The 57,671-nt window shown below is 37.1% G+C and carries 53 protein-coding genes and 1 pseudogene (2 of these 54 only partly in view); 16 read left to right on the top strand and 38 right to left on the bottom strand.

Annotated features, from left to right (window positions below):
* The 14 genes from QF004_RS03825 to QF004_RS03760 all read right to left on the bottom strand — a co-directional run.
* On the bottom strand, positions 1-447 hold the 5' portion of the coding sequence (locus tag QF004_RS03825; protein ID WP_307422878.1) for a DUF4252 domain-containing protein. Its footprint begins 78 nt before the window's first position; only the first 447 of its 525 coding nucleotides appear in the window; its start codon is at positions 445-447; the stop codon falls past the left edge of the window.
* A gap of 4 nt (positions 448-451) precedes the next feature.
* Positions 452-1,732: a DUF4252 domain-containing protein gene (locus QF004_RS03820; RefSeq protein ID WP_165983199.1), complete on the bottom strand. Its 1,281-nt coding sequence runs from the start codon at positions 1,730-1,732 to the stop codon at positions 452-454.
* Between the two features lie 12 nt (positions 1,733-1,744).
* Positions 1,745-2,401, bottom strand: a complete 657-nt coding sequence (locus QF004_RS03815; RefSeq protein ID WP_133439577.1) for a hypothetical protein — start codon at positions 2,399-2,401, stop codon at positions 1,745-1,747.
* Between the two features lie 11 nt (positions 2,402-2,412).
* Positions 2,413-2,925 carry an RNA polymerase sigma factor gene (locus QF004_RS03810; protein ID WP_133439576.1) on the bottom strand — a complete coding sequence of 171 codons (513 nt, stop codon included), beginning with the start codon at positions 2,923-2,925 and terminating at the stop codon, positions 2,413-2,415.
* Positions 2,926-3,032: 107 nt separating this feature from the next.
* Positions 3,033-3,446 (bottom strand): PaaI family thioesterase, encoded by a 414-nt coding sequence (locus QF004_RS03805; protein ID WP_307422872.1) that lies wholly within the window; start codon positions 3,444-3,446, stop codon positions 3,033-3,035.
* 67 nt (positions 3,447-3,513) lie between these two features.
* Entirely contained in the window at positions 3,514-4,653 is a 1,140-nt protein-coding gene (locus QF004_RS03800; protein WP_307422869.1) for a 3-hydroxyacyl-CoA dehydrogenase NAD-binding domain-containing protein, read from the bottom strand.
* A gap of 66 nt (positions 4,654-4,719) precedes the next feature.
* On the bottom strand, positions 4,720-5,517 hold the full coding sequence (locus tag QF004_RS03795) for an enoyl-CoA hydratase-related protein (protein WP_133439573.1): 798 nt from the start codon (positions 5,515-5,517) through the stop codon (positions 4,720-4,722).
* A 138-nt stretch (positions 5,518-5,655) separates the two neighbouring features.
* Complete coding sequence (gene paaD / locus QF004_RS03790) at positions 5,656-6,129, bottom strand: 1,2-phenylacetyl-CoA epoxidase subunit PaaD (protein ID WP_307422863.1); 474 nt, start codon at positions 6,127-6,129, stop codon at positions 5,656-5,658.
* A 127-nt stretch (positions 6,130-6,256) separates the two neighbouring features.
* Entirely contained in the window at positions 6,257-7,006 is a 750-nt protein-coding gene (paaC, locus tag QF004_RS03785) for a 1,2-phenylacetyl-CoA epoxidase subunit PaaC (RefSeq protein ID WP_133439571.1), read from the bottom strand.
* An 83-nt stretch (positions 7,007-7,089) separates the two neighbouring features.
* A complete protein-coding gene (gene paaB / locus QF004_RS03780) occupies positions 7,090-7,371 on the bottom strand; it encodes a 1,2-phenylacetyl-CoA epoxidase subunit PaaB (protein WP_125024240.1) in 282 nt (93 codons plus the stop codon).
* 34 nt (positions 7,372-7,405) lie between these two features.
* Positions 7,406-8,479 carry a DUF695 domain-containing protein gene (locus tag QF004_RS03775; RefSeq protein WP_133439570.1) on the bottom strand — a complete coding sequence of 358 codons (1,074 nt, stop codon included), beginning with the start codon at positions 8,477-8,479 and terminating at the stop codon, positions 7,406-7,408.
* Positions 8,480-8,491: 12 nt separating this feature from the next.
* Positions 8,492-9,154: a hypothetical protein gene (locus QF004_RS03770; protein WP_307422853.1), complete on the bottom strand. Its 663-nt coding sequence runs from the start codon at positions 9,152-9,154 to the stop codon at positions 8,492-8,494.
* A gap of 3 nt (positions 9,155-9,157) precedes the next feature.
* On the bottom strand, positions 9,158-10,381 hold the full coding sequence (gene hutI, locus QF004_RS03765) for an imidazolonepropionase (protein WP_307422852.1): 1,224 nt from the start codon (positions 10,379-10,381) through the stop codon (positions 9,158-9,160).
* A 276-nt stretch (positions 10,382-10,657) separates the two neighbouring features.
* The gene (locus QF004_RS03760; protein ID WP_307422849.1) at positions 10,658-11,803 is read right to left on the bottom strand and encodes an MFS transporter; all 1,146 of its coding nucleotides are present in this window, start codon (positions 11,801-11,803) and stop codon (positions 10,658-10,660) included.
* 160 nt (positions 11,804-11,963) lie between these two features.
* Between QF004_RS03760 and ruvB the strand changes: the two genes are divergently transcribed.
* The 7 genes and pseudogenes from ruvB (at position 11,964) to QF004_RS03725 (ending at position 17,804) form a co-directional block, all read left to right on the top strand.
* Positions 11,964-12,986, top strand: a complete 1,023-nt coding sequence (ruvB, locus tag QF004_RS03755) for a Holliday junction branch migration DNA helicase RuvB (protein ID WP_133439567.1) — start codon at positions 11,964-11,966, stop codon at positions 12,984-12,986.
* A 144-nt stretch (positions 12,987-13,130) separates the two neighbouring features.
* Entirely contained in the window at positions 13,131-13,481 is a 351-nt protein-coding gene (locus QF004_RS03750) for a GxxExxY protein (RefSeq protein WP_307422846.1), read from the top strand.
* Between the two features lie 116 nt (positions 13,482-13,597).
* Positions 13,598-14,464 (top strand): MBL fold metallo-hydrolase, encoded by an 867-nt coding sequence (locus tag QF004_RS03745; RefSeq protein ID WP_133439566.1) that lies wholly within the window; start codon positions 13,598-13,600, stop codon positions 14,462-14,464.
* Between the two features lie 26 nt (positions 14,465-14,490).
* Positions 14,491-15,111 carry a dephospho-CoA kinase gene (gene coaE, locus QF004_RS03740; protein ID WP_307422844.1) on the top strand — a complete coding sequence of 207 codons (621 nt, stop codon included), beginning with the start codon at positions 14,491-14,493 and terminating at the stop codon, positions 15,109-15,111.
* A 199-nt stretch (positions 15,112-15,310) separates the two neighbouring features.
* Positions 15,311-16,342: pseudogene (gene nirK, locus QF004_RS03735) on the top strand (copper-containing nitrite reductase); the annotation flags it as partial.
* A gap of 38 nt (positions 16,343-16,380) precedes the next feature.
* Positions 16,381-17,229, top strand: coding sequence for a formylglycine-generating enzyme family protein (locus QF004_RS03730; RefSeq protein ID WP_307422841.1), 849 nt, complete (start codon positions 16,381-16,383; stop codon positions 17,227-17,229).
* The gene (locus QF004_RS03725; RefSeq protein ID WP_307422839.1) at positions 17,229-17,804 is read left to right on the top strand and encodes an SCO family protein; all 576 of its coding nucleotides are present in this window, start codon (positions 17,229-17,231) and stop codon (positions 17,802-17,804) included. The genes QF004_RS03730 and QF004_RS03725 overlap by 1 nt, the downstream gene beginning before the upstream one ends.
* Positions 17,805-17,873: 69 nt before the next feature.
* On the opposite strand, the gene QF004_RS03720 is transcribed toward QF004_RS03725, so the two are convergent.
* Positions 17,874-18,494, bottom strand: coding sequence for a tetratricopeptide repeat protein (locus QF004_RS03720; RefSeq protein ID WP_307422836.1), 621 nt, complete (start codon positions 18,492-18,494; stop codon positions 17,874-17,876).
* Positions 18,495-18,517: 23 nt separating this feature from the next.
* Positions 18,518-19,591, bottom strand: a complete 1,074-nt coding sequence (locus tag QF004_RS03715; protein WP_133439560.1) for a DUF4407 domain-containing protein — start codon at positions 19,589-19,591, stop codon at positions 18,518-18,520.
* 201 nt (positions 19,592-19,792) lie between these two features.
* On the opposite strand from QF004_RS03715, the gene QF004_RS03710 reads away from it, so the two are divergent.
* Both QF004_RS03710 and QF004_RS03705 read left to right on the top strand, forming a co-directional pair.
* On the top strand, positions 19,793-21,616 hold the full coding sequence (locus QF004_RS03710; protein ID WP_307422831.1) for a GEVED domain-containing protein: 1,824 nt from the start codon (positions 19,793-19,795) through the stop codon (positions 21,614-21,616).
* Positions 21,617-21,672: 56 nt separating this feature from the next.
* Positions 21,673-22,143: a lipocalin family protein gene (locus tag QF004_RS03705; protein WP_307422828.1), complete on the top strand. Its 471-nt coding sequence runs from the start codon at positions 21,673-21,675 to the stop codon at positions 22,141-22,143.
* A 6-nt stretch (positions 22,144-22,149) separates the two neighbouring features.
* Here the strand turns inward: QF004_RS03705 and ruvC are convergent, their stop codons facing one another.
* From ruvC to QF004_RS03680, 5 genes are all read right to left on the bottom strand, one after another.
* Positions 22,150-22,704 carry a crossover junction endodeoxyribonuclease RuvC gene (gene ruvC, locus QF004_RS03700; RefSeq protein WP_307422826.1) on the bottom strand — a complete coding sequence of 185 codons (555 nt, stop codon included), beginning with the start codon at positions 22,702-22,704 and terminating at the stop codon, positions 22,150-22,152.
* Positions 22,705-22,737: 33 nt separating this feature from the next.
* Positions 22,738-23,799 (bottom strand): fatty acid desaturase, encoded by a 1,062-nt coding sequence (locus tag QF004_RS03695; RefSeq protein ID WP_307422823.1) that lies wholly within the window; start codon positions 23,797-23,799, stop codon positions 22,738-22,740.
* A gap of 277 nt (positions 23,800-24,076) precedes the next feature.
* Positions 24,077-24,808, bottom strand: a complete 732-nt coding sequence (locus QF004_RS03690; RefSeq protein WP_307422821.1) for a pirin family protein — start codon at positions 24,806-24,808, stop codon at positions 24,077-24,079.
* A 97-nt stretch (positions 24,809-24,905) separates the two neighbouring features.
* The gene (locus tag QF004_RS03685) at positions 24,906-26,051 is read right to left on the bottom strand and encodes a serine hydrolase (protein WP_307422818.1); all 1,146 of its coding nucleotides are present in this window, start codon (positions 26,049-26,051) and stop codon (positions 24,906-24,908) included.
* Positions 26,052-26,567: 516 nt separating this feature from the next.
* The gene (locus tag QF004_RS03680; RefSeq protein ID WP_307422907.1) at positions 26,568-29,948 is read right to left on the bottom strand and encodes a methylmalonyl-CoA mutase family protein; all 3,381 of its coding nucleotides are present in this window, start codon (positions 29,946-29,948) and stop codon (positions 26,568-26,570) included.
* A 269-nt stretch (positions 29,949-30,217) separates the two neighbouring features.
* On the opposite strand from QF004_RS03680, the gene QF004_RS03675 reads away from it, so the two are divergent.
* Positions 30,218-30,550 (top strand): hypothetical protein, encoded by a 333-nt coding sequence (locus tag QF004_RS03675; protein ID WP_133439553.1) that lies wholly within the window; start codon positions 30,218-30,220, stop codon positions 30,548-30,550.
* Between the two features lie 24 nt (positions 30,551-30,574).
* Here QF004_RS03675 and QF004_RS03670 read toward each other — a convergent pair whose 3' ends face one another.
* Positions 30,575-32,026 (bottom strand): fibronectin type III domain-containing protein, encoded by a 1,452-nt coding sequence (locus tag QF004_RS03670; RefSeq protein WP_307422814.1) that lies wholly within the window; start codon positions 32,024-32,026, stop codon positions 30,575-30,577.
* A 333-nt stretch (positions 32,027-32,359) separates the two neighbouring features.
* Between QF004_RS03670 and rplM the strand changes: the two genes are divergently transcribed.
* The 3 genes from rplM (at position 32,360) to rpsB (ending at position 34,154) form a co-directional block, all read left to right on the top strand.
* Positions 32,360-32,815, top strand: coding sequence for a 50S ribosomal protein L13 (gene rplM, locus QF004_RS03665; RefSeq protein ID WP_307422811.1), 456 nt, complete (start codon positions 32,360-32,362; stop codon positions 32,813-32,815).
* A 5-nt stretch (positions 32,816-32,820) separates the two neighbouring features.
* Positions 32,821-33,207, top strand: a complete 387-nt coding sequence (rpsI, locus tag QF004_RS03660; RefSeq protein WP_307422808.1) for a 30S ribosomal protein S9 — start codon at positions 32,821-32,823, stop codon at positions 33,205-33,207.
* 176 nt (positions 33,208-33,383) lie between these two features.
* A complete protein-coding gene (rpsB, locus tag QF004_RS03655) occupies positions 33,384-34,154 on the top strand; it encodes a 30S ribosomal protein S2 (RefSeq protein WP_133439550.1) in 771 nt (256 codons plus the stop codon).
* A 90-nt stretch (positions 34,155-34,244) separates the two neighbouring features.
* Here the strand turns inward: rpsB and QF004_RS03650 are convergent, their stop codons facing one another.
* The 15 genes from QF004_RS03650 to lpxB form a co-directional block, all read right to left on the bottom strand.
* Positions 34,245-34,937, bottom strand: coding sequence for a DUF6759 domain-containing protein (locus tag QF004_RS03650; RefSeq protein ID WP_307422804.1), 693 nt, complete (start codon positions 34,935-34,937; stop codon positions 34,245-34,247).
* A 15-nt stretch (positions 34,938-34,952) separates the two neighbouring features.
* Positions 34,953-35,630 carry a tRNA (guanosine(46)-N7)-methyltransferase TrmB gene (gene trmB, locus QF004_RS03645; RefSeq protein ID WP_307422801.1) on the bottom strand — a complete coding sequence of 226 codons (678 nt, stop codon included), beginning with the start codon at positions 35,628-35,630 and terminating at the stop codon, positions 34,953-34,955.
* A gap of 518 nt (positions 35,631-36,148) precedes the next feature.
* Positions 36,149-36,865, bottom strand: a complete 717-nt coding sequence (locus QF004_RS03640; protein WP_307422798.1) for a hypothetical protein — start codon at positions 36,863-36,865, stop codon at positions 36,149-36,151.
* 254 nt (positions 36,866-37,119) lie between these two features.
* A complete protein-coding gene (locus tag QF004_RS03635; RefSeq protein ID WP_307422796.1) occupies positions 37,120-40,035 on the bottom strand; it encodes a reprolysin-like metallopeptidase in 2,916 nt (971 codons plus the stop codon).
* 252 nt (positions 40,036-40,287) lie between these two features.
* Positions 40,288-40,947: a DUF6048 family protein gene (locus QF004_RS03630; protein WP_307422792.1), complete on the bottom strand. Its 660-nt coding sequence runs from the start codon at positions 40,945-40,947 to the stop codon at positions 40,288-40,290.
* A complete protein-coding gene (locus tag QF004_RS03625; RefSeq protein WP_307422789.1) occupies positions 40,913-41,389 on the bottom strand; it encodes a DUF6452 family protein in 477 nt (158 codons plus the stop codon). The genes QF004_RS03630 and QF004_RS03625 overlap by 35 nt, the downstream gene beginning before the upstream one ends.
* Positions 41,389-43,893, bottom strand: a complete 2,505-nt coding sequence (locus tag QF004_RS03620; RefSeq protein WP_307422786.1) for a zinc-dependent metalloprotease — start codon at positions 43,891-43,893, stop codon at positions 41,389-41,391. The genes QF004_RS03625 and QF004_RS03620 overlap by 1 nt, the downstream gene beginning before the upstream one ends.
* A gap of 30 nt (positions 43,894-43,923) precedes the next feature.
* The gene (rlmD, locus tag QF004_RS03615) at positions 43,924-45,333 is read right to left on the bottom strand and encodes a 23S rRNA (uracil(1939)-C(5))-methyltransferase RlmD (RefSeq protein ID WP_307422782.1); all 1,410 of its coding nucleotides are present in this window, start codon (positions 45,331-45,333) and stop codon (positions 43,924-43,926) included.
* Positions 45,334-45,432: 99 nt separating this feature from the next.
* Complete coding sequence (locus QF004_RS03610) at positions 45,433-45,738, bottom strand: hypothetical protein (RefSeq protein WP_307422778.1); 306 nt, start codon at positions 45,736-45,738, stop codon at positions 45,433-45,435.
* Between the two features lie 74 nt (positions 45,739-45,812).
* Positions 45,813-47,309 (bottom strand): redoxin family protein, encoded by a 1,497-nt coding sequence (locus tag QF004_RS03605; protein WP_307422775.1) that lies wholly within the window; start codon positions 47,307-47,309, stop codon positions 45,813-45,815.
* A 183-nt stretch (positions 47,310-47,492) separates the two neighbouring features.
* Positions 47,493-48,260, bottom strand: coding sequence for a succinate dehydrogenase/fumarate reductase iron-sulfur subunit (locus QF004_RS03600; RefSeq protein WP_133439539.1), 768 nt, complete (start codon positions 48,258-48,260; stop codon positions 47,493-47,495).
* Between the two features lie 20 nt (positions 48,261-48,280).
* Positions 48,281-50,293: a fumarate reductase/succinate dehydrogenase flavoprotein subunit gene (locus tag QF004_RS03595; RefSeq protein WP_133439538.1), complete on the bottom strand. Its 2,013-nt coding sequence runs from the start codon at positions 50,291-50,293 to the stop codon at positions 48,281-48,283.
* A 57-nt stretch (positions 50,294-50,350) separates the two neighbouring features.
* On the bottom strand, positions 50,351-51,013 hold the full coding sequence (locus QF004_RS03590; protein ID WP_307422769.1) for a succinate dehydrogenase cytochrome b subunit: 663 nt from the start codon (positions 51,011-51,013) through the stop codon (positions 50,351-50,353).
* Positions 51,014-51,137: 124 nt separating this feature from the next.
* Positions 51,138-52,817, bottom strand: coding sequence for a ComEC/Rec2 family competence protein (locus QF004_RS03585; RefSeq protein WP_307422904.1), 1,680 nt, complete (start codon positions 52,815-52,817; stop codon positions 51,138-51,140).
* Between the two features lie 147 nt (positions 52,818-52,964).
* On the bottom strand, positions 52,965-54,071 hold the full coding sequence (lpxB, locus tag QF004_RS03580) for a lipid-A-disaccharide synthase (protein WP_307422767.1): 1,107 nt from the start codon (positions 54,069-54,071) through the stop codon (positions 52,965-52,967).
* Between the two features lie 601 nt (positions 54,072-54,672).
* On the opposite strand from lpxB, the gene QF004_RS03575 reads away from it, so the two are divergent.
* Together QF004_RS03575 and QF004_RS03570 are read left to right on the top strand one after the other, a co-directional pair.
* Positions 54,673-55,173: a DUF2480 family protein gene (locus tag QF004_RS03575; RefSeq protein ID WP_133441069.1), complete on the top strand. Its 501-nt coding sequence runs from the start codon at positions 54,673-54,675 to the stop codon at positions 55,171-55,173.
* A gap of 88 nt (positions 55,174-55,261) precedes the next feature.
* Entirely contained in the window at positions 55,262-55,924 is a 663-nt protein-coding gene (locus QF004_RS03570) for a DUF937 domain-containing protein (protein ID WP_307422764.1), read from the top strand.
* A 90-nt stretch (positions 55,925-56,014) separates the two neighbouring features.
* Here QF004_RS03570 and QF004_RS03565 read toward each other — a convergent pair whose 3' ends face one another.
* Complete coding sequence (locus tag QF004_RS03565; RefSeq protein ID WP_133439533.1) at positions 56,015-56,185, bottom strand: 30S ribosomal protein THX; 171 nt, start codon at positions 56,183-56,185, stop codon at positions 56,015-56,017.
* A gap of 298 nt (positions 56,186-56,483) precedes the next feature.
* Here QF004_RS03565 and aspS point away from each other — a divergent pair, with 298 nt between their 5' ends.
* Positions 56,484-57,671 carry the 5' portion of an aspartate--tRNA ligase gene (aspS, locus tag QF004_RS03560; protein WP_307422761.1) on the top strand. The gene runs 573 nt beyond the window's last position, so only the first 1,188 of its 1,761 coding nucleotides appear in the window; its start codon is at positions 56,484-56,486; the stop codon falls past the right edge of the window.

The raw sequence follows: 57,671 nt of genomic DNA, 5'->3' as shown, positions 1-57,671 counted from the left end.
GCCGGTAACATCTAAAAGAACAAGTTCGCTTTCCGAGGCAACCGTGATCATTAGCCGCTTGATTTCGTCTCCTTTCTGTTTTGCCTGAAAATGAATCGTCTCTTTTTCTTTCTTCACGGTCATCCAGTCTTCGAAATTGTCTTTCTTCAAATATTTGGCAAAATCAGCGACCATTTCTGCATTTCCGTTTTCGATGGTCATTACTTTAATATCAGAAACTTTTTTAATAAGGTTGATAAGCTCTTCATTTTCACCATCTTCCCGCAATGCTTTTTTTACAATGGGTTTTGCGAGAAACATCGGAACATTAATGCTCGTGAATTTGGCGTCTTTATAATCATAGTAAGGATTATCAAAGAATCCCATATTCGGATGCTGTGATACAATACAGGATTGTAAAGAAATCGTCAGCAAGGCAAACGCGGATAAGAAATATATTTTTTTCATGATTTTAGTCTAAAGGTTTAATAGTTCCGCCACTTGTAGATTTGGTGTCAGTACTCGATATTTTGGGATTCCCTTTGTACCGGATTGATGCTCCAGAACTTGCGCTTCCTGCTAAGGTTTCCGTTGCGTGAACTTTAATATTGGCGCCGGAAGAAGCATGTGCAATGACGTCTTTAGCTACCAGATTCTGTGCGTTACAAGCAGCAGCACTCGATAAGTCGATCGCTATTTTATCGGCTTTCCCTTCAATTGTTGACATCGAACCACTGCTTCCTTCAACTTCTATGGATTTTGCATGGGCCATAATTCTAGCACTTGAACCGGAACTGATTTCCATTTTTACCGTATTTTTAATATTTAAATCTGCATTCAAATTGGCGCCCGATGAAATATCTGCTTTAAAATCGCTTTCATTAATTGTATTAATCGCTGTTAAAAGCGAACCGGATGAAACCTTTACCGAAGAAAGTCGCGGCGCTTCGATGGTTACTAATAATTTTTTGAAATTTAAGTTCTTCTTATTTTTATTGTTTACCGCAATAACTAGGATTCCGTCCTGAACCTCGGTAGAAACATATTCCTGCATATTTTGGTCCGTATCTACAATGACCGACTGATTATTTCCCTGCGTGAAATTCACTTTAATACCGCTGGAAACCGAGATTCCTGCAAACTTACCTACATTTCGGACCTGGCTTGTTCCGCTGGTAGTAATGTCCGAATTACTGGTGATAACGGTAGTTTTGGAACTGGTGGAAATAGCAGAACTGATGGGCGCGGATTTTTCGGCTTCATTGATGAGGTTGTTCACATCATCCATAGAAATTTTGCCGTCGAGCATCATTAATACTTGGTTTCCGTCGGAATTGATGCTCAGTAAAAGATTGTCGAGAATCCCATTTGTGGCATCAGAAGACAGAAATTTTATTTTATTGTCTTTACTGTTCACAGTCATCAGTTCTTCATATTTCATACTTTTTATGGAAGCAGAAATGTCGGACTGTAATTTTTGGAACTGCGACTGCAGTTTCTGTTCGTCAGGCTTTTCGACAATCAGAATTTTCAATCCATTGATTTTACTCAGTAACGGTTTTATTTGGGTCAGTTCATTATCAGCGATATTCAGCTTGTTCAGCATATTGAACATCGGTTTTGCAATCTTAATCGAGGTCACGCCGTCGGTTTCCTGGTATTTTTCAAAAAGCTGATCCAGCTTATCTTTCTGGGCATTGATTTGAAAGAAGTGGGAAAAGAAAAGGGCGAATATTAAAAGTAATTTTTTCATGATAATTTATTTTTAGTAATCATTGTTAAAGGAATTGATAACCTCAGTTTGAGCCATCGTTTTAGACACATTTTCGGACAGGATCCGGAAGGAGTACTTCGTCAAGTCAATCGCTTCCTGTTCGTTTTCTATTTTTTGTCCGTTGATAATCACGTAATTAGATTCGTATTTTGGTGTTTTTGTATTTTTAGGGGCTGAAATTTCCGCATACCGTACTCTTGAGGCTCTGTTGATTCTGCCTCTTTTTGGGATCAGCTGCTCCATGATATCTGTATCACTGTTCTGTTCAACTGTTCGCGTGGAGTCAGAAATGATGCTGTCCGGTTTTATTTTTAAAGAATCATTGATCTGATTAATCGCTAATTGTGAGTCCTTCTGGAAAACATCTTTCTGTTTGAGGATTTCATTCTGTACCATCTGATTTTTTTCATCCATGGTGTTGCCGGATTCATATTTAAAGAGGATTCCCAGCGCAACAAGCAGTACAACACTTGCCGCCATCCAGAAAATTTTTGAGAAAGAACCGCCTTCCGTCTTCGAAGTAATTGGGATGATTTTCTCTTTTTTTTCTGTTTCAGCTAAAAAATCTTCGAAATCCCAATTCATTTTTTCTTCCTTGATTTCTTTCAGGATTTCGGTATATTTATCTTTTGACGGGTCAGTTTTCATTTTCATTTTTTTTATAAACTATCAATCATTCTATTTTCAAAATCCATCAGCTTTTGAATCTGGTCTTTTACCTTTTGCCTTGCTCTCATTAGATTTACACGAACTGCATTTTCTTCCATGTCCAGCATTTCTGCAATTTCCGAGACGTCATATTCTTCTACATCTTTCAGGTGAATCACGGCTTTTTGTTTTTCTGGCAGTTGGTTGATGAATCCGATGATCTGTTCTTTCAGATTATTGGTTTCCACCTGATAAAGCTCACTTCGATGCATCTGAAAATCTGCAAAACCCATTTTCACATCTTCGTGTTTTAACCGGTTCAAACATTCATTTTTCACCGATTTCATTGCGTAGGATTTCAGATTGCCAAAATTGGCGAGTTCTTCTTTTTTCTGCCAGAATTTCATCATCAAATCCTGTACAACATCTTCGGCTTCGTCGCTGCTCATCACGAATCTTTTCGCAAAACGATACATCTCATCTTTGAGGCAAAATACCGTATCTTTAAAAACTGCATGAGTCATAGTTTTGTTTCTATAAGTAAGACAACTAATTTCCGAATTATATTACATCAAAATAAAAAAAACTTCAAAATAGTTTTTGAAGTTCTAGTTTTAAAGCAAAAGTCGGATTACAAATCCGTCACCTTTTTATCAATTTTATACACCGTTCCCCGAAAAGTAGCCACCAGAACTTTATGCTGATTGGTAATCGAAATATCATAAACTCCGGTTTTTCGGGTGTCGGAAATCAGAACGCTTTCTGCGGTTAAAGTATCGCCCAATCTCACGGCTTTGGTAAAGTTCATGGAACAATGCAGCGCTACCGAAGCTTCATTGGTATTATTACTCGAAAAAGCCAACGCCGAATCGGCAAGTGAAAAGGTGACTCCGCCGTGAACCGTTCGTAAACCATTGATCATTTCCTGTTTGACGGGCATTTCAATCAGGCAGTATTTTTCTCGGACTTCGATGAGTTTTATTCCCATCCATTGCGAGAAATGATCCTGATTGAGTAGGTATTGAGCGAGTTCGTGTGGCGTCATTTTTAGTTATTGAGTGTTTGGGTATTGAGTGTTTGAGTTGAATAAGTCCAGTATTTCCTATTGCTGATTACCAATTACTCATTTTACGAAGTAATGGACTTTGCCGATATCGCTCTTCCTGATATTGGCCGTACATTTTTTGCAAGGTCTCAGAAATTGTTGAATAACCGATTTCTTTTCCCCAAGCCAATAAACCTTTCGGATAATTCACGCCTTTTTGCATCGCCAATTCGATGGCTTGATCGTTCGCAATTCCGAGCCGTTTTGCTTCTACGGCTTCGTTGATCAACATTGATAAAATTCGCATGAAAATTTCGTGGTAGAGTTCTTCGTCTTTTTCCGGTACCGGTTTTTGAGCATTTTCTGAATAATCATAAAATCCTTTTCCGGTTTTTCTACCATGTAATTTGGCTTCGCTCATTCTTTGCTGAAGCAGGCTAGGTTTGTATTTCGGATCGAAAAAATAATCAGCGTAAACCGTTTTTGTTACAGAAAAATTAATGTCGATTCCAATGAGATCCATTAATTCAAAGGGTCCCATTTTGAAATTCCCCAAAGTTCGCATCGCATCATCAACCTGTTCAGGAGTCGCGATGTTTTCTTCCACCATTCTTAAAGCTTCGCCATAAAACGGACGCGCAATTCTGTTCACAATAAAACCTGGAACATCTTTCGCAATCACGGGAATTTTTCCCCAACTTTCCATTAAAGTAACAATTTCCTCTGCTAAATTCTTTTCTGTCAATAATCCCGGAATTACCTCAACCAAAGGCATCAAAGGTGCCGGATTGAAAAAATGAATCCCAATGAAACGTTTCGGGTTTTTTAATTCAGCGGAGAGCGAAGTAATCGAAATCGAAGAAGTATTGCTCGAAATAATACATTCATCAGAAACTATTTCTTCTAAATTTTGAAAAACTTTTGTTTTAATTTCTTTATTTTCAATAATTGCTTCAATGACCAAATCACAGTCTTTGAAATCCTGAAGTTCGGTACAAGGTTTAATTTTATTGAAAATATCTTCACTTTTTTCTGCAGATATTTTTTGTTTTTCTACCAATCTGTCCAGAACTTTTCGGAGGTTTGCTAATGATTTTTCCGTTTGCGCAACATTTGCATCGTACAAAAAAACCGCACATCCTGAAGTTGCCGCAACCTGCGCAATTCCTATTCCCATTGTTCCGGACCCGATAATTCCAATTTTCATAATGTGTTGATATGTTAATGTGTTGATGAGATGATGAGAGAATCGTCAAATTATCACATCATCGAATTATCTTCCTTTATATTCCGGTTTTCTTTTTTCTAAAAATGCAGAAACCCCTTCCATAAAATCTTCCGATTCGGCTGCGGTTTGTTGCAATATTCCTTCAACATCCAATTGCTGGCTCAATGTATTGTCATAAGATTCATTGAACGCTTTTTTGGTTAAAGAAATTGCTTTGGTCGGTAGATTGGATATTTGTTCTAAAACAGCCATCGCGTTAACCATAAAATTTTCATCTTCAAAAACATCAGCGATTAATCCTAAATTTTTCGCTTCTGCAGCGGAAATTTTCTTGCCTGTAAAAGCCAAATAATTCGCCTGCTGTCTACCCAAAAGCTTTGGTAACCAATACGTTCCGCCAGTATCAGGAATCAGTCCGATGTTTACGAAAGCCTGGGAGAAATAAGAAGATTCTGTCGCCAAAGTAAAATCACAAATAAGGGCCAACATCGCGCCGGCACCAACTGCAGGACCGTTCACCAAAGAAATAACCGGTTTTCTCGCGTTTGCAATTTCCTTCACCAAAGGATTATAAAAATCAATCACCATTCGCTGAATGACTCTTTCCTCATCAGGATCGCTGAACGACATGGCGTCTTTCAGATTTTGACCTGAACAGAAGGCTTTTCCACGACCTGAAATAGCGAGGCATCGAACATTTTCATTACGACTTCCGTCATGAACAAAAGTTCTGAGTTCAGAAAGCAATGTTTTGTTTAAACTGTTATACGTTTTCTCATCATTTAAATAGGCGATCTGAAGTTTCCCATCAAGATGAGATTCTATTTCGAGTTGTTTGTACATAATATTGATGTGATGATTTGATAATGTTTTAAGGTGGACTTTAACAAAGATAAAGTTTTAATTATATTTAAAGTAAAAGTTGTAATGTTCAGAATAATGATTGTTTTGATCATCACCTTTGCAAATCATTACATTACTTTAATGACATTTAAAATAATCAAAAGGTTCCAGACAGTCGTTGCACTGATAACTGGCTTTGCAAAGCGTAGAACCGAAACGGCTGATTTGTCTGGTATTGTAAGAACCGCATCTTGGGCATTTTTTCGGAACATTCAAATGATCCTCGTGATTTCCTTTTTCAGGCGGCGTAATTCCGTAAATCCGCAGTTTTTCACGTGCTTCGTCGGTAATCCAGTCGGTGGTCCAAACAGGGGAAATTTTTGTGATAACTTTTGCGGAAATTCCTTTTTCTTTGAAGAGTTTTACAATGTCTTCTTCAATATTAAACATGGCCGGACAAGCCGAATACGTCGGAGTAATCACGATTTCTGCTTCGTTTTCGGAAATCATTTTTGCATCCCGAACGATGCCGAGTTCCACGATATTGATAACGGGAATTTCGGGATCGGGAATTTGGGAAAGGAGTTCTAGTAAGTTTGCTTGATTAACCACAGGATTTTTAAATTGTTTTTTTTTACCACAAAAGGCACAAAAGTTTTATGATTATTAAAGTGAAAATTATGCCTCATAAAAGTTCACAAAAACTGAAAATCAATAATTTTGTAACTATCAACTAAGTTTACCAGGCGCAATTCGGATACGTTCTCTGCATGTATTGCAATTCACATAAGATAAAACCAAAATATTCGGTGTGGTAACCGGTTCGTGAACCTTTTTGCATAAATTCACTTTCCGGGATTTCAATGCCGAAATTTTTGAAATCTTCTGTTACGGTTTTCGTCCACACGTCGTGAATGTGTTTTCCGTTCGGAACGATTTCTAATTTTGCTAAATCCTCTTCGCCTGGAGTTTCCGCAAACATTCCGCCAGTGTATTCCCAAAGATTTTCAACCGCATTCTTTAGGCGGGTTTTACTTTCTTCGGTTCCGCCTGCAAACATTTTAATCCAGGTTGAAGTGTGCGTGTAATGGTATTTTACTTCCTTCAGAGATTTTTCGGCAATCGCAGAAAGTTGTTCGTCGCTGCTTTTCATTAATTCCGTGTAAAGAATTTTTTGATAAACCGAAAAGAAATAGACTTTTAAAAGCGTGTTCGCATAATCACCGTTCGGAAGTTCTGATAACTGGCAATTCAGATATTCTTTTTCCAGACGCAGGAAAGCCAAATCGTCTTCCGTTTTTCCCAAATCCTGAATTTGTGCTGCATATTTATAAAAATTATTGGACTGTCCGAGATAATCAAGCGCAATATTCGTCAAGGCGATATCTTCTTCCAGATACGGTCCCTGTCCGCACAATTCGCCCAGTCTCTGACCAAAAATCAAAGTATCATCGGCGAGTTTTAAAGTATAATTAAAAAGTGGATTCATTTATTTTTTTAGATTAAAGATGAAAGAACAAAGAGTAAAGACGATTGTCTTTTTTCTATTCTCTTTTTTCTCAAAGTCTATTGCTACATGTTTTTTACATCGTTCGGGATTTCGTAAAAAGTCGGGTGTCGGTACAGTTTATCGTCTGCCGGATCGAAAAATGCTTCTTTATCGATGCCTTCAGAAGTCACCAAATATTTACTCGGAACGACCCAAATTGAAGTCCCTTCCATTCTTCTGGTATAAACATCGCGTGCAGCTTGAAGCGCCATTTCTGCCGTTGCAGCCTGTACAGTTCCTGCGTGTTTATGGGAAAGTCCCGGTTTTGTCTGGATGAAAACTTCCCACATATCTAAGTTGCTCATTGCTGTAAATTTTAAGGTTTAAAGATAAAGATTTTTAATGAATTCCGTAGCGTTCAAATGATTGCCAGTACTTATCTTTATAAATTTCAAAGCTCATTTCGTAGTCCGGGTATTTTTCAACAGTTTTGGCGAGAATTTTTGAAATTTTTCGGAAGTCTCTGCTGACAAAATAAATTTCTCTTATATTATCGGCGGTTTCCCGGCCCAAATTCAAATTCCCTTCTTCGGAATTGAGTTCAAGCATGATATCATCTTCGATTGTATTAAACAAATCATAATCTTTATCATCCGGAAAACCATTGTCTTCATCGCCTGAATAGGCAATTCTCAAAACCGAAATCCAGGGATGTGATGCTTTCTGATCCCATTGCAATAAATCGACATTCACCGTGGCAAGCAAAGGAAAACCATTTTCCAAAGTTCCTTCTAATAAAGAGTAGGAATCTTCGGTTGTTTCAATTTTGGCGGCTTCGTATTTTTCGGTAAATTCTCTTTCACGCCAACTCAAAAAATCCTTTAATTTTTCGATGGGAACTAATTCTTTTTCTGCCTCACTTTTACCTGCAATGCTAAAATTATCAATCTGAGTCACAAAATTTAATTCTCCTAAATAATTATCGATAAACAGATAAGTTCCATTGATCAGTTCATTTTCATTTTGGTCATTTAAATCTTCATGAACAAAAACTAAGTCAATTTCATCCGGATAATCCTCGTCGTCGTTGGAATAGAAATAGATATTGTTTTTGTCGAAAATGTAATCACCCATTCTGATGCTCACATTTTCAATATCCAGTTCCGGTTTGAGCGCGGTGAATTTCCAGTTTTCAAGATTCGGAGATTCAGCAATAAGTTCTTCAGCGTAAACGATATCTTTAATGCTTCCATCAACGGTGATAATGAGTTCGGCAGTAAGATCATCAGACATTCCCACAAGGATGAAGAAATTTTCATTCAATTCCTTCAATTGTGGTAGAATGATATTTAAAAAATTTTCATCAATGTTTTGTTGCTCTTTCACCGCATTGAAAAAATCTTTTTCTTTGGTTTCAAACCACTTCCAAAACTCTTGATATGTGGATTTGTTCAGTTTTTTTAATTCAGTCATGATGATTAATGATTATGAAAGTTTTAATTTTTTCTGTAATTCAGATTTTGATTTCTCCAAATTTTTTAAATCTCTGTAAATCTTATAAATTTCGTTTTTTCCGTACTGCCATAAAAATTTATCCAATTGATAATTTTCGTAGTTCTGTAAGTTATAAATTTCTTTAAAGTAATTAAAGGTTTCATAGAACTCAACGTAGTTTTTTGGTTTTGAAAAAGAATATTTTCCATGTTTTTGACCTAAATATCCTTTAATTATAATCCAAATATAACTGTCATAAATCGGAGTACTCTTGTTGCTTAAAAAATGAACATATTTGGATGTGAAGGATAAATTTATTCTTTTATGTACAATTTCTGTTTCTTCATTTTTCCATTCTACATTGGAAATTTCATCCACAATATTTGCGAAATCTTTTTCGCTAAAATTGCTGATGTTTTTTGGACAGTGTTTTAATATCTTTTCCACAACCGGAGTGATATTCCGAATTGCAGTTGAATAAATTGTATTCAAAGCCGCCACTTTTATTTGAGTTTCGTACTTATCGTCCAAATTATTAAGACAATTAAATAACTTGGTTAATTTGTCATTAAGTAAGTTGCCTTCGTTTTCGTTGTATTCTTTTAAGATTTTATTGATGAATTCTTCGTTTGGAAATTCTAAGATTATTTTCATATTTTAGAATTTTTCGCCGTCAATATAAACCATTTCCGCTTTCAAACTTCCCTGGTGATAAAGCACGTTCTGGAAATTATCAGTTTCAAAAGTAACAAAATCTGCTTTCTTTCCTTTTTCTAAAGTTCCGCGGTCTTCTAAACTTAATGCAAAAGCCGAACGGAAAGTAATTCCCGCCAAAACTTCTGCGGTCGATAATTTTTCGAAAGTCGCCAAAATACTTGCTTGGGTAATCAGATTTCCCATTGGAGCAGAACCGGGATTCCAATCGGAAGCGATCGCTAAAATCCCACCGGCATCTAAAATTTTCCTGGCCGGCGTAAACTTTTCTCCTAAACCCAAACTTGCTCCTGGAAGCGCAGTCGCAACCGTTTCAGATTTCGCTAAAAATTCGATGTCTTCATCAATAGTTGCCTCTAAATGATCGGCTGATTTTGCACCAACTTCCACCGCAATTCTTGAACTCCCCGACGTAAACTGATCGGCGTGAACCGTTATTTCAAAACCGAGTTCTTTCGCCTTTAATAAAAATGCTTTGCTTTCTTCCGGTAAAAACGCGGATTTTTCAATGAAAACATCAACTCTTTTGGCAAGGTTTTCTTCCTTTACTTTTGGTAAAATTTCATCTAAAATATATTGTAAATAGTCCTCTGAACTTCCTTCGAAATCTCTTGGCTTTAAATGGGCGGAAAGACAAGTTGTGATCAAAGTCGCTTTTGTAAAAGCTTGTGCTTTTTTTATCACGCGCAACATTTTCAGCTCATTTTCAACATCTAAACCATAACCGGATTTTATTTCAACCGTTGTAATTCCCAATGAAATCAGGAAATTGATTCTTTCTAAAGTGGTTTTTAATAATTCTTCTTCATTCGCTAATCTCGTGTGTTGAACGGAACTCCATATTCCGCCGCCACTTTCAGCGATTTCCAAATAGGTTTTTCCGGCATTACGCATGGCAAAGTCATTGGCACGGTTTCCTCCGAAACAAATGTGCGTGTGAGAATCCGTAAAAGCCGGCAAACAAATCTGTTCACCTTCGATATTTTCAATTTCAATATTAGAGAATTGTTCTTTTAAATTTTGAAAAGAATCTGCGGTTTCTATTTTTCCGTCTTTAATTAAAAGTCCGCCATCATTAATAATTTCGAGTTGGTCATCTGATAATTTTCCCCGTAAAGGAAGTTTGGCAAGCGTTACAATTTGTTTGAAAGGACCGATTAATTTCATGACGAAGATTTTTTTAATATTTCAAAAATAAAACAAAAGACTTTAGGTTTTGACAAAAAAAATAATTCAATTTTTTCAACCACAAAAGTAACAAAAGAGTAAAGCATAAAAACAATCCTATTAAAGATAAAATAAGCCGAACGCTTTTGCATCACCCTTTTTTATCTTTAACACAAAATTATTTAATCTTCACAGTGATAAAAACTTTTGTGTCCTTGGTGGTTGTTTTTTGTAAGGTATTAATATAATAGGTTTTAAGGACGATTTAAATTATGCTTAATTGGTCTTTTTTAAATGATCGAAAACGAATTTGGAAAGTGGAATAAACATTAATCCAGCTACAATAAATGTGATAAATGCTCTTTGCAATCCAAATGCACTTGCAAGATAACCAATAATAGGCGGACCTAAAAACATACCCACTGTCGAGTAGGTACTGATAATGGAAATCACAATCGGAACCGAATATTTTTTAGCCTTACCAGCGAGAATAAAAGTCATAGGATAAAGTCCGGAAACGCCAAATCCGACCATACAAAACCCAATAAGAACGGGAAAAAGGGACGGAAAAACAGTAGCAATAAGAACTCCCGAAATGATAAGAACCGAACTTGCGATATACAATTTTTGCATACCAAACCGTCCCATCAGATTATCGATCGTTAATCTGGAAATCGTCATACAAACCATGAACAGTAAATAACCGTACGTGAAAACTTCCTGTTTTACAATTTCTTTTAGATAAACGCCATTCCAGTCATACATTCCTCCCTCACAAATTGCCGCAAAAAAAACGATAAATCCTAACAGGGAAATGTATTTACTGGGTTTTTGCAATTTGAAAGTATTGCTTGTTTTGGCTTTGTCATTTTTAATGAGAAAAGGGAACATCCCAATAATTATGACGAGCCCAAACAGCATGATCATCAGAAAATGCCAGAATATCGAAACCTCATATTTGATCATAATCGTTGAAAACAGCACGCCTAAAATACCGCCAATACTCCAAACTCCGTGAAATTTACCCACAATTCTTTTTTCAAATTTTTCCTGAATAGAGAGTGACTGCGTATTAATGGCAACATTAATAATTCTGAGCGATATCGAAAATAATATAAGGGAAACTACAAGTCCAAACAATGAAAATCCCCAGCCGATAGAAAATAAAGACAACAAAAAGGTTACGCTGGCTATTTGTAATGGAATTCTGCTGTCATATTTTGCGACAAGCCAGCCAGAAAGAGGAATTCCGATGATGGCACTTGCCGGCATGATCATTAATAGATTTCCTAAATCTCCTTCTGTAAGATTAAAAATAGCTTTGATGGTGGGAATTCTGGAAGCCCAGGTAGAAAAACAAATTCCAGATAAAAAGAAATAGGCCGAAAGTGCAATTCTTTGCTTTTGAGGTGTTGAAAACATATGCCGCAAAATTAAGACATTAGACTTTTATATTTCGGGTGTTTTGGATATTAAATTAATGGTTGACGAATAAAAAGAGAGTCACTTAATTTTTTTATTTTAAAAAAAGATAAGAATATTTCCGTTCTAAAATTTTCTATCTTTGAAGAAATTTATAAAAATGCCCGATTTTTTGCATCCCGATCAAGAGAATTTCTCCGAGGATGAATTAATTTTAGAAGAGAAAATCCGTCCGCAGAGTTTTCGGGATTTTGCCGGACAGCGCAAGACTCTGGATAATCTTGAAGTTTTTGTTGCAGCGGCAAAAAACCGTGGCGGTGCGCTGGATCACGTTCTTTTACACGGTCCGCCGGGATTGGGGAAAACGACTTTAGCCCATATTATTGCGAATGAATTGGGAGTGGGCTGTAAAATCACTTCGGGTCCGGTTTTGGATAAGCCAGGAAGTTTGGCCGGACTTTTAACCAATCTGGAAGAAAATGATGTTTTATTCATCGATGAAATCCACCGGCTTTCCCCGATTGTAGAAGAGTATTTGTATTCGGCGATGGAAGATTATAAAATCGACATCATGCTGGAAAGCGGTCCGAATGCCAGAAGTGTGCAGATCGGTTTGAATCCTTTTACGTTGGTTGGAGCAACCACCAGAAGCGGAATGCTGACCAAACCGATGCTCGCAAGATTCGGAATCCAGTCCCGGCTAGAATATTATACGATTGAACTTTTATCGATGATTATCGAAAGAAGTGCACGGGTTTTAGATGTTAAAATCTACGAAGATGCTGCTTTGGAAATTGCGAGAAGAAGTCGTGGCACTCCCAGAATTGCAAATGCACTTTTGCGGAGAGTTCGGGATTTTGCAGAAATTAAAGGAAATGGCGAAATCGAAATTGAAATTACGAAATTTGCATTAAATTCTTTAAATGTTGATGAATTCGGACTCGATGATATGGACAATAGAATTATGCGCGTGATGATTGAAAATTTCCGTGGGAAACCCGTGGGAATCTCTGCATTGGCAACTTCAATTGGCGAAAATCCGGAAACTTTGGAAGAGGTTTATGAACCGTTTTTGATTCAGGAAGGTTTTATTATCCGAACTCCGAGAGGACGGGAAGTAACGGAAAAAGCGTATAAGCATTTGAATATTTCGGTGCCGAGAAGACCTGATGAACTTTTTTAATGTCAACGATCTCGCTTCAAGTGAGAGAATATCTTTAACGCAAAAGACGCAAAGAGATGAAACCGTATTACTTATTATTCGAACGCAAAGGCGTTTCACTTAGCGAAGGCTTGAATAAATGTCGTAAAATGAAATGATTAAAATATGAATGAAAATGAAATTTCAAAAGTAGTATTTGAGTCGGGTTTGAAAATTCATCGTAAGGTTGGAATTGGTCTTTATGAAGCGGTATATGAAGAATGTTTAGTTTATGAATTAAAGAGGAACGGTTTGAAAGTTGAAAAGCAAAAAGATATTTCAATTGAAGATAAAGTAATAATAGAGATTAAGGCAGTTCCTGAAATTATTACTTATCATACCTATCAACTTTTAAATTATTTAAGAATTACAGGATTTAAATTAGGTATGCTGTTGAATTTTCACTCTTTATTATTTTTGAATTTTCACTCTTTATTATTTAAAGACGGCGTTAAAAGAATAGCAAATAATTTGTAAAAGATTACTACTTTGCTGAGTGAAACGCCTTTGCGTTCTTAAAAAGTGATGTGCAAGTAAAAAAGTCTTTGCGGATCTTTGCGTTAAAAATATATCAAGATAAAAATTAAAATTTTATGAAACTCTATCCCATACAGTGCGGAAAATTTAAATTAGATGGTGGTGCGATGTTTGGTATCGTGCCGAAAACCCTTTGGCAAAGAACGAATCCGGCCGATGAAAATAATTTGATCGAACTGGGAACCCGCTCGCTTTTGGTGGAAGACGGTAAAAAACTGATCCTCATCGATTGTGGTTTAGGCAACAAACAGGACGAGAAATTCTTTGGACATTATTCCTTATATGGCGACGATACATTGGATAAAAATCTTAAAAAATATGGTTTTGTAAAAGAAGACATTACAGATGTTTTCTTGACGCACCTTCATTTCGATCATTGCGGCGGCGCCATCGAGTGGAATGACGACCGCAGCGGTTACAGACCGGCTTTTAAAAACGCCCATTTCTGGACAAATGAAAACCATTGGAAATGGGCAACCGAACCTAACCCAAGAGAAAAGGCCAGTTTTCTGAAGGAAAACATTCTGCCGATGCAGGAAAGCGGGCAGTTGAATTTTCTGCCAACACCGAAAAGTGGAAATTATGGTTTTGCCCCGGATTTGAAGATGGATGTTATTTTTGTGGATGGACATACCGAAAAGCAAATGCTTCCTGTGATTCAGTATCAGGAAAAAACGATTGTTTTTGCAGCAGATTTAATTCCTACTGCGGGCCACATTCCACAGGTTTATGTGATGGGTTATGATACGCGTCCACTTTTGACCATGGAAGAAAAGGGAAAGTTTTTGAAACAGTGCGTAGATAACGATTACCTGTTGTTTTTTGAACACGATGCGCACCACGAACTGGCGAGTCTGAAAATGACCGAAAAGGGAATTCGCTTAGACCAAACCTTTAGTATGAATGAGGTTTTCGGTTATTAATTAAAGAAAAAGAAAATTATATAAAAATGATAAACGACGAACCTGAACCCAGGGTCAACACAAAGATTATTGGAATAACCGGAGGAATTGGCTCTGGAAAATCAACGGTCTCGAAATATATCGAAGAAGCAGGATTCCCTGTGTATTATTCTGATATCCGTGCGAAAACTATTGTCAACGATCAGCCGCAACTTCAGCAGCAGATTAAAGAACTTTTGGGTGAAAATGCCTATGACGAAAATGGTCTGTACGACCGAAAATATGTTTCTGAAATGGTCTTTAATAATGAAGAATTATTATTAAAGTTAAATTCACTGATTCATCCGGCAGTAAAAACCGATTTTGAAAACTGGATTTCCCAGCAAACAACGGATTTTGTTTTTAAAGAAACGGCACTTTTGTTTGAATTAAAATTAAATGAAAGTTGTTACAAATCTATTCTCGTAACTGCAGATGACAACTGCCGACTGAAAAGAGTCATGGATCGCGACAACAAAACCTACCGTGAAGTTGAATCGATTATGCTGAAACAAATGCCGGAAAAAGACAAAGTGAAACTTGCCGATTTTGTTATTTTTAATAATGATGGATTGGAAGAGCTTCAACAGGAAACGAAGAAAGTATTGGAGGAAATAAAATCGTTGTAGTAAAATTTTATCAAAAAGTTAAATCATACTCTATTGGATTTTTGCAGCAAAATGAAATGACAGGCACTGACAGCAAAGCCTTACATGCGATTTTCAAATTATTGTGTTTTAATCTGATAAAACTCATACCATCAAATTTTCAAACACAGTCTAATTAAGATAAATTTGTCCTATTAAAGAACAGCATAAAAAATTAATTATGAAACGAATCGTAACCTGTTTTACATTAGCCCTATTAACATTGCAGGCTTGTAAACAAAATCCTTCCGAAAATTCCACGGCAACATCTGAAAACGCAATGGACATCAAAGTCAGCGGTGAAACAGAAACCCAGGCAATTGTAAATCCACCGATGGTGCCTGCTCCGATTGGTGACCGCGCTGCCAAAAAAGTAGTCGTTCATTTAGAAGCAACCGAAGAAGTTGGTGAATTAGCCGACGGGGTAACTTACAAATTCTGGACTTTCAACAGTACCGTACCCGGAACTTTTATCAGAATCAGAGTGGGCGATGAAGTTGAACTTCACGTAACCAACAGAAGCGACAGTGTAATGCCTCACAATATCGATCTTCACGCGGTGAACGGTCCGGGTGGCGGCGCAGAAGCGACCAACGTGGCTCCGGGAAAAGAGGCGGTCTTCAATTTTAAAGCGCTCAATCCAGGTTTATATGTTTACCATTGTGCAGCAGCACCGGTTCCGTTACATATTGCCAACGGAATGTATGGTTTGATTTTAGTAGAACCAGCTGGCGGATTGCCAAAAGTTGACCGGGAATATTACATCATGCAGGGCGAATTCTACACCAAAGGAAAAACCGATGAAAAAGGCCTTCAGGAATTTGACCAAGACAAAGGAGTTGACGAAAGACCATCTTATGTAGTTTTCAATGGCAAGAAGAATGCTTTAATGGGTGAAAATGCCCTGGAAGCTAAAGTAGGCGAAACAATAAGACTTTTCGTAGGAAATGGCGGACCAAACCTGGTTTCTTCTTTCCACGTGATTGGTGAAATCTTCGACAGGGTATATATGGAAGGTGGAAGCGCCATTAACAAAAACGTACAAACCACAGTAATCCCCGCAGGCGGAGCAGCTATCGTAGAATTTAAGGTTGAAGAACCAGGAAACTACATTATCGTGGACCACTCAATTTTCCGGGCATTTAATAAAGGTGCTATCGGAATGCTAAAAGTGACTGGAGAGAAAAATCCGAAAATCTACAATAAAGTAAAATAATCCTACAACCATTAATTATAATTAAAGAAACCGCCATGTCCAAAATTATTAAAATATTCTTGTTCCTTGGTGGTTTCTTTTTTCTGATGGTTTCCTGTGAAAAAGCAAACACACTCAAATCAACAGAAGGATCTTCAAGTTCAACTCAAAAGGAAACTGCCATTACTCCTGATGTTAAAATGGTTTTGATTAAAGGTGGCGACTATCAGCCTTTTTACGGGGAAGACAGCACTCTGGTTAAAGTTGCAGATTTCCTATTGGATGAAAGACCGGTCACGAATGCAGAGTTTCTGGATTTTGTTAAAAAAAATCCGCAATGGAAACGCAGTAACATCAAAGCAATTTTTGCTGATGACACCTATCTGAAAGATTGGCAGGGTGATGAAACGCTTCCTGAAAATGCAGATCCAAATGCAGCCGTAACTTACGTTTCGTGGTTTGCAGCGAAAGCTTACGCAAAGAGTGCAGGCAAAAGATTACCTACTTTAGATGAATGGGAATATGTAGCGATGGCCGATGAAGAAAGTCCGAACGCCAGAAACAAACCGACCTACTCCGCCCATTTGATCAATCTTTATAATGAAAAAGACCGGCAGAAAAACAAAGTAAAAAGTTCTGCGCCAAATTATTGGGGCGTTTACAATATGTTCGATCTGGTTTGGGAATGGACGGATGACTTTAATTCGATCATGACAACCAGCGATTCCCGTACGGCCGAATTCGATGACAAAGGATTGTTCTGCGCCTCGGCAGCAACTACTGCGACTGATGTTTTAAATTACGCTTCCTTCATGAGATACGCATTCCGATCCAGTTTAAAAGCAAATTATACCGTCGGGAATCTCGGTTTCCGGTGTGCAAAAGATGCATCAAATACACCATAATGAAAAATTTAATTGTAGCTTTATTTTCAGCGATATTCCTTTTTTCCTGTTCTGAAAAACAAGAACCTCAAACTGCAAAAAAAGAAACTTCTGCAGGATCCATATTTATGTTGGATTCAAAATGGCAAAACCAGGACGGTAAAGAACTTCAGCTAAAAGATTTAAAAGGTAAAAACTTAGTTGTCGTCATGATATTTACAAGTTGTACAACGGCTTGCCCCATTTTGGTTGCAGATATGCAGAAGATCGAATCGAAAATCGACAAGAATAAACTGAAAGAAACCACCATGGTTTTAGTTTCCATTGATCCGGAAAATGACACACCGGAAGTCTTAAAAGCCTATGCCAAACAAAGAAATATGGATGGCGAACCCTGGCTTTTCTTAAGAAGTGACAAAGAATCTGTACGTGAATTAGCCAATGTTCTTGCCGTAAAATACAAGAAAATTTCGCCGATCGTTTTCTCCCACTCCAACATCATTTCGGTCTTTAATAAAAATGGCGAAATGGTGAGTCAGGTTGAAGGAACCGTGAAATCCGAAGAAGTTGCACAAACCGTAAATGGCCTGAATTAAAATAACACTAAATCAGCCATCAAAGCCTGCTTAAGAAATTTTGCAGGTTTTTTTATGCTTAATTATCAATTATTTCGAGCAAAACTGTGCTTTCATAACATCGATTTCTTTGTTTTGATTCTCTGTATCAAACCGGTCTGCTTTTTCCAGTTCAACGCAGGCTTCCGGAATTTGATTTAATTTAATATAAGACATGCTTCGTCCAAAACTGGAATCCAGATTTTCACCAACCATTTGCACCATGGTATTGATTTCATCTAAAGCTTCCTTATAATCTCCCTTTTCATAATAAGTGCATGCAATTATATTATAAACTTGCGGACTCTTCGGATTGGTAACCGTCATTTTCCGAAAACTCATTATCGCTTCGTCAAATTTCTTTTGTTGCCTCAAAACCGTTCCTACCCGCAAATAAAGTCCCAGATAAACAGGATTTTTTTCCTGGGCTTTTCTGTAATAGCTTAACGCTTCATCGGGATTCCCAGTTTGAAATTCGCAATCTCCCAAAATTGTATAAGTCTCCCAGGTCTTCTCGCCTTTCTCCAGTAATTTAAGATAATTTACTTTTGCGGTCATAAAATCTTCATTATTAAAAGCAGCTAAACCCTGCCGTTTTATTTCTCTCCTGGACTGTCCAAAACAAACCGAAACCGAGAGGAATATGAAGAGAATACTAAAATTTGTTTTCATTAATTTTTTAATAAATCTACAAATTATTTTCCGAGTTTATCTTTAAAATCATCGATTCTAAAATCGGTTAAGGCATTTCCTTTTTCAATTTTCTCTTTGGAATAGAGTTTAAAATCATTTTCGGTTTTTTCTAAAAGATGATCATAAGGACCCACCGATGAAATTAATTTGATCAGGACGGGAGAAATTTCTAAGGTAATAAAAAGACCCATAATAAAAGCAGCGGCAAGCCCGATAACCGCAGAGTTTTTTCCGAGTTCGTCCAACGCCTGCAACCTGGCGGCAAATCCATTGAACTGATCTTCGAAAGTTTCGGTCTTATTTCTTTCTTTTTCGATATTGGTGTAAACTTTCGACACTTCTTTATCCAGATATTCCAACCGTGGGGCAATCTGTTTTTGGTAATTTTCTAAATCCAGTCGGCGCTGTTCTTTCAGTTCAGCTTTACGTTTTGCGTTAGAACCAAATCCTACCTTTCCACTTGTTAAGCCGCTTTGTTTGCCGAGAATTTCTTTTTCTAATTCTACAGAAGCAGAATCGTAGGATTTTTGATAGTCAGCAATTTTGGTTTGAATTTGTTTTTTTTCGGTTTCAAAAGGTCCGGATTGCTGCAGAATCCTGCCGTTCATTTCTGCCTGAAGCTGCGTTTTATTTCTTTGAATAATGGTATTCAACTGCTTGTTGACTTCCTTTTCGAAAATTTTTAACTCTAAAGGTTTAGAAATAATGATTCCTAAAAAAGCAGCCAGGATTAATCTCGGAATCGCCATCAAAATCTGGTTCCACCAGGTTCCTGTTTTTTTGATTGAAGAAACGATATAGCGGTCCAAATTGAAAATCATCAAACCCCATAAAATGGCAAAACCTACGGAAATCCAGATATCATCGAAAACGGTAAACATGGCGTATCCCGCGGAAAGGGTCGCAAAAACTGCGGTAAATAAAACGATGCCGCCAATACCGGAAAATTTATTCCACTCGCTTGGTGTTTTTCGAAGAATATGAAGGTTTCCACCGGAGCAGACCATCAGAAATTTCTGAAACCAATTCATGGAATGATTGACATGTTGTACGGGATTTATTTTTTGAGATTTCATTCTTTTTCAATTAAACTTTGACCAATTGGTATTCAAAAACGGAACAATGTTACAGATAGTATTAGGTTTAACATTCTAATCACGAAAATTTTAATAAAATATTATGAATCTGTATTAAACATTCTTAAATTTTGAGCTGACTTGCTCAAAAGCAGTAACTTAGTAGTCCGCCTTTTAATTTAATAACTAAAAACCTTAACCATGAAAAAAATTATTATCGTTGTAGCAATGGTTTTTTCAATTGGAATTATTGCTCAAACATGTGGATTCGATGAGGTTCAGAAAAACCTGGAACTCAAATATCCTGAAATTAAAAAGAACAGAGAATTGGCAGAAACTCAACTTCTCGGTACCGATGTAAAATCCTATCTTAAAAAAATTGGAGCCACCTCCAGAAACGGACTTTATGACGGGACGATTTACGAAATCCCTGTTGTCGTCCATCTTATTACATCGACCTCAGCTAGTAATTCAGGTCTTGCCTTAACAGACAACCAAATTATCACCTGGATTAATAACTGCAATAAAATGTTTGCAACAACTTACGGAAACGGTTTTTTTCCGGAAGGTACAGGAAGTCTTGACGGAAATGTAATTCCCATAAAATTGGTTCTGGCAAAAAGAACTCCCCAATGTACACCAAGTACGGGAATTGTAAGATATAACGGCAGTATCATTTCCGGGTACGACCAATATGGCGTACAAAGAAGCACAACAAGTGGAGCTATGATAGAACAGGTAAAAGCGCTAGCACCGCATTGGCCGGAAAACGCCTATTTCAACATCTATGTTGTGATTGGCTTTGACGGAGACAAATCGACATCTGGCTTATTGGGCTGGAGTGGCTACCCGACTAACCCTGATGCTTTTTACGAAAGTTTTATGAAAGTTACGGTGGTCACCAATAATAACGATTCCACCCTGGCTCATGAATTTGGTCACGGGCTCGGACTTCTTCACACTTTTGAAGGAGCACCGTCATCACCCACCAACAATCCGCCAATCGCGGCAGACTGTCCTATTAACAACAACTGCCTTATCGATAATGACAGAGTGTGTGACACCGCTCCCTGCGCAAGTCTTTTGAATGTAAATCCCACACCGACAAATACCGTTATAAATCCATGTACGGGAACATTTTATGACGGTGTGCAGTACAATATCATGAACTATACCCGGCAACCAAGAAAGTTCACAGCGGGACAACGGGATCGCGCGCTTTCAGTTTTCATGCAGTACAGAGCAAATTTAACGAACTCCCTGGGTGGAACAGACCTTGCTACCGATCCTGGCGCAGGAACTTTAACTGCGGCAAACTGCAGCCCAACAGGAATCACAAATCCCGGTAATTTCGGTATGGGACCGACCAATGTTTTACTGGCCAATATTAACAATGTTTCTGATCCTTACAACCCTATCAATAATCAATATTATGTGGATTACAGCCTACAAAACTGTACCAGCAAAGCAGTATATACTGATATTCCACCCAATAAACCGAGTGAGCTCAATGTGAGTTTCGGTACCAATCCTCAGTTTATTAAAGCTTGGATTGATTATAACAATAATGGAATATTTGAATCTTCAGAGTTAATTGGCGCTTCGGCTACAAGAGTTTCCACTGAAAGTTCCCCATTTGTCATCCTATTTACTCCGCCGGCAAATGCTGTGAAAGACACCTATTTAAGAATGAGAATCATCGCAGATTATACCAATGATACGGCTTGCCAGAATTTGAGTTACGGACAGACCGAAGATTATTCCGTAAGAATTGCCACCAATTTGGCAACTTCTGAAAACCCTAAAGATTCATCTGATTTAATTTACTATTCAAAATCGGAAAACAAACTGTCACTCAGCAGCAAGTTTAGTAAAGGTTTTGGCAACTATAAAATCTATGATATGAATGGCAATATCGTACAAAAAGGAAATGCGGCAAGTGAAATCCTGATCAATCAAGTTCTTCCGAAAGGCACGTATATCGTTCACTACCAAAACTCTTCTAAAAAATTCATTAATAATTAAACACCACGAGAAAGGGCCATTTTTACATGATGGCTCTTTTTTCTGAAATAAAAATCATGAAAAGAACAATCCTGTTTTTCGCCATTGTTTCGTTTTTCTATCAATGCTGTTCTCAAAAAAAAGAACCAAGTTCTCAACCCGTTTTAGAAAAAACCAACAGCGAGTTACCAAATCAAAAATATTTTGTCGGTAAATGGGTCAATACCGAAACATATTATATTATCGGAAACAAGAAAAAGCTGCAACCACAATCCAATTGCCAGCAGAAATCCTATTGGGAATTTAATGAGGAAAATGAAATTCTAACCCAATCAAAATTCACTGCAAAAGGAAAAAACTGTTCCGAGTTCATATCTACAAATAGCGGTACGGTAATTTTTACCGATAACAATATGCAGTACTTCGTTGATGATGTCTTATATTCTGTAAAAATAAAGGTGATTTCTGACCATAAATTCATGCTGATCACCAATGATTTTATTGGTGGAAAAGAGGTAAAAATTGAAAAAATTTATGAAAAAAAATAAAGGCGGCTATTTTAACCGATCTGGATTTTGCTTCAAAAAACTGTCCCAACCGGTATAGGATTTCTCCATCGATAAATTGCCGGAATTAAAATGATGACAAACCGCCACTGCCAAACCATCGGATGCATCGAGGTATTTGGTTGGGAATTCTTTTAGATTGAGAAGACTTTTCAGCATTCCGGCGACCTGCTCTTTACTGGCATTTCCGTTTCCGGTGATGGCCATTTTAATTTTTTTCGGAGAATACTCGGTAATGGGAACATCGCGGTATAAGGAAGCTGCCATAGCAACACCCTGCGCCCGACCCAACTTCAACATCGACTGTACGTTTTTTCCAAAGAAAGGCGCTTCGAGGGCGACCTCATCGGGATTGTACTCATCGATAATTGCCAAAGTCCGTTCAAAAATATATTTAAGTTTTGTTTCGTGATTGGGATATTTCTTTAGGATAAGTTCATGCATCGAAACCAATTCCATTTTATTTCCTTTCACAGAGATGATTCCGAAACCCATAATTGAGGTTCCGGGATCGATTCCTAAAATAATTTTTTCGCTCTTCATCACCACAAAGGTAAGATAAGTAAATATAGAATATTAAGGTTTAACCCGAATTTCCTTCAGTTGCGAGAATTTTATCATGCGGTTGTTCTCTTCATCCCAAAGGGTGTAAAATGCATACTTTAGGCTACTCCAAAAGGTAATTTCAGAAACGTGCTTCTGGAAAACCGGGTTTTCATGGCTGCATTTGTGCAACTTATAAAACGGAATCTTTGGAGCCAAATGATGGAGATGATGGTAGCCTATATTTCCAGTGAAGAAATTTAAGATGGCGGGCAACTTATAATAAGAACTTCCTTTTATCGCAGCCAGTAGGTATTCCCAATCTTTTTTCCAAGCTTTGTAATTGGGGTCGTGCTGGTGCTGCACGTAGAAAAACCAAATGGCTGTAAAAACAAAAGTGAGTAAAATTGGCACATAAATAAATGCCAGTTTTTTGAAACCATATAACAGATCAAAATGCGGCAGGCACAATACGAGGCCCAACACCACGAAGAAAAGCACCAAATAAACATTGGTAAGAAGCAGCATTTTCCTTTCTTTGTCCCATCCTTTTAAGGTGATAAAAGGAATCCTGTTATGGATGAAAATATAATAAGCAGGCCCAATAATAAACATCACCGGAACAGATCGATAAATGCGGTACTTGAATTTTTCAAATTTGGAAAGCAATTCGTACTCGCGCACCGTTAGAAGATTTACATCTCCGATAGTCCGCGTGTCAAGCTGTCCCTGATGTGCGTGGTGGTGGTTATGGGATCTAGCCCAGTATTTATAAGGAATACAGGTGAGCAAGCTGGTTAAAAAACCGGTTCTGTCATTTTTCTTTCGATCCGGAAAGAAAGCTTGATGTCCGCAATCGTGCTGAATTATAAATACGCGGGTCAAGAAAAGTCCGCCGATAATTGAGATCAATAAAGTCGCTATCAATGAATAATCATAGACAATTGCCGCCAGGACGAATATGCCGATGAATGGTAAAATCGTGTTGAAAATCTGTTTCCAGGCTAGTTTTGTTTCAGGTGAAGCATAAGGTTTGATGAGTCGTTTCCAGTCTTTTAAGTCTTGAATAATAATTTCTTCGTGCTCTTTCGTCATATTTTATATTAAGTTGCAAAGGTATTCAATTAAAGGAACTGTGAAAATCATTAAGGAATAAATATATCTGATCCAAAAGTTAATCCGCCGTCTATGCTTCACTCAATCCCACCAACATTCAAAAAACCATTTTTGGGAATGGATTGTTTAACATCAATCCGGTTCAGAAATGAGCCGGATTTTTTCGCCTTAAAAAAAAACTTCGATTTTGATTTATCTTAATGCATCGAGTGAAAAATTGATACAAAAAAACCGACTTATTTCTAAGCCGATTCTTTTACTTTTTAAGATAATCTGGGAGTTCCATTGGCACTTCCATTAAAAGAATTTCAGTGTCTTCTAAAGCCTCCACATTAAAACTTTGAGTATCCCAAATTCCTAAACCATCTCTTTCATTTAAAATCTGGTCACCAATTTTTGCACTGCCTTTCAAAACAAAAGCATAGACTCCATTTCCATTTTTGTTGAGCTCATAATCTTTTGCGTGGCCTTTTTCAAAATTTGCCAAATTAAACCAGGCGTCCTGATGGATCCAAACGCCATCATCCTCCTTATTGGGTGATAATATTTGCTGAAAGTCATTAATTTTTGCACTTTCTACGATACTCTTTTGATCATATCTTGGTTCAACACCTGCTTCCCGGGGGAAAACCCAAATCTGCAAGAACTTAACTTCTTCATCTTTGTTTTTATTGTATTCGCTATGTTGAACTCCGGTTCCTGCACTCATCACCTGGATTTCGCCTTTCCGGATAACCGCAGTGGTTCCCATCGAATCTTTATGTTCTAAATCGCCTGATAACGGAATTGAAATAATTTCCATATCCCGGTGAGGATGTGTCCCAAACCCCATTCCTTTCGAAACTGAATCATCGTTCAGCACGCGCAAAACTCCGAAATGGACGCGTTCGGGATTTTGATAATTTGCAAAGCTAAAAGTGTGATAACTGTTTAACCAGCCGTGATTTGCATGACCCCTTGAATCTGCTTTATGATAAATTGTTTTCATATTTTAATGATTTTAACACCGCAAATTTACAACATGTTCATTTGCAAACCATTGATGTAGGACAAGAAGACATTTCAACTTTAAAACCTCTCCGCATTTACTCGGAAAGGGAGGTTATTAACATCTCTTTTCGAAATTCAACAACTGCATTTTCCACCCAATCAGTTGCTTTCTTCACTTCTTTGTGAGGATAAAAAACGGCATTTTTCCCTTTGCTTTCATCAGCGATATTAGACAAAATCACCACCGAAGTATTTGTTTCCGGATAATACATATTCAAAGAAGGCGACCCTTTTACATAGCCGGTATGAAAATACGATTCAGGTTTTCCGACATTCATCATCAAACCAAAACCATAATTCATTTTCCCTAGAATCTGGTGATTCCTGTCCGCAGATTTTTCCCTTAACTTTTTTAAAGAGGATGGTTTTAAAATATCCCCCTTAAACAAAGCATTATTCCAAAGATGCAAATCATTAACCGTTGACAAAATACCACCGGCAGGCACAGAAATTTCTTTTGCTGAAAGTCGCTTCGGCATATTTTCAACTTTAAAATAATTATTTGAATTACGGATGTAAGCGGACGCAAAATGCGCTCCTTTAAAAAGATTTGCAGTGGAAGAACTTTTCATCTCCACTTTTCTGAAAAGATCCATGGCATTTTCATCATACGATTTACCCGAAACCTTTTCAATGATCTTTCCCAAATAATAAAACCCTTTATTGGAATAATTAAATTCCTGTCCCGGTTTTGACAGTAAACCATTTCCGAAATCGCTGATTCCTGAAGTGTGATTCAGCAATTCTTTAATCTTAATATTTTCAAATTGTCGTGGTTGAAATTCCGTTAAATATTTAGAAACTTTGTCCTCTGTGGAAAGCTTTCCTTCTTCTTCCTGCAATAAAATTAAAACTGCCGTAAACTGTTTGCTTACTGAACCAATTGCGAAAACCGAACTGCTGTCGAGTTTTGTTTTGTCTTTAAAATCTTCAAAACCGTTTTCTTTTTGATATAAAATTTTCCCATCCTGAAGAACAGAAATGTTGCCATTAAACTGGGTTTTCGCAAATACAGAATCGATTTGAACCTTCAAAAGCTTTTGCTTAAAAACCGTGAGGGTACTGTCGATGACCGCATTTCGTGCTACGGTTCGCTCAACCCGCTTATCTTCTTCCGATTTACAGGAAAAAATTGCAACCAATAGAAAGAGAAAATAAAGCAGTTTGAATTTTTGAATCACTTTTGAAGTTTTTATAAAAATATTGAAATTAACCTGAAAGAAAAAATGGAGATTAAACCATAAAATTTGGGGAGAAAGATATAAATAATTAATTTTGAAGAATATGGACTGCTGTGATTATTTCAGATCTGAAAAGGGCAGTAAAAAAAATCAGTTCTTCAAATTATTTCCCATGACCGATGTTCGGACAATGAAAACAATGAAAGGGGTCAGCATACAGTCAGCATAAGGTCAGCATACACTAGGGGTTGCTATGGGATTGGGTGCAGTTTGAACACCTTAGAGAATACGTAATCGGAGATGATTTACTGGGTTCCAATGTCTTTTTAGGACGACTGCACAAAAATCAGATTTTGACCAACTGTATTTTTTCTGATGATCCAAAATTCGCTTAGTTCCAATTTTTAATACTGATTCAATAATGGCAAGTAAATTCCTGTTATATAAAAAAACCGTGTCAAGGATTTAAACATTGACACGGTTGATAAAATCATATTTAAGATTTTCAAAAGCAGCCTACATATTCCTTCTGTACATTCCGCCCACTTCGAACAAAGCGTTGGTGATTTGCCCAAGCGAACAGTATTTCACCGCTTCCATCATTTTTTCAAATAAATTTTCCTGGTTGATGGCGGCAGTCTGTAAATCTCTTAAAATCTCGTCACTCTTATCAGCATGCGACTTCTGGAAATTCTGCAAATTCTGAATCTGTAATTGTTTTTCTTCTTCGGTGGAACGAATCACTTCTCCCGGACGGACCGTTGGCGAGCCGTCTTTTCCAAGGAAAGTATTCACACCGACGATCGGATATTCTCCCGTATGTTTCAGCATTTCGTAATGCATGCTTTCCTCCTGAATTTTCGACCTTTGATACATCGTTTCCATCGCACCGAGAACACCTCCTCTTTCCGTAATTCGGTCGAATTCGATATAAACTGCTTCTTCCACCAAATCCGTTAATTCTTCAATAATAAACGAACCCTGAAGCGGATTTTCATTTTTCGCTAAACCTAATTCTTTATTAATGATCAACTGAATCGCCATTGCACGACGCACTGAATCTTCCGTAGGAGTTGTGATTGCTTCATCATAAGCATTGGTATGCAAAGAGTTACAGTTGTCATAAATCGCATACAAAGCCTGCAAAGTCGTTCTGATATCATTAAAATCAATTTCCTGAGCATGAAGCGATCTTCCCGAAGTCTGAATATGGTATTTCAACATCTGGCTTCTTTCGTTCGCGTGGTATTTAAACCTCATCGCCTTTGCCCAAATTTTACGGGCGACACGGCCGATAACGGCATATTCGGGATCAACTCCGTTCGAGAAAAAGAAAGATAAGTTGGGTGCGAAATCATTGATATCCATTCCGCGGCTCAAATAATATTCCACGTACGTGAAACCGTTGGCCAAAGTAAAGGCCAACTGCGTGATCGGATTTGCGCCCGCTTCTGCAATGTGATAACCGGAAATAGAAACCGAATAAAAGTTTCTCACTTTCTGATCAATGAAATACTGCTGTACATCACCCATTAATCTCAACGCAAATTCGGTGGAGAAAATACAGGTATTCTGCGCCTGATCTTCTTTCAAAATATCTGCCTGAACCGTTCCACGAACCGTTGCAATGGTTTCTGCCTTAATTTTATTATAAGTTTCAGCATCAATTACTTCGTCACCGGTAAGTCCTAATAATTTTAAACCTAAACCGTTATTTCCGTGTGGAAGTTCGCCTTCATAAGCAGGTCTTTTCAAACCTTTATCATCGAACTTTTGTTTTAATTTTTCTTCAACGGCTTCCCAAAGATTATTTTCGGAAAGGTGTTTTTCTACATTCTGATCGATAGCGGCATTCATGAAAAAGGCGAGCAACATTGGCGCAGGACCATTAATCGTCATGGAAACCGACGTCATGGTATTCACCAGATCAAAACCGGAATAGAGTTTTTTAGCATCATCTAAAGTTGCAATTGAAACTCCGGCATTTCCGATTTTTCCGTAAATATCGGGCGGAAAAGCGGGATCCTGACCATATAATGTTACCGAGTCAAATGCTGTTGACAAACGTTTTGCATCCATATCTGCGGAAACATAATGGAATCTGCGGTTGGTTCTTTCCGGTCCACCTTCGCCGGCAAACATTCTGGTTGGATCTTCACCCGTTCTTTTAAAAGGAAATAATCCTGCGGTATAAGGAAATTGTCCCGGAACATTTTCCTGACCTTTCCATCTTAATAAATCTCCCCAATCCTGAAATTTCGGTAAAGAAATTTTCGAAATTTTTAAATGAGATAAAGATTCATATTTGGTTTCCACTTTAATTTCTTTTCCACGAACGAAATAAGAAAATGAATCTCCGGACATTTCTTCTTTGAAATGTTTCCAACCTTTCAGAAAAGCGGTATTTTCTTCGGAAAGTTCTTTTTTAGTTTTCAGAAATACTTTCTCTAATTTATCATGAGTATGCTGGTCATCGGTGATTAAAACCTTTGCACCTTCCAACAGATACATTCTTTTTGCAATTAAAGCCTGGCGCTCAACTTCTTTATCGTACTCGCGGTTCGACTCTACAATTTCAGAAAGATAACGCACGCGTTTCGGCGGAATTACCGTAGTGTCATCGGAAACGTTCTGTTCTATAAACTCATTAAATTTACGCGTATTTTCACCTTCCGATTTTTCTAAAGTTTCATTGACTTTATTAATTAAAGCATTGTACAATTCCGTGGTTCCGTAATCGTTGAACTGACTGGCTTTGGTTGAAAAAACCGGCATTTCTTCCAACGTTTTATCAAAAGCGGTGTGATTACGCTGATAGGTTTTCCGAACAGCCTGCAATGCGTCTAAAGCACCGCGTTTGTCGGATTTATTTAAGGCAATTAAATCAGCATAATCCAGCATATCGATTTTCTCCAATTGCGTCGAAGCACCATATTCCGGCGTCATGACATACATGGAAACATCGGCGATATCGGTAATTTCAGAACCTGACTGCCCAATCCCGGAGGTTTCCAGAATGATAACATCCGGTTTTGCTAATTTTAAAATATTTAAAGCGGAATGAATGTACGGAGAAACCGAAACATTATTTTCCCGGGTCGCCATCGAACGCATATAAACGCGGGGATCATTAATGGAATTCATGCGGATTCTGTCACCCAAAAGCGCTCCGCCTGTTTTCTTTTTTGAAGGATCTACAGAAATAATCGCGATTTTCTGATCAGGATTGGAACGTAAAAATCTCCGAACCAATTCATCCGTTAAAGAAGATTTCCCTGCTCCGCCCGTTCCTGTAATCCCGATGATTGGAATTTTTGAATCTTTGGCTTTTTCGTCGATGGCTTTTACGAGATCCGGTTTTTCATCGGAGAAATTTTCTACGGCTGAAATGATTTCGGCGATGGATTTTGAATCCTCAAATTTAATTTTATTTAAATCTGAAACTTGAATATGTTCGCCAGTTGCGAAGTCAGATTTCTGTACCAGATCATTGATCATGCCTTGTAATCCCATTTCTCGTCCGTCATCTGGTGAATAAATGCGGTCGATTCCGTAGTCCATTAATTCTTTGATTTCTTCGGGAAGAATTACGCCGCCGCCGCCGCCAAAAATTTTGATTTGAGGCGCGCCTTTCTGACGTAAAAGATCGTAGATGTATTTAAAATATTCGTTGTGACCACCTTGATAAGAAGTTAATGCAATTGCATTTGCATCTTCCTGAATCGCACAATCCACTACTTCTTCAGCGGATTTATCGTGACCGAGATGAATAACTTCAGCTCCTGTTGCCTGAATCATTCTTCTCATAATATTAATAGCAGCGTCGTGTCCATCAAACAAAGAAGCGGCTGTTACAACTCTTACTTTATTTTTCGGTGTATATTTTTGGGATTCCATAATTGAATTTTCGATTGGTTTCAAAGATAAGACTTTTTGGAATTTTGAGGAAAAGAAAACCTTTTCAACTATTTTGAAAAGGTCAGCAAGGAGAATTATTCTTTTTTTTAGTCCAGGTGCAAGAATTCCAGCCGTTTAATTTCAGGTCCCAATAAGTGTTTTGTGGATTACTGCTTATATTTTCTAAAACATATCATTAGAATGAGTAAACACTTTTTTAGAATTGTTAAAACTTTAAAAATGGTTAGTTTTGCAGAAATTAATTTCAAATGCAAAAAGCAATTATCTATTTATTCGCCGGAACCGGCCTCAGTTTTTTACTGAATTACTTTTTATTGGGAAGTCAGGGTTGGGAATTGGATTTGTATTATGGGTTTGCTTTTGGTTTGGCTTGGGGAACTGCCTATTTTTTAGATGATGAAAAGTTCACTCTTCCGAAGAAACTAGGCTATTCTTTTATATCGATGGTAGTTTTACTAATTATAGGTTTAATTCTGTTTAATTTAGAATTAGCCGTTCCATCAATTATCAAATTTTCAATGGTGTTTGTGGCGTATTACGTATTTGCCAGTTTTAGGAAAACGAAATCTTTGAGGAAATAAATTTATCTCTAAAAAAAAGTACGTTTAATAATTACCTTCAGGATTTGTTTTTATAATCATTACTTCTTCGTACCATTTTTTATAACTGTGATAGCGTGCAAAAAGAAATGCAAGTCTAAAACCTCCATCATTTTCCAAAACAACGTCTAATCCCATGGTATAATTAGGCGGGTCTTTAAAATATTTTTTCCAAATTATATTTCCTTTAGAATCTGTAAGAAAATAGGTGCCATTATAAAGTCCTTTGTCTTCTTTACCAATAAATAAAAGATTGCCAGAAGGAGTTTCCTTCACAGAGAAAAACATATCGTAAGGCGTAAAATGATTATAAAATGTCTTTGCCCACAACTCTTTACCAGATTTATCAATTTCCATTATATTTTGGCTGCTACTTAAGAGATAATTCCCATTTTTTCTTTTAACTAATTGATATGACACTCCTGTGTTGGCAAATATTTTCTCAGAAATTGCATTACCGTCTAAATTAGTTTTAAATAAATAATAAACTTGCTGTGTAGAAAAGGAGTTGTTAATACTAACATCGCCAAAAATCACAAGTTGATCATCTTGAATGTCGACATCCATAAATCTGAGATGTCTAGATTTTCCGCCAGTTTCAAGCATATGCGAAATGTATTCTTTTTCCCATATTTTATTGCCATCTTTTGATAACTTTGAAATAAGCCCTTTTTCATTTATATCATCACTATCATCAGCTAATGTTCCGACTACATAAATATTGTCTTGAGAATCTATAGCGAAAGAATTGATCGTAGAATTTCCATAACCATTATCATAAGTATTGATTCGGTTTTTCCATTTCAACATTCCGTTCAAATCAAGTTTTGCAACAGTATAACTTGCAGCAATAATTATTTCACCTTTACTTTCTTTCATTTTGAAAGTTGATGGTGAACTTTCACCGTCTATATCATAATTTTTCTTCCAAATTACATTTCCATCGTAATCAGTTTTCATTAAAAAAACCGAATATCCCCGATCGAAATATACATAGCCTCCCATGAGATAGTTTCCATCCGATAATTTTAAAATGTTTGTTGCAGCTCCAGAAGTTAAATCAGGACCCGGAAATTTATAATTTCTAAGAAAAGTTAAATAATATTTTTTAGTTTGAAAAGCAAATGTCGTGGAATTAGAATTCTTATAAATATCCGTTGCTATAATCTTTCCATTATAGCTTTTTAATTCTTCTAAATTCTGAAATCTGTAAGTTCTTTCTTTAGAATTTTCCATTAATTTCTGTCCATTTAACTCAATACTGTATTTCACCTCGTCATTTTCAGGATCTACGGCTGGTTCCCACGAGATGTATGCGAAATTATGTGAAACACTATCTATGTTAAAATTTACTTGAGACGGAGGCTGATTAATTTCCGGTTCTTTAGTTTGCACATCTTCTCGTTCAGAACAAGAAAATACACAGCAAATCAATACAAATAGATAAAGAAATTTCATAATATATTTTTACGATATAAATATATAGATTTTATAATAAAATTCATATAAAAACCAAAGGACTTAAAGCTAAGAAGGCTTTCTGTGAAAAATTTCGCAATAACTTTTGTCGCTTACTATTTATTTCCAAACTTTAGAAAAAGGAATCATTGAGAAATTAGGAACTTTTGAGCCAGTATTTCTTTTGATATTAATGAAAATAAAATGTCCTATTATTTTCAATTTCAAATGTTTGGAATAAATTTTCACAAATATTTCGAGATAGAAAAAAAAATTCATACCTTTGCGCACCCGTTTTGGGGAAAATTATGTTTAATCGTAAACGAAAAAAGTGTGAATACATTAAGTTACAAAACCGTCTCAGCTAACAAAGCTACTGCAAATAAAGAATGGGTTGTGGTAGACGCTGAAGGACAGCCGTTAGGAAGATTAGCTTCCAAGGTTGCAAAGATTTTGAGAGGTAAGCACAAAACGAATTTTACACCTCACGCAGATTGCGGAGACAATGTAATCGTTTTGAATGCTGGAAAGATTACCCTTTCCGGAAACAAGTGGGCTGACAAAACTTACATTTGGCATAGTGGTTATCCAGGTGGTCAAAAGTCAATGACTGCGCTCGAACTTCAAAAGAAAGATTCTTTGAAAGTATTGGAAAAATCTGTAAAAGGAATGATTCCAAAAACTAAATTAGGGAATCAATTGTTCAAAAACCTTTATTTATATGAAGGAACCGAGCACAAACATGAAGCTCAGCAGCCAAAAGTAATTAATATTAACGAATTCAAATAATTAATATGTCAGTAGTTCATAAAATCGGAAGAAGAAAAACTTCTGTTGCAAGAGTTTATGTGAGACCAGGTTCTGGTGTGATCACGATAAACAAAAAGGATTCTAAGGAATACTTTGGGACTGACGTTTTAGTTTACAAAGTGAATCAGCCATTTTTGTTAACAGAATCAGTAGGTCAGTATGACGTGACTGTGAATGTTTTCGGTGGAGGTATTACCGGTCAGGCTGAAGCTATCAGATTAGCTATTTCTAGAGCGATGTGCGAAATCAACGAAGAAAACCGTTTGCTTCTTAAGCCACACGGATTGCTTACGAGAGACGCAAGAATGGTGGAAAGAAAGAAACCAGGTCAGAAAAAAGCAAGAAAGAAATTCCAATTCTCGAAACGTTAATACGAGACTGGAGACTTATAGATTGGAGACCTGAGACTTTTTGTCGAATGTCTGTTATCTATTCATCTATTATCTAATCAAAAAATGCCCCGTTAGTTTAGCACCCAAACATTTCTCCCATCAAAGAAATCGTTGATTGCATAAAGCGGCACGTAAACTAAAAACAAAAAAGAGACATGGCAAAAGCAAATGTTAAAGACCTTTTAGAGGCAGGCGTACACTTTGGTCACATGACCAGAAAGTGGAATCCAAATATGGCTCCATACATTTTTATGGAGAAAAACGGTATTCACATCGTAGACTTACATAAAACAGCTGTGAAATTGGACGAAGCTTGTTCAGCTTTGGAAAAAATCACTTCTGCAGGTAAAAAAGTTCTTTTTGTTGCTACAAAAAAGCAAGCAAAAGAAGTTGTAGCGAAATATGCAGCAGAACTTAATATGCCTTATATTACTGAAAGATGGCCAGGAGGAATGTTAACAAATTTTGTTACCATCCGTAAAGCGGTTAAGAAAATGAACCACATTGATAAAATGAAGAAAGACGGAACTTTCGAAACTTTATCTAAAAAAGAAAGACTACAGGTTGACCGTCAAAGAGCAAACCTTGAGAAAAACTTAGGTTCAATTTCTGATATGGTTCGTCTTCCATCAGCACTTTTTGTTGTTGATATCATGAAAGAACACATCGCTGTTACTGAGGCTAAGAAATTGGGAATTCCAATTTTCGCAATCGTAGATACAAACTCTGATCCAAGAAAAGTGGAATACGTAATTCCTGGAAATGATGATGCATCTAAATCTATTGATATGATCTTGAGCGTAGTTTCAGCTTCTATCAAAGATGGTTTGTCTCAAAGAAAAGCAGATAAAGAAAAATCTAAAGAAGAAGGAGAGAAAGTTTCAGCCGATGCTGATGCAGATTTCGATTCCGCTGCTGCAGAATAAGATTTTATCTTCCCAATAAAAAAAGGTTCAGAATTTTTTCTGAACCTTTTTTTTATCTATAACCGGATTCCTTATGGTATAAATTTCGTTCTAATTGGAAATCCCGGTGGCATTGTTACCAGTACCAGTTCTTTCCGCATGGCTTTTATTGGGTATCTTATTGAGTGTTACCAACATATTCTTAGCGATATTCTTGCTCGAATGATATCGTGCTTCGCACATATTACCATATAGCGAATACTCTCCTTTTTTTACGGTCAAAAAATTTTCACCATGTGCAGGAACTGCAAGATTATAAAATTCCTTTCCTTTAATCCTAACAATGATATTACAGTCTCCCGTATTTTTTATTAAAAGAATTGCCTCCTCATTTGAAATATCATTATCAAACATTTGATTTAATAATTTCACTGTCTTTTCCTTATGCGTTGCTGATGTTTCGGTAATTAACTGTCGGAATTCTTCTTCCTCACTCCTGTAATTACTCATACCTGAAGATGTACTCTTCACAGAAGTTCCTGTTGGATCAGTCTGGTCCGCCGCTTTAGCTTTTGAATACTGCACCGCTGAAAAACTCGATTTCTCCTGTTTCATCCATTGCTGATTTTTCAGCGAAACCAGTTTGCGTTTCAGCATGAACCGTCGTGAATCGTCAGGATGAGCCTCCTTCAGAAAGTTTTCGATCTCGGTAATATTATTGCTGTTGACGATATTATTATATTTTTTCTGAGCAGAAATTGCAATACAACTTACTATCGAAAGTGTGAAAAATATTTTCTTCATTAATGTAATGAGCGGTTATTTAATTTTAAATTTAATATAAGTGATGGTTTTCCCTTTGGCAGAAAACAATCCTTCATAATAGGTTTTTATTTCCCGTAATAAAGGGGTCTCGGGATCAAACTCCGGAGCACCATAAATGTCGTGGTTAGCAAACATAATTTCATGACCTAACCCCTGAAGCAGTCCCAGTGTATATCCGTGCAAAAACTCTGAATCTGTTTTAAGATGCATGATTCCATCTTTCTTTAAAATTTTCTTATACCGTTCCAGGAACTCCGGATGGGTCATTCTATGTTTGGTCCGCCGGTATTTTATTTGCGGATCTGGGAAGGTTATCCAGATTTCGTCAACTTCACCTTCATCGAAAAAATGATCAATTAACTCAATCTGCGTTCTTAGAAACGCAACATTGTTCAAATTATTATCGATGGCATCTTTTGCACCAAACCAAAATCTGGCTCCTTTGATATCGACTCCTATAAAGTTTTTTTCCGGGAAGGCTCTTCCCAAGCCTACCGAATACTCACCTTTGCCACATCCCAATTCTAAGACGATAGGATTGTCATTTTTAAATACCTCCTGTCGCCATTTACCTTTGAGATGAAAATCAGCTAAAGCCTCAGCTCTGGTTGGTTGAAATACATTCGGAAGCGTCTTGTTTTCGGCAAATCTTGCCATTTTATTTTTACCCATATTTTTTTCAAAAATCGTTCAAAATTACTTAAAAATAATTTCTTACTGCTTTAAAAATTTAAAAAGAAATCATGATTTATTTACCGGGATTATTTAGAGAAACCACAATTGATTTTTGTATGTTCTTCTATGAAGAAGATCCGGCGCGCCATACGTTCCCCGAAAACACATAACCACCCTTTGTCACCACAATGGAAATTTCTGCATATTAAGGTGCCGCAAGGGTATAGTTCGCATTTCCCACTCCTTCAATTCTTACAATTAAATTACAGTCTGAGATGTATTCTCAACACAATACTTTCTTTCCGGAACAGTCTTATTTCATTTGCGCAGAAGATGTGTTCATCAACATTTTGACAAAAGCAGAAGTGGAAAATGAAAAGTAAAAAAGGGTGGCTTCAGCCAATGATAAACGGAAGTATTTATTGTATCAACCCGTAACCAGATTATTGTCTTTAAAGCAAGGATATCTCCAAGGATAAAAAATAATAAGCAAAGTCAATAATGACGACTGTAATTTACCTAAACTCGTTCATCAACTGCGAGTTTTTTAATCTTCTTTGATAAATAGGCAGATATTTGTCGATATAAATCGCGACTGCTTCATAATTATTAGCCTTTACAAAAGGATAAAGGTTGTCTGAAGAATAGACAAACTGCAGGAAGTTGTCGATGAGATTTACGGGTATTTTAAGGTTGGTAAAGTATGCTTCACCATAATAGTTTCTGATATTGGTAACTGCGACATTCATTTTTTCATATTGTTGCGCCCGCTCCTGTTTTTTACGCTCGCCCGATAAAATGTCATAAATACTTTCTAAACTAAATGTAAGTCCGCCTCCGCTGAATCCTGCTACGGGTAACTGAGGGGATGTTCCATCTCCAACGGGTGCCGGAAGGCCAATCATCTTTTGCAGTTCCCATGTTTTATCTCCATTTTTCAGGGAACTCACATCCTTTTTAAGATTTCCGGTAGGCTTAAATTTATTAATCACCACTTCCTGTATGTCATAGTAGGCGATTTTTAGTTCTACAAAATTTTTATCGGTCTGGAGTTGCTCGGCAGTCACCTTCACATCAGTACGATCGGTCACTATAGAAGTAAAACGGATTATATCTCCCGGTTTTGCAGGGATTTTGAACGTTCCAAAATAATCGGTATAAACCGTCTTTTGAGCGGTAATATTGGTGACATATACCTGATTAAGATAATACACCGATTTATCTCTAATCAAAATTTCACCGGAAAAAAACTGGGACTGAACTTTAATTAAAATAAAAAAAGTGAGCAGTAAAAAAACTTTCCTCATACAGTGCACAAAATAAATGAATTTTTTACTAATAATTCTAATTTGGATTTCAAAACATGGTTAAAGTTTGGTTAAATGGTCCAAATAAATGTTAATGGATTTTATTTTAATGGTTTACTTTATTAAAACAAAAAATCCCCGGAAGTTTTCCGGGGATTAGGATGATAAAGACCAAAGTCCTATTTTTTGATAAATTTCAGTTGGGCTGCCTCGCCATTGTCATCTATCGCGATAACATATACTCCTTTCTGCAATTGAGAAACCTGTACTTTATTATCGACTACTTTGCCTTTACTGACAGTTTGCCCTGTCATATTGTAAATGGTGTAAGTTGCTTTATTACCTACTTTAGTAACATTCAATACGTCAACTGCAGGATTAGGGTACAGCTGTATATTTGCTTTGGTACCACTTTCACCTACTGCAAGACTGCCAATATCTAACGTATAATCTTCAACCTGTCCATATCCCGAATAACCGCAAGGAGTTCCATTACTGCCTTCACTGGTATCATGTAATCTCACTCTCATTCTGGTAAGACCTGATTTTGCATTCTGAGGAATAACTACAGACCCAGTCCAAGGAGATTTTTTCATTCCTGAAACCACAACAAGTTCGGAGTCATCAAAGTTTTTGTCCTGATTAAAATCGATCCAAACCTTTACTTCGTCAGTGGCAAATGATCCTGTACCCGTAGCGTTGAATGCATAAGTCATTCCTTTGGTTACATTTCCTACTACGGAGGTAAAATCTTCATATCCCGCTTTACTTGTTGAACTTTTATTAATGTTAGCAAATGTTACATTACTAATTTTCTCATAACTAGTAGAACCCGCTCCCGCTGTGCAGTATGTAGCAACAGTCGTAGTAAAATTAACAGATGTCGAGAATGAACCTGTAACCCCAGTACAAACCGCCGCAACCTGAACTTCATAAGCAGTACCTTCAGCTAATTCGGTAATGCTATAGCTGCTTTTGGAAGAAGCGACCTCCGTCCACATACCGTCTGATACTTTTTTATATCTTACTTTATAGGTAGCATTACTAATTGGATCCCAGCTCAGATTTGCCGCAGTATTTGAAATTCCATAAACTGCAAGTCCTGCCGGCGCTGAGTTATCACATGCACTGGTCACGGATACTACCACCGGAGCAATTGCATAAAATACATTTCCGATCGCAGAAATTCTCATTTTCATAGCCGTGTTTGTTGCAAACGATGCAAAGATAAAGTCTTCAGTTCCGTCGTTTGGTGTAGATTCTGTTAAAACCGTCCATGTTGTGCCATTATCTGTTGTATAATCAATTTTCACATTCGTCACATTGAACGGAGCGGCGTTTGTTCCTGCTACATCCCAGTTCAATGGACCTGGAGCATTGTTATAAACTTTTGTAGAGGTGATTTTAAATGGTCCATTAGCACTTACCGTTACTTTCTGAGCAGCAGTTTGAGTTTGCTGTTCTGTTACATCGGGATTATTATCTCTAACTGTAACTTTAAAGTTAGAGTCTCTTGCTATCGCTGACACCGCTTCCCAACCATTCGGGTTACTTAGAGTGCCTGTCATTACGGTTTCCAGTTTTGGAAAATATCTTGTTGGATTAGCAGTTCCCATAATTGATCTAAAACTTGCACCATTTCTTGTGGTTCCTAAATTAGATTTAGAAATAGGCTCAAATGTATCATCTACCTGTTCCCAAGTATAATTCAGAACATCATTTTCGGGATCAGTCGCCTGAGCGGTCAATACAAAAGCTGTTCCTTTGGGAATGGTTACATCCGGCATTGGCGTAATAACAGGTGGGTTATTGGTAACAGCCGTTTCGATATCACACGTTTTATCGTTCAAATTAGTTTGAACCTGTATAATAGAGTTAATGTGAAAATAAGGATCAGAATGGCGCTGAATATCAGTTGCACCAGTAATTCCTGCATACCCCATGATTGTAGATCCTGAGCCAGGCTCCACATTTTGTCCTGAAAACTCACTATTATGAGAGAAAGTATGGTTTGCGCCTAATTGGTGACCCATTTCGTGCGCTACATAATCGATATCGAAGTTATCGCCAAACGGCTTTCCATCAGCTGGAGATGTAATACCTGAACCTTTTTTCGTATTGGTAGGAATCCCACTTCCATTTACTGATGGACTCTCACAAACACAGCCGATACAACCTGCGTTACCACCACCACCATATGCTCCAAACATATGGCCGATATCGTAATTTGCTTCACCTGCAACTGCTGTAATTGCTTTTTGAGTTTCTAAGTTCCAAGCAGAAGGAACGCTGCTTACTGTCGCTGTTGTAAATGGATCTGTAGATGCATCGGTATAAATTAAACTCGGGAAATCCTGAAGAATTAAATGAAGACCAAAATCTTTTTCAAAAACACCATTGCAACGGGTTAATGTTGCATTAATGGCAGCCATAGCTCCGGCCACACCACCAAAATAAGTAGTATATTCCCCATTAGTAGTCATTACCAAGCGCATTGTTCTGTACTTTTTGTCAGAAGCTTTGCTAAAATCGCTGGGATTATTAGTGAAATTTTTTCCAGACATGTAAAGCTTGTCGATCTGCTGTTTTGTTAAAGGCTCTTCGCTTGTAGAACAAACAAATGCTTTATCGGCTTCCGATTTATTGGTTTTCGGGTGAACACCGTAAACGGTTTTACCTGTATTTTGTGGCTCTATGAACTCATAAGCTCCATTCCTAAGAATCATCGACTGGAAATCGTTCGGTGCCACACTGAATCTTACATACGCTGTAGGGTCATCAATCCCAACGCCTACATAAGAACCCAATTGGTAACGATCCTGCAAAGACTTCACCACAACAGGCGCACTGTACACTGCAAATCTTTCAACTTTGCCATCAAGAGTTGGCAGTTGAATCTCTACCGGCTTTGCGCTCTTTCCGGTTTCCTGCGCATTGGCAAGTTTGGATCTCATCATCTTGAGATCTAAGGAATAGTATTTTTTTACGTTGGATGAAAGCCGGATTTTCTCGCCTTGCATTGATGTTGGACTCCATTGTGCAAAAGCTGCCGTGCCCATCAATCCACAAAGTAAGGAAGTAAAAATTTTCTTCATATAAGACTAATTTATTTATTAAATATCATTAGCCAAAAGTAATTTTTTTTTGTTAGACGTCAAAATAAAATTGACAACTTTCCCTTTAATAAATAAATTAATCCGTATTTATCCCTCATAAAAATTAACATATTTATAATTAAATGCTACTAAATTATTAAAAATCAAATTTAGGGAAACTATTTAAGAAATAATTGTCGTAATAATAGCTCAAAAACAAGCCATCCGGCATTCGCACTATAAGCTATATCATTAAAAAGAATAAGCGATATTCCAGGAAAATCCCATATTAAATTTTGCGGAACTTTTTCCAAATCCCGGAACGATCATCGGTTTAATTTCATCCTGTTTAGTACTGAACAATAAATATTTGGGCTGAACAGTGGCTTCAATATAAAAAGGGGAATCAAACAACTGTACTCTTCCGCCAATATTTGCCTCCATCCAATAAGAACTTTGATTAGATGCAGGGAATGCCTGAGACGCATCACTCCCACCATATCCCCGGATCGGAATGGCTTTATATTCCTGATTATAAAAGGAGCCCGCTATTTTTCCACCAACAAAAAAGCCATTCGTCGGATTTTCCTGGTCGTGGGCTAACATGTAAAGTGTCCCTAATTTTAGAAAAGGCCCACTGACCGAAGCATCATATCCGTTTTTTTGATAAATATTCTTTTCAAAACCTGCATCTGCGATGGCGTACCAATTTCCTTTTATATGTGAAGAGACGAAACCCTGAAATAATTTCCGATCTGAAAAAGCGCCAACTCCTGCATTCAAAACATCAAAACCGGCTAAAAAATTAGGTTCGTATTTCCATTTTACTTTAAGCGAATCCTGCTCCTTTTGAGCAAAAGTCATCAAGAAAAGAAAACTAAAAAAGAAGGTAAAGATGCGTTTTGCTTTCATCGATGATTTGGTTTTGATTTTGTTCAACTCCCAAAACTGCATTGGGAACTTCGAGTACAGAATTTAGATTCTGATACAATTTTTTTATTCCACACGCCGGGGAAACATATTGGGAAGTCGTGGTATAATTAATTTTAATTTCAGAATTCACAGCCACTCTGGAAACGCCCACATACATCTTCGTAAAAGGCTGGTCATCTACCCGCAATGGAATCAAAACAGAATCTGTTTTTACGACAGTGCCAAAAACCCCAATCGGGCCTGAGCCATAATCTACCGCAATAAAAAGGGAATCCATTGTTTTCATTTTTCCGCTGGATTTAGTCTTGAATTTAATCTTCATCCGCGGGGTTGCTTCACCACCGATGCAGATATCATCATCTGAACCACAGGAACAGAGAAACAAGAAAATGAGCAGCAAGAAAAGGATTTTTTTTTTCATTATTTAGGATCCAGGGCTTTTTGTATTCTATACGTCAAATCTTCATAATGATACTTATTCACAAGATCAGCCGGTTTTTTTACGGCAATATTTTCCTTAATGTTATTTAAAGTTCCACGCACCACTGCAGCAACATCGGAATTTTTAGAAACTTCCGCAGTTCTTGAAAATCTGTTTGCCGATGAGGGTTTCGCATTTAGTAAACCGATCAGTGACTCCACGTAATTGCGTTGTAGATTTCGCCGGTAAATATCTTCGGTTGAATTAGTGAAAATATTTTCCTTCAAATCGTTCATATAATCAACCAATGCATACGCATCTGCATCCTCCGTTTGGCTCTGATTTATCATTTGAAGAACATTGTCTGCCAAAATTCTATTTAAAACGGTGGTCTGAAGATTTTCCACCAAATTAACAGGTGTCTTTTCTGTGTTCTGAAAAACTTCTTTCTTTAAAAGCCATTCCGGTGTTGTAAAAATATTTTGATTTAAAAATTCTAAGGCCCGCTTCTGATCTGCTTTAGAAACTACTTCATAAACAGAACCACTTTGTTCAATTGTTTTCGGTGTTTCTAACTGTCCGCCAATATATTTGGACACATGTCCCAGATATCTCGAGAACTGCCCTGTCACCTGATCGTACATTATTGAAAGATTGCTGAAATCTTCATTAGGTTTTTTCGTCCAGTCCTGAAGATTATCTACAATCCGTTTTAAATTTTTAATACCGTAGGCACTTGCAATCATTGCATCATCACCCACCTGTTCACTCTGAGAACGTGGATCGTAAGGATTACTTTCCGTACCAAACCAAAGACGGTTATTTTTCAACTTGGTAATCACCCATTTATTAAGGTGCTCTTTTTCTTTATCCGGAGAATTATATTGGTAAAACCGGCGGTAACCCCACTCAATTGCCCAATCATCATAATCACCAATTCTTGGCATTATGCCAGCTTCGGTGACTTTATCTTCTGGCTGTGCAACATAATTAAATCTGGCATAATCCATAATAGACGGTGTATGACCGTTTTTTTCCAGCCAGTTCCGATCACGAAGTTTCTCTACCGGAACGGTTGAACTGGATCCGAAATTATGTCTTAACCCTAAAGTATGACCCACTTCATGAGAAGAAACGAAACGAATAAGCTGACCCATTAATTTATCGTCGAAATCCATCTTTCTTGCGCGCGGATCATTGGGTGATGCCTGCACAAAATACCAATTCCGCAGCAAAAGCATTACGTTATGGTACCAATTGATATGGCTTTCTAAAATCTCTCCGGTTCTGGGATCTGAAATCGACGGACCTGATGCATTGGGAACATCAGAAGGTTTGTAAACAATTGCAGAAAATCTGGCATCTTCTAAACTCCATTCCGGATCATCTTTAGTATTGGGAACTTTAGCATAAATCGCATTTTTAAATCCTGCTTTTTCAAAGGCCTTCTTCCAATCATTAACACCTTCCATTAAATACGGAACCCATTTTTTAGGAGTTGCCGGATCGATATAAAATACAATCGGTTTTGCGGGCTCTACCAACTCGCCTCTTTTATATTTTTCCAAATCTTGAGGTTTCGGTTCGAGTCTCCATCTTTTAATCAAAGAAACTCTTTTTACTCCTTGAGGATCTAAATCAAAATCGGTATACCCCACTGCGAAATAACCCACCCGAGGATCAAAGTATCTTGCCTGCATTTTATTCTCCGGAAGCAAAACCAGAGAAGAGTTTATTTCTACCGTATAGTTTCCGCTGACTACGGGTTTTTCCTGTCCAGGTGGAACTGTAAGACGCCCTAATGTTTTAGCAAAAGTTTTGGTGGTATTAATTTCAATATTATTGGGAAAAGATTTAACAAAATTAATGTAAGATTTGTCTTTTTGGAAGGCGCCGACTTTGTAACCCATTTTCACAGTGGCATCAAAGGATACCAGTTCGTTGTCTGCATCAAGCATATCTGTGGCATCGATGACGTATGATTTTTTATCTTCTCCGAATGCCTTAATATCAAAAGACATAATAATGGCGTGCACATTATTCCGCATTACAGAATTATACATTTGAGAGGTAGAATCTTTTGCGTAATCTACGAAGGAAATCGATTTGATGAAAATTTTATCCTGCGGCCCTTTTTCAAAAGTGATTACATTCTGCCCAATCTGGTCTCCTGCATAACCACTCGTTCCCGAGCGCATTCCAGCAGCCGCTTTGGTTAATCGGCTCACCAATAAAAATTCTTTACCCAGAAGCGTCTGTGGAATTTCAAAGTAAAATTTGTCCTGAACTTTATGAACGGAAAGAACCCCTAAATCTGTGATCGCTTTATCAGTAATCACTTCTTTGTATGGTTTTATCTTCTCTGGTTTTTTTGCACCAGGTTTAGCTTTAGCAGTTGCAGAAGAATCTGATTTGACAACCACGGTGTCTTTAACCTGCGCTGTTGCGGCATTCACAAAGCCTACCAATACAGTAAGCACAAAAAAATTCTTTAATCCTTTCATAATTATTTATTAAAAAAATAAAAATAGTGTTTATATTTTAATTAGTAAAGCAATATTTTCAACATGATGCGTTTGTGGGAACATATCTACAGGTAAAATCTTCACCAGCTTGTAATGGTCTTTCATCAAAGCTAAATCTCTCGCCTGTGTGGCAGAATTACAACTTACGTAAACGATTTTTTCCGGTGCGATTTTCAGAATTTGCTCTACTACTTTCTGGTGCATCCCGTCTCTTGGCGGATCGGTAATCAGTACATCTGCCTTGGGATGTTGTGCGATAAATTCATCATTGAAGATTTCTTTCATATCACCACAATAGAAGGTGCAGTTGGTTAAACCGTTCAGTTCTGCGTGTTCTTTTGCGGCATCAATCGATTCCTGAACCGACTCAATTCCGATGACCTGTTTGGCTTTTTTCGCAACATACTGAGCAATTGTTCCAGTTCCGGTGTACAAATCGTAAACGACCTCATCACCTTTTAAATCAGCAAATTCCAAAGTTTTTGCATATAAATTTAAGGCTTGTTTATAATTCGTCTGGAAGAAAGATTTGGGTCCGATTTTAAATTTCAAGCCTTCCATTTCTTCCATTAAAAAACCATCGCCAAAATAAGTTTGAACGTCCTGATCGTATAAAGAGTCATTTTGTTTTGAATTGATACAGAAAAGCAACGTTTTAATCTGTGGAAATTCGCCCAACATAAAGTCGAATAATTGCTGCTGATTTTCTTTTTCTTCCCGGAATAACTGAAATAAAACCATCCACTCGCCTTTTGAATTCTGACGGAACATGACGGTTCTCAAAAAACCCTGCTGACCTTTGACATCAAAAAACTCTAAACCATTTTCTATCGCATGTTTTTTAATCGCCAGCCGCATTGCATTCGATGGGTCTTCCTGAAGGAAACATTCTTTCAAATCCAAAATCTTGCTCCACATTCCTGGAATATGAAATCCTAAAGCATCGCGATTTCCGAAATTCTCTTCAGAACTGATTTCATATTGGGTGAGCCAACGTGCATTGGAAAAAGAAAATTCCATTTTATTACGATAAAAATACTGTTCATCGCTCCCGAGAATTGGCAAAGTTTCAAAATCTTCAATTCCTCCAATTCTTTTAATATGATTGAAAACTTCGTCCTGTTTAAATTCCAGTTGTTTTTCATAAGAAAGATTCTGCCATTTGCAACCGCCACAAACCCCGAAGTGAATACATTTCGGTTCCACACGGAAAGGTGATTTTTCGACAATCTCAATCATTTCTGCTTCGAAGTAATTGGATTTTGATTTTTTTACGCGGGCATTTACAATATCTCCGGGAACCGCACCTGAAACCAAAACGGTTTTTCCTTCAGCGGTTTTTCCTACAGCAACGCCTTTTGAACCGGCAGAAACCAATTTGATATTCTCTAAAACAATATTTTTATTTCTCTTTCTCATGACAATTAATCTGGAGGCAAAAGTAAGGTTTTAAAATAAAAAAACCGGAAGTTTTCCCGCTTTGTAGTTTTTAATTATTGATTTTGTGCTCTTTATAATCTAATTTTTATTGGCTATGTAATAATCTCTATTTTTCAAGTAAAACAATCCTGAAAGAGAACCTAAAAAGAGAAACGACATGGTCCACAAAAATCTGGTCGAAAGGTTATTTTTAAAGACATCAATAATGAGAACAACGGTCGCCAAAAAGTTGGCAATTAATCCTGCGTAGATCAAGACAAGGCCTAAATCATAAGGGGTCCCCAAACTTTCTAAATTAAGAGTTACCGAAAACACCGTGAAAATCAATCCAAATATGGCAACAGGATAAAGGATATTTTCGGGAATAAGGAGTTTTGAATTCATCGTAAAATTTTCATTAAATATAAAAAAATTCCTGCCATAAAAATGACAGGAATATATTTTGAACAGGCGTAATATTATTTAGCTGCAGGCACAGGAGGCTGAACCAAATCATTTTGCAATGTCGCTTCCGGTGCAGCAGGCGCTTTTAATCCCGTCATTTTATCAAGCATGGTCACTAATTCCGGATCACCTAAATTAAAGAAAAACTTGCTGGCCACTTTGCCTTCTTTATCGATAAGGATAAATGATGGAAGTTTGAAACCAAAGATTCCTAAATCTTTTGCAATTTGGGAGTTCATACCGGCTTCACCATATGCATTAGTTCCCGGGAATCCCATTAACATTGCTTTGCTTGTTTTAGAAAACTGATCTTTTGTGTCATCTAAATTGACATAGATAAAATCCATTTTTGATTTGTAGAAGTTGGTAATTTCTCTCAGAACCGGAATGGTCGCTTCGCTAATATATGGATTCCAGGAAGCGTAAAACATTACCATTGCAGGTTTTGCTTTGTTATCTGCTAATTTGAAAGCGCTGCCATCTTCTTTCACTAATTTTGCAGCTGAAATCGGCTCACCCACTTTAGGCCCGGAAAGAACGAACTGAATATGCTGTAAATCTTTTTTGATTGTTGCATCTTTAATTTTATCCTGGATCAGTTTAGTAATTTTTGCAGCATTTTCTGGAGTCGTAGAAGGATTGATATCACTGTTCGACATTACAAATGCCAACAGATAATCTTTCTCTAACTGAGGCATATCTTTTTTGGTATCTAAAAAATTAGAAAACAAAACGGAAGAAGTTTCCTGACCCGATTTATTGTGAGCTTCTGCATACGTCTGGAAATCCTTACTTAATTTCCCCAATAAATAATTTCTGTAAATCGGTTGATTTTTCAACATTCTGTCTTTGTTTGTACTCATCTTCGCTTCAGCATCGGTAAAGTTTTTGGAAACTTTATAGTCTGCTTTTCCGGTTGCCTGTGCGTGATTCATTTCGTACTGAGTCATCAGTCCAAGAATACTTGCATTCAATTCGTCTTTTTTCCACTGAACAGCTTCACTGTCTGCTGATGTTTTTTTAGCGGCAGCATCAATTCTGCTTTCTAAATCGGTTCCTATTTTTTCAACTTCTTTTAAAAATGCAGCTTCGTCTTTAGTTACCAATTCACCAACATTTATTTTTCCTGCATATTCCTGGATAGAAGCTAATGATTCCTGGATGAAGTCATTATTTTTCTTCGCATCGCCGGTCACTGTAAATTTCGCGGGGAAAGCGTCTGCCTGTCCTGAGATATTTACCTTCTGACCTCCTTTAAGATAAACCATCGCCTGTTTACCTGCATAAGTCATAATATACATACCGTCTTTCGGAGCCTCGAAGCTTCCGGAAAAGCTTCCTTTGCTGTCTACTCCAATATTAATCAACGGAAGTGTCGCTACGCCAGATGCTTCTATAAATTCAATTCTTTCTAATGGTGATCCACCGGCAAAATTACCGGAAACTTCCACTTTTTTTGAACATGACATTGCAGCGAATGCAACCAATAGCATTAAAAAATACTTACTCATCTTTATTGTTTTTCTTTTATTTAATTAAAATTGATTCAACCAAACTACCCTTGTTTTTAAATCTGAGCAAAAATAGGGTTTTCACCGAGTTATTAAAAATTTATTTTTAAGATTTGTGAAAGTTTAACAAAGAAAAACTGCTTTCATTTCTGAAAGCAGTTTTTTTATAATTGTAAAATAATTTTAACCTTGATCTAGACTTGCGCTAAAATATTCTCTGTTCATTCTGGCGATTACTTCTAAAGAAATTCCTTTCGGACATTCTACTTCACAAGCGCCTGTATTTGAACAGTTTCCAAACCCTTCTTCATCCATGGCTTTCACCATATTCAGCACTCTTCTTTTGGCCTCTACTCTACCTTGCGGCAGTAAAGCGAACTGAGAAACCTTAGCTCCCACAAACAGTGACGCGGCACCATTTTTACAAGTTGCAACACAAGCTCCACAACCGATACAGGCTGCTGCATCCATCGCATTATCTGCATCTTCTTTCGGTACCAAAATCGCGTTTGCATCAAGTGTGTTTCCGGAAGTGTTCACAGAAATAAAACCTCCCGCTGCCATCACCCTGTCAAAAGCACTTCTGTCTACTACCAAATCTTTAATAATTGGGAAAGCGGCACTTCTCCACGGTTCGATATGAATTGTTTCGCCGTCTTTGAACATTCTCATGTGCAGCTGGCATGTGGTAATTCCCGTATCCGGTCCGTGTGGACGGCCATTGATGTACAATGAACACATTCCGCAGATCCCTTCTCTACAGTCGTGGTCAAATGCGATTGCCTCTTGCCCTTCGTTGATCAGGTTTTCGTTGAGCATATCTAACATTTCCAGAAATGACGAATCCGTAGAAACGTCGGAAATCTTATAAGTCTCAAACTGTCCTTTTGTTTTATTATTTTTCTGTCTCCAAATTTTCAGAGTCAGGTTTAATCCTTTTTGTGCACTCATATTCTTAACTTTTTTGGAGATTATTTATAACTTCTTGTTTTAACTTCGATATTTTCATAAATCAGATCCTCCTTATGCATGGTTTCCTGATTGATATCGTCTCCCTGATATTCCCATGCCGCCACATATTTGAAGTTTTCATCATCTCTCTCGGCCTCACCTTCCGGTGTTGCATGATCCCAACGGAAATGTCCGCCACAAGATTCTTCTCTTGCCAAAGCATCTTTCGCCATTAACTGACCCAACTCCAGGAAATCTGCAACTCTGAAGGCTTTTTCAAGTTCCATGTTCATTCCGTTTGCGTCTCCGGGAACTCTTACATCTGCCCAGAATTCCTTTCTTACTTCCTCGATTTCTTTAATCGCTTCCTGTAAACCTTCAGGAGTTCTTCCCATTCCAACTTTATTCCACATGATGTGGCCTAGTTTTTTATGGAAATAATCTACACTGTGTTTACCGTTATTGGTCATAAAGAAGTTCACTTTATCTTTAATCTCTTTTTCAGCAGCATCAAAAGCCGGACTGTTTGTTGGAATCTCTCCGGTTCTGATATCTGCAGAAAGATAATCTGCAATCGTATATGGAAGAACGAAATAACCGTCTGCCAAACCTTGCATCAAAGCGGAAGCCCCAAGTCTGTTTGCACCGTGATCAGAGAAGTTGGCCTCACCGATTACGAAACATCCCGGGATTGTAGACTGTAAATTGTAATCTACCCAAACACCACCCATTGTATAGTGAACTGCCGGATAAATCTTCATCGGAGTTACATAAGGATTGTCTGCGGTAATCTTTTCGTACATCACGAAAAGGTTACCATATTTCTCTTCAATCCATGCTTTTCCTAAATCATAAATCTGCTGATCGGTAGGATTATGAATATTTTTTTCGATAGCAGCTTCTTTACCCTTCTTCTGAATTTCAGTAGAAAAATCTAAATATACTCCTTCATGCGTGTCATTATTTTCAATTCCGTAACCGGCGTCACATCTTTCTTTCGCTGCTCTGGATGCAACATCTCTCGGAACTAAATTTCCAAAAGCAGGATATCTTCTTTCTAAATAATAATCACGGTTTTCCTGAGCAATATTTTCCGGTCTTAGTTTACCCTCACGGATTGCTACGGCATCTTCTATATTTTTCGGAACCCAGATTCTTCCGGAGTTTCTTAATGATTCTGACATTAAAGTCAGTTTAGACTGCGCCGTTCCATGTACCGGAATACAGGTTGGGTGAATCTGTACATAACAAGGATTGGCGAAATACGCTCCCTTTTTATGAATTTTCCAGGCGGCAGAAACATTAGATCCCATCGCGTTGGTAGAAAGGAAATATACGTTTCCATAACCACCGGAAGCGATTACTACTGCATGAGCAGAATGTCTTTCTATTTCTCCGGTTACTAAATTTCTGGCGATAATTCCTCTTGCTTTTCCATCAACGATTACTAAATCAAGCATTTCGTGACGGTTATACATTTTGATTCTTCCTTTACCGATTTGTCGGCTCACGGCTGAATATGCTCCTAATAATAACTGCTGTCCGGTTTGCCCTTTAGCATAAAACGTTCTTTTTACCTGAACTCCACCGAAAGAACGGTTGTCTAGCTGACCGCCATATTCTCTTCCGAAAGGAACACCTTGTGCAACACACTGGTCGATGATGCTTGCAGAAACTTCTGCAAGTCTGTAAACGTTTGCTTCTCTTGAACGGTAATCACCTCCTTTAATAGTATCGTAAAACAATCTGTAAGTAGAGTCACCGTCACCTTGATAATTTTTCGCAGCATTGATACCTCCTTGCGCAGCAATTGAATGTGCTCTTCTTGGCGAATCCTGATAGCAAAATGCTTTTACGTTATATCCCTGTTCTGCTAATGTAGCTGCGGCCGAACCACCTGCCAAACCTGTTCCTACAACGATGATATCAATTTTATCACGGTTGTTTGGCGAAACCAAGTTCATATGATCTTTATGATTTTTCCATTTGTCCGCTAGTGGACCTGCCGGAATTTTTGAATCTAATTTGCTCATTTTTAGAAATTTTAAATTTTAGATTTTAAATTTTAATGTCGATATAAAATTTAAAATTTATTGAGTTACGTAATGAAAAACGGCCACTAAAATAAAACCAGCAGGAATAAGGATAGAATACCAGGTTCCTACCGCCTTAATCATCGGTGTATATTTCGGATGTCTTGCACCGATCGACTGGAAAGACGATTGGAATCCGTGTGCTAAATGCAGTCCTAATAATACAAAAGCAACAACATAGAAAATTACTCTTCCGACATTCCCAAACTGTGCATGCAGTTCCGGCCAATACCTTGCTTCATCTCTAACACTTCCTACAACATATTTGTAGTCCATTTCATGCCACCAAAAATCATACATGTGTAATCCTAAAAACGCCAAAACCACAACTCCGGAAAGCAGCATGTTGCGAGACATCCAGGTAGAATTAGAAGAACGATTGTTCATTCCGTACTTTATTGGTCTTGAATTATTGTTTTTAATTTCAAGAATAAAGCCCATTGCAAAGTGAAAAATTACTGCGAAACCAAGAATTGGTTGCATCAAAAACTGAATAAAAGGGTTGTAACCCATAAATTCCGATGCGGAATTGAATGCATCTTTACTAATAACGGATAGTAAATTGACCGAGAGATGCATAATTAGGAAAATGAGCAAAAACATTGCAGATAATGCCATTGCGTACTTTCTTCCAATAGAAGAACTAGTTAATCCTGCCATAATTAATGTTTAAATTTGAATTCTTACAAAGTTAGAAAAATGCTGAGTGTATTTCACGTGAGAAATGTCAGAAAATTTTAGTTTGTAATCTTTCTAAATAAGATGATCTATCCGCACTTTAAAATCACTGCCGGGCGACTTCTTGCTTTTGTTTTTGAAATTCAGCTGATGAAATATTTCTCGGTATAAAAACTACCGAATAATTCTTTGTCCTTCTGGAAGTTAAATAAGGTTCGATAATATATTGCTTGATTTTTTCCTGATCAGCATTTTCTGAACTGTAAAAAACCACTGAATTCCGTTCTTTTACCGATATAACTTTTTCTTTAAAAAACTGATGAACCAAAACCTCATCTGATTTCTCAGCTTTGTAATTCAGCATTGCACGAAGGGAAACAAAAACCAATGCAAAATAAATAACCATCGAAACATTTTTAATGGTCAACTTTTGAATAGCAAACCGCAGGAAATAAAAGAGCAAGTATAAAAGCAACACTTCCAACAAAGTTAAAGGAATCATCCTGTGCATCAAAGAATCCGCATCGCCAAAAAAGTGAATCCCCTTTAAAGTAAATGTAATCAATTCATCATACATAGAATTGAGCCAACTGAAATCAATAGATAAGGAAATCAGAATAACCATTAATAATGAAAAGACAATCACAATTTCCGCAAACGGAATAATTACCAGGTTCGCAACAATTGAAACCGCAGAATATTGATGAAAATAATAAATCACCAGCGGAACTGTCCCAAGCTGGGCAGACAAACTGATGGACAAAATATTTAACATAAAATTCTGAAACTTATTTCTGGCCTTCGGTAAATATTTCAAAATAGGCTGATTAAACCAATAAATCCCGAAAACAGCTGCGAAACTCAGTTGAAAACCGACTTCAAAAAGTTGATTGGAATTAAGCAATAAAATCACAAACCCCGCAAGCGCCATCGAATGCAGCAAATCGGTTTTCCGTTGCAATAATATAAAGGTGTAATAAACAGAAATCATCACGCAACTTCTGACCACAGAATTCCCGAAATCAATAAAAATGGCAAACGACCAAATTAAAATTAGCGCAAGCAAAATTTTAGGTCTCCGATATTTCGGCGGAAAAATAAAATTCAAAATGAGTAGAATCACTCCAAAAATAATCGCCATGTGCGTTCCCGAAATCGCCAGAATATGCATCGTTCCCGAATCCCTGAAATCACGAACAGTTTCCTGATCCATTTCTGTACGGTCAGCCAGAATTATTCCCTTGGCAAATTCACGGCTGCGTTTCTTTATAGCTGTCTGATCAATTTTTGCTAAAGTTTCTAACCGCCGCTGTTTAATTTTCTCAGCAAACAAAAGATCTTCCCGTTGTGCAAACTTGAAGGAATTAGGCAGATAACTTTGAAAGTAAATTCCTTTTCGGGAAAGGTATTTCCCATAATCGAACTGAAAATCATTGTATGGTTTTTCGATTTGATTGATGTAAACCTCTCCTTTATAATAATGTTTAAAATCTAAATCTTTTTCGGTTTTTGGGAAGGACAGGACACTTTTAAAATGAGCTTCATCTTTCCAGGCATCAATTTCGTAACGACGGTTTTTCTCATTGGAATTGAGTTTCTTGATGATTTTAAAAGTAATGGTTTCCTTACTTTTCAATACCGGAAGTTCAGGCTTTTGGGAATGGTGAAAATGCATAAAAATGCCAATTGTAAATGCCAAAAAACCAAACAGTACGGGACGAATTTTATAGAAGTAGAAATTTTTAACCGCAACCAAAGAAACACTTAAGGCACTCGAAATCAGCAAAATATAAATCGAAACATCAGATAACAAAAAATAATCCTGAAAAAAGATCCCAAGTACAAAACAGACAAAGAGAATAAATAAAGGTTCTTTATGCAATTTATTTTTTTGTAAAATTATCAACTTCCGATGATAATATCACGGGTAAAATCACCCTTTTACAATAATATCTGCAGCCTCATCACTTGCACCTTTCCCTCCCAACTTTTCCCTAAGCTGCTGGTAATTGTTTAAGATTTTTTCTCTCTGTTCTCCATTCAATATCGCGGATAGTTCTTTAACTAAATTCTTCGTGTTTAATCCACTTTGAATAAGTTCCGTAACAATTTCCTTATCCATAATTAAATTGACCAGAGAAATATATTTGATATTTTTAACCACGCGTTTTCCGATCTCATAAGAAACAGTACTGCTGCGGTAACAAACCACTTCCGGAATATTGAGCAAAGCCGTTTCTAAAGTTGCCGTTCCCGATGTCACCAAAGCCGCTTTTGAACATCTTAAAAGATCGTAAGTTTTGTTGGAAACGAAATGAACATTTTCATCAACATATTTCTGGTAAAATGATTTTGGTAAACTTGGCGCTCCGGCAATTACAAACTGATAATCCTTAAAATGCGGCCGTACAGAAAGCATTAATTCAAGCATTTTGGTAACTTCCTGCTCACGTGAACCTGGCAAAAGTGCGATGATTTCTTTTTCGTTTAAATGATTGTCTTTTTTAAATTGGCTGACATTCATTTCCGGCAAATCGGAAATCGCATCCAATAAAGGATGTCCAACGAAATGTGCATCAATATTATGTTTTTTATAGAATTCTTTTTCAAACGGAAGAATAACCAACATTTCGTCCACGAACTTTTTGATTTTTTCTACACGGCCTTCTTTCCAGGCCCACAATTGCGGAGAAATATAATAAATAACTTTTATTCCAGATTTTTTTGCGAATTCGGCAATTCTTAAATTAAAACCAGGATAATCAACCAAAATCAAAACATCAGGTTGAAACTGGTTAATATCTTCTTTGCAGATTTTAATGTTTTTCAGAATCGTCCGCAAATTTTTGGCAACTTCCAAGAAACCCATAAATGCCAGATCTTTGTAGTGTTTTATGGGCGAAAACCCTGCGACTTTGGCCATCAAATCGCCGCCCCAAAAACGAAATTCCGCTTGGGAATCTTTTTTAAGAATCGATTTCATTAAATTGGAAGCATGCAAATCTCCGGATGCTTCGCCAGCGATGATATAATATTTCATAAATGTTTAAAGATGGTTGATAGATGTCATTTTAAAAAATCAGATTTTCAGGATTCTGATGCGCTTCCCAAACTCCTAAAATCAAAATAACATCTTGGTGAATCTCGTAAATTAATAAGCAATCTCTCACCACAGAAGTCCGTATATTTTTTACTGAAGTTTTTCTTCCGATAAAAGGATTTTGAGTTTCGCTTTTTCATCCAACAATATATTCAGCTTTTTAGTGTATAACGTTGATTTATTCCTGTTATTCCAATAAGAAAAAACAGCTTTCTTATCTGCCAAAGATTCTGTTGACCAAATAACTACTCTTGTTCTTTGAACCATTTCATCATTTCTTTCCTGGCTTCTTCTGCGGTAAAGTATTCCCCTCTTTCGTATTGTTCTCTTGCTTCCTTTATCTTCAATAGCTGCTCTTCAGAAAAAACATAAACATCTTCCTCCGAAAGTTTTTCAATCTTTTCTAAAGTTGTTTTATCAGAAAAATCGATCTTTTTTTAATGATTTTTTTGCGTTCAAGTATTGTCATCATTTTTAAGTTTTAAAAATTTTTAACCTAAATTTGTTCCTTCAAAGATAATAAAATTTATGCCTATCAATGATGGATGAAATAAAAAACAAAATTGCAGAAAGCGGACTGGTCAACTTCGATCTCTCGCAACTGGTACCCAAAGGCAAACGGATCGGCATCGATCTGAAGGATTATCTTTTCCAGGAATTGATTTTAAAAGAAAAAGATTTCCGTGAAAAAATAGCAAACATTAACGTCGAAGAATATAAAGATTGCTACATCTATATTTATAATTCTGCAGATGCGATTGTCCCGCTGTGGGCTTATTTTCTGCTCACGGCAAAATTAACAGAAACCGCAAAGAAAATCGTTTTCGGAAACAGAGAAGATCTGGAAGTTTTATTAATGCACAATGCCATTCAAACTTATGACTTTACTGAACTGACCGGTAAAAGAGTTTTGGTAAAAGGTTGCAGTGATCAGTCGATTCCAGAAAATGCCTATATCGAATTGGTTGAACAACTGAAACCTCTTGTAAAATCTTTAATGTTTGGCGAAGCCTGCTCGAACGTTCCTATTTTTAAAAATTAAACTTTAATATTTCTTTAAGTTTTAGAAAAATAATAGGGACTAATTTTTGATACCTTTAATTATTAATAATTTCTAAAACCACACGAATATGAGTTTAATTGACCTTATCACAGGAAACGCAGGAAATCAGGTTGCGGCAGATGCTGAAAACAAATTTGGAATCAGCAAAAACCAAATTATCGCTTTATTAGCAGTCGCTGCACCACTGGTAATTTCTTATCTGAGAAAAAAATCTCAGGACAGTCCGCAGGAAGCAGAAGAACTGAATAATGCACTGGACAAAGATCATGACGGAAGTATTTTAAACGATCCTTCTCAGGCAGCAGCACGACAACAGGAAGGAGATTCAATTCTCGACCACGTTTTCGGCAGCCAAAAGGCAGATGTTGAAAACCAACTTTCTCAGAAAACAGGAATTTCAGTGGATAAAATCGGACCAATTTTAGCAATGCTGGCGCCTGTAATTATGGGATTTATCGGCAAAGAAAAGCAAGAAACCGGCATAAATTCGGGCGGCGGTCTGGGAGATCTGCTGGGTGGCATTTTAGGCAATGCGACCACTCAGGTTCAGCAACAGCAAGCTCAAGGAAACTCCAGTCCTTTAACTGAAATTTTAAGCAGTGTTCTTGGCAGTGCAAAGCAAGGTTCCGGTGGTGGCCTCGGTGATATTTTGCGAAGTGTTCTTGGCGATGATCAACAATCAGAAGGCGGATTAGGTGGACTTTTAGCTAGTTTATTTGACAGAAAATAATATTACCAACATTACAATATAAAAAACCGAAGAATGTTCTTCGGTTTTTTTATATTCAATTTGGTTTGTTGTTCTTTTTAACTTAACCTCTTATTTTTCTGCTTTAGGTTTTGCTGCAGCTTTTGGCTTCACTTCCTTTTCCGGTTTCTCAACCTGATCCACCGTTGCGAGCATTGGCTTTGATTCTTTTCGAGGTCTTTTTTTACCATAACTGCCCGCTACAATTTTTCCTCTTTTCGATTTTTGATCTCCTTTTCCCATAATAAATAATTTGTTTTTTAATGTTGATATTCACAAAGTTAAGTAATATTTAAATAAACTAATTCTTAAAAAATCATAAAGTTTCCGGTGTTTACTTCTTACCTGTGCTTAAACCGAATTCAGCAACAGACGTCATCTTTTTATTACGAATTGTCTGTGTACAAATCCTAAGAGCATTATTACTGCAGCAACAACAATAAACAATCACTTCTTACAATCGTCCAAAAAACTTATCTTTGCCACTGAAATTTTAGACTAAATCTACATTTCAATTTTAACTTCTAATATCTGAAAAACTATGTTTCGTACGCACACCAACGGAGAATTAACTTTACAAAATCTTGATCAAAACGTCACCCTATCCGGATGGGTTCAAACCATTCGTGACAAAGGTTTTATGATGTGGATTGATTTACGCGACCGTTACGGAATTACGCAGTTGGTATTTGATGCAGACCGTTCTTCCGCAGAATTATTAGAAAACGCTCATAAACTCGGCCGGGAATTCGTGATTCAAATCGAAGGAAAAGTAATCGAAAGAATCAGTAAAAACCCGAAAATCCCAACGGGAGAAATCGAAATTTTAGTTGAGAGATTAACGATCTTAAATGAATCAGAAACGCCACCTTTCACTATCGAAGACCAAACGGATGGCGGCGAAGAACTTCGCATGAAATACAGATATTTGGATATCCGCAGAAATCCGGTGAAAGACAAATTGATTTTCCGTCACAAAATGGCGCAGAAAGTAAGAAATTATCTTTCAGAACAGGATTTTATTGAAGTTGAAACGCCGGTCCTCATTAAATCAACTCCTGAAGGGGCAAGAGATTTCGTGGTTCCAAGCAGAATGAATCCGGGACAGTTTTATGCATTACCACAATCGCCACAAACGTTCAAACAATTATTGATGATTGGTGGAATGGACCGTTATTTCCAAATTGTAAAATGTTTCAGAGATGAAGATTTAAGAGCCGACAGACAACCGGAATTCACCCAAATCGATTGTGAAATGGCATTTGTAGAACAGGAAGATGTGCTGGAAATTTTCGAAGGAATGACCGCAACTTTACTGAAAGATATCGCCGGAAAAGAATTCGGAAAATTCCCGAGAATGACTTTCGCAGATGCGATGCAAAAATACGGAAACGACAAGCCGGACATCCGTTTCGGAATGGAATTCGTCGAAGTGAACGAATTGGTAAAAGGAAAAGATTTCAAAATTTTTGACGACGCAGAATTGGTTGTCGGAATCAATGTTGAAGGTTGCGCAGATTACACCAGAAAACAAATCGACGAACTGATCGATTGGGTAAAACGCCCGCAAATTGGCGCAAACGGCATGATTTGGATTAAATTTCAAAATGATGGTGTTGTCACTTCTTCTGTAAATAAATTTTATAACGAAGAGGATTTAAAGAAAATCACAGAAAAATTCGGGGCAAAAGCGGGAGATTTAATTTTCCTGATGTCCGGAAACGAAAAT

This window comes from Chryseobacterium sp. MDT2-18, assembly GCF_030815285.1.
Classification (GTDB): Bacteria; Bacteroidota; Bacteroidia; order Flavobacteriales; family Weeksellaceae; genus Kaistella; species Kaistella salivictor.
This window is presented reverse-complemented; position numbering and strand designations above follow the sequence as displayed.

What these genes read in the sequence shown, in the direction of transcription:
- QF004_RS03820 (WP_165983199.1), bottom strand. Translation starts at nt 1,732, where the DNA reads ATGAAAAAATTACTTTTAATATTCGCCCTTTTCTTTTCCCACTTCTTT.
- QF004_RS03815 (WP_133439577.1), bottom strand. Translation starts at nt 2,401, where the DNA reads ATGAAAACTGACCCGTCAAAAGATAAATATACCGAAATCCTGAAAGAA.
- QF004_RS03810 (WP_133439576.1), bottom strand. Translation starts at nt 2,925, where the DNA reads ATGACTCATGCAGTTTTTAAAGATACGGTATTTTGCCTCAAAGATGAG.
- QF004_RS03805 (WP_307422872.1), bottom strand. Translation starts at nt 3,446, where the DNA reads ATGACGCCACACGAACTCGCTCAATACCTACTCAATCAGGATCATTTC.
- QF004_RS03800 (WP_307422869.1), bottom strand. Translation starts at nt 4,653, where the DNA reads ATGAAAATTGGAATTATCGGGTCCGGAACAATGGGAATAGGAATTGCG.
- QF004_RS03795 (WP_133439573.1), bottom strand. Translation starts at nt 5,517, where the DNA reads ATGTACAAACAACTCGAAATAGAATCTCATCTTGATGGGAAACTTCAG.
- paaC (WP_133439571.1), bottom strand. Translation starts at nt 7,006, where the DNA reads ATGAATCCACTTTTTAATTATACTTTAAAACTCGCCGATGATACTTTG.
- paaB (WP_125024240.1), bottom strand. Translation starts at nt 7,371, where the DNA reads ATGAGCAACTTAGATATGTGGGAAGTTTTCATCCAGACAAAACCGGGA.
- QF004_RS03775 (WP_133439570.1), bottom strand. Translation starts at nt 8,479, where the DNA reads ATGACTGAATTAAAAAAACTGAACAAATCCACATATCAAGAGTTTTGG.
- QF004_RS03770 (WP_307422853.1), bottom strand. Translation starts at nt 9,154, where the DNA reads ATGAAAATAATCTTAGAATTTCCAAACGAAGAATTCATCAATAAAATC.
- hutI (WP_307422852.1), bottom strand. Translation starts at nt 10,381, where the DNA reads ATGAAATTAATCGGTCCTTTCAAACAAATTGTAACGCTTGCCAAACTT.
- QF004_RS03760 (WP_307422849.1), bottom strand. Translation starts at nt 11,803, where the DNA reads ATGTTTTCAACACCTCAAAAGCAAAGAATTGCACTTTCGGCCTATTTC.
- ruvB (WP_133439567.1), top strand. Translation starts at nt 11,964, where the DNA reads ATGCCCGATTTTTTGCATCCCGATCAAGAGAATTTCTCCGAGGATGAA.
- QF004_RS03750 (WP_307422846.1), top strand. Translation starts at nt 13,131, where the DNA reads ATGAATGAAAATGAAATTTCAAAAGTAGTATTTGAGTCGGGTTTGAAA.
- QF004_RS03745 (WP_133439566.1), top strand. Translation starts at nt 13,598, where the DNA reads ATGAAACTCTATCCCATACAGTGCGGAAAATTTAAATTAGATGGTGGT.
- coaE (WP_307422844.1), top strand. Translation starts at nt 14,491, where the DNA reads ATGATAAACGACGAACCTGAACCCAGGGTCAACACAAAGATTATTGGA.
- QF004_RS03730 (WP_307422841.1), top strand. Translation starts at nt 16,381, where the DNA reads ATGTCCAAAATTATTAAAATATTCTTGTTCCTTGGTGGTTTCTTTTTT.
- QF004_RS03725 (WP_307422839.1), top strand. Translation starts at nt 17,229, where the DNA reads ATGAAAAATTTAATTGTAGCTTTATTTTCAGCGATATTCCTTTTTTCC.
- QF004_RS03720 (WP_307422836.1), bottom strand. Translation starts at nt 18,494, where the DNA reads ATGAAAACAAATTTTAGTATTCTCTTCATATTCCTCTCGGTTTCGGTT.
- QF004_RS03715 (WP_133439560.1), bottom strand. Translation starts at nt 19,591, where the DNA reads ATGAAATCTCAAAAAATAAATCCCGTACAACATGTCAATCATTCCATG.
- QF004_RS03710 (WP_307422831.1), top strand. Translation starts at nt 19,793, where the DNA reads ATGAAAAAAATTATTATCGTTGTAGCAATGGTTTTTTCAATTGGAATT.
- QF004_RS03705 (WP_307422828.1), top strand. Translation starts at nt 21,673, where the DNA reads ATGAAAAGAACAATCCTGTTTTTCGCCATTGTTTCGTTTTTCTATCAA.
- ruvC (WP_307422826.1), bottom strand. Translation starts at nt 22,704, where the DNA reads ATGAAGAGCGAAAAAATTATTTTAGGAATCGATCCCGGAACCTCAATT.
- QF004_RS03695 (WP_307422823.1), bottom strand. Translation starts at nt 23,799, where the DNA reads ATGACGAAAGAGCACGAAGAAATTATTATTCAAGACTTAAAAGACTGG.
- QF004_RS03690 (WP_307422821.1), bottom strand. Translation starts at nt 24,808, where the DNA reads ATGAAAACAATTTATCATAAAGCAGATTCAAGGGGTCATGCAAATCAC.
- QF004_RS03680 (WP_307422907.1), bottom strand. Translation starts at nt 29,948, where the DNA reads ATGGAATCCCAAAAATATACACCGAAAAATAAAGTAAGAGTTGTAACA.
- QF004_RS03675 (WP_133439553.1), top strand. Translation starts at nt 30,218, where the DNA reads ATGCAAAAAGCAATTATCTATTTATTCGCCGGAACCGGCCTCAGTTTT.
- QF004_RS03670 (WP_307422814.1), bottom strand. Translation starts at nt 32,026, where the DNA reads ATGAAATTTCTTTATCTATTTGTATTGATTTGCTGTGTATTTTCTTGT.
- rpsI (WP_307422808.1), top strand. Translation starts at nt 32,821, where the DNA reads ATGTCAGTAGTTCATAAAATCGGAAGAAGAAAAACTTCTGTTGCAAGA.
- rpsB (WP_133439550.1), top strand. Translation starts at nt 33,384, where the DNA reads ATGGCAAAAGCAAATGTTAAAGACCTTTTAGAGGCAGGCGTACACTTT.
- QF004_RS03650 (WP_307422804.1), bottom strand. Translation starts at nt 34,937, where the DNA reads ATGAAGAAAATATTTTTCACACTTTCGATAGTAAGTTGTATTGCAATT.
- trmB (WP_307422801.1), bottom strand. Translation starts at nt 35,630, where the DNA reads ATGGGTAAAAATAAAATGGCAAGATTTGCCGAAAACAAGACGCTTCCG.
- QF004_RS03635 (WP_307422796.1), bottom strand. Translation starts at nt 40,035, where the DNA reads ATGAAGAAAATTTTTACTTCCTTACTTTGTGGATTGATGGGCACGGCA.
- QF004_RS03630 (WP_307422792.1), bottom strand. Translation starts at nt 40,947, where the DNA reads ATGAAAGCAAAACGCATCTTTACCTTCTTTTTTAGTTTTCTTTTCTTG.
- QF004_RS03625 (WP_307422789.1), bottom strand. Translation starts at nt 41,389, where the DNA reads ATGAAAAAAAAAATCCTTTTCTTGCTGCTCATTTTCTTGTTTCTCTGT.
- QF004_RS03620 (WP_307422786.1), bottom strand. Translation starts at nt 43,893, where the DNA reads ATGAAAGGATTAAAGAATTTTTTTGTGCTTACTGTATTGGTAGGCTTT.
- rlmD (WP_307422782.1), bottom strand. Translation starts at nt 45,333, where the DNA reads ATGAGAAAGAGAAATAAAAATATTGTTTTAGAGAATATCAAATTGGTT.
- QF004_RS03610 (WP_307422778.1), bottom strand. Translation starts at nt 45,738, where the DNA reads ATGAATTCAAAACTCCTTATTCCCGAAAATATCCTTTATCCTGTTGCC.
- QF004_RS03605 (WP_307422775.1), bottom strand. Translation starts at nt 47,309, where the DNA reads ATGAGTAAGTATTTTTTAATGCTATTGGTTGCATTCGCTGCAATGTCA.
- QF004_RS03600 (WP_133439539.1), bottom strand. Translation starts at nt 48,260, where the DNA reads ATGAGTGCACAAAAAGGATTAAACCTGACTCTGAAAATTTGGAGACAG.
- QF004_RS03595 (WP_133439538.1), bottom strand. Translation starts at nt 50,293, where the DNA reads ATGAGCAAATTAGATTCAAAAATTCCGGCAGGTCCACTAGCGGACAAA.
- QF004_RS03590 (WP_307422769.1), bottom strand. Translation starts at nt 51,013, where the DNA reads ATGGCAGGATTAACTAGTTCTTCTATTGGAAGAAAGTACGCAATGGCA.
- lpxB (WP_307422767.1), bottom strand. Translation starts at nt 54,071, where the DNA reads ATGAAATATTATATCATCGCTGGCGAAGCATCCGGAGATTTGCATGCT.
- QF004_RS03575 (WP_133441069.1), top strand. Translation starts at nt 54,673, where the DNA reads ATGGATGAAATAAAAAACAAAATTGCAGAAAGCGGACTGGTCAACTTC.
- QF004_RS03570 (WP_307422764.1), top strand. Translation starts at nt 55,262, where the DNA reads ATGAGTTTAATTGACCTTATCACAGGAAACGCAGGAAATCAGGTTGCG.
- QF004_RS03565 (WP_133439533.1), bottom strand. Translation starts at nt 56,185, where the DNA reads ATGGGAAAAGGAGATCAAAAATCGAAAAGAGGAAAAATTGTAGCGGGC.